This is a genomic window from Streptomyces sp. H27-H5 (assembly GCF_026627505.1).
Taxonomy (GTDB): domain Bacteria; phylum Actinomycetota; class Actinomycetes; order Streptomycetales; family Streptomycetaceae; genus Streptomyces.
Genome location: NZ_JAPNLK010000056.1, coordinates 1 through 55,136 on the forward strand (window position 1 = coordinate 1; position 55,136 = coordinate 55,136).

At 73.6% G+C, this 55,136-nt stretch carries 56 protein-coding genes and 1 pseudogene (1 of these 57 running past the window's edge); 40 read left to right on the forward strand and 17 right to left on the reverse strand.

Annotated features, from left to right (window positions below):
* The first annotated feature begins 139 nt into the window (after positions 1–139).
* The gene (locus OTB19_RS25945) at positions 140–472 is read left to right on the forward strand and encodes a YnfA family protein (RefSeq protein ID WP_267800889.1); all 333 of its coding nucleotides are present in this window, start codon (positions 140–142) and stop codon (positions 470–472) included.
* 136 nt (positions 473–608) lie between these two features.
* Complete coding sequence (locus OTB19_RS25950; protein WP_267800891.1) at positions 609–1,235, forward strand: alpha-ketoglutarate-dependent dioxygenase AlkB; 627 nt, start codon at positions 609–611, stop codon at positions 1,233–1,235.
* 54 nt (positions 1,236–1,289) lie between these two features.
* Here OTB19_RS25950 and OTB19_RS25955 read toward each other — a convergent pair whose 3' ends face one another.
* A complete protein-coding gene (locus OTB19_RS25955) occupies positions 1,290–1,964 on the reverse strand; it encodes a hypothetical protein (RefSeq protein WP_267800893.1) in 675 nt (224 codons plus the stop codon).
* A gap of 171 nt (positions 1,965–2,135) precedes the next feature.
* Between OTB19_RS25955 and OTB19_RS25960 the strand changes: the two genes are divergently transcribed.
* Complete coding sequence (locus OTB19_RS25960) at positions 2,136–3,095, forward strand: tellurite resistance/C4-dicarboxylate transporter family protein (RefSeq protein WP_267800894.1); 960 nt, start codon at positions 2,136–2,138, stop codon at positions 3,093–3,095.
* A 63-nt stretch (positions 3,096–3,158) separates the two neighbouring features.
* On the opposite strand, the gene OTB19_RS25965 is transcribed toward OTB19_RS25960, so the two are convergent.
* On the reverse strand, positions 3,159–3,929 hold the full coding sequence (locus tag OTB19_RS25965; RefSeq protein ID WP_267800896.1) for a YoaK family protein: 771 nt from the start codon (positions 3,927–3,929) through the stop codon (positions 3,159–3,161).
* A 154-nt stretch (positions 3,930–4,083) separates the two neighbouring features.
* On the opposite strand from OTB19_RS25965, the gene OTB19_RS25970 reads away from it, so the two are divergent.
* The 3 genes from OTB19_RS25970 to OTB19_RS25980 all read left to right on the forward strand — a co-directional run bounded on the left by OTB19_RS25970 (position 4,084) and on the right by OTB19_RS25980 (position 7,362).
* Entirely contained in the window at positions 4,084–4,515 is a 432-nt protein-coding gene (locus tag OTB19_RS25970) for a VOC family protein (protein WP_267800897.1), read from the forward strand.
* A 120-nt stretch (positions 4,516–4,635) separates the two neighbouring features.
* Entirely contained in the window at positions 4,636–6,987 is a 2,352-nt protein-coding gene (locus OTB19_RS25975) for an AAA family ATPase (RefSeq protein ID WP_267800899.1), read from the forward strand.
* A gap of 15 nt (positions 6,988–7,002) precedes the next feature.
* A complete protein-coding gene (locus OTB19_RS25980) occupies positions 7,003–7,362 on the forward strand; it encodes an NTP pyrophosphohydrolase (RefSeq protein WP_267800901.1) in 360 nt (119 codons plus the stop codon).
* 87 nt (positions 7,363–7,449) lie between these two features.
* On the opposite strand, the gene OTB19_RS25985 is transcribed toward OTB19_RS25980, so the two are convergent.
* Positions 7,450–7,932 (reverse strand): hypothetical protein, encoded by a 483-nt coding sequence (locus OTB19_RS25985; protein ID WP_267800902.1) that lies wholly within the window; start codon positions 7,930–7,932, stop codon positions 7,450–7,452.
* 238 nt (positions 7,933–8,170) lie between these two features.
* Between OTB19_RS25985 and OTB19_RS25990 the strand changes: the two genes are divergently transcribed.
* Both OTB19_RS25990 and OTB19_RS25995 read left to right on the forward strand, forming a co-directional pair.
* On the forward strand, positions 8,171–8,542 hold the full coding sequence (locus OTB19_RS25990) for a YbjQ family protein (RefSeq protein ID WP_267800903.1): 372 nt from the start codon (positions 8,171–8,173) through the stop codon (positions 8,540–8,542).
* A 149-nt stretch (positions 8,543–8,691) separates the two neighbouring features.
* On the forward strand, positions 8,692–12,129 hold the full coding sequence (locus OTB19_RS25995) for an endo-alpha-N-acetylgalactosaminidase family protein (RefSeq protein ID WP_267800904.1): 3,438 nt from the start codon (positions 8,692–8,694) through the stop codon (positions 12,127–12,129).
* On the opposite strand, the gene OTB19_RS26000 is transcribed toward OTB19_RS25995, so the two are convergent.
* Together OTB19_RS26000 and OTB19_RS26005 are read right to left on the reverse strand one after the other, a co-directional pair.
* On the reverse strand, positions 12,117–13,013 hold the full coding sequence (locus OTB19_RS26000; RefSeq protein ID WP_267800905.1) for a helix-turn-helix domain-containing protein: 897 nt from the start codon (positions 13,011–13,013) through the stop codon (positions 12,117–12,119). The genes OTB19_RS25995 and OTB19_RS26000 overlap by 13 nt on opposite strands.
* A gap of 31 nt (positions 13,014–13,044) precedes the next feature.
* A complete protein-coding gene (locus OTB19_RS26005) occupies positions 13,045–13,992 on the reverse strand; it encodes a DMT family transporter (protein WP_267800907.1) in 948 nt (315 codons plus the stop codon).
* A gap of 29 nt (positions 13,993–14,021) precedes the next feature.
* Between OTB19_RS26005 and OTB19_RS26010 the strand changes: the two genes are divergently transcribed.
* From OTB19_RS26010 to OTB19_RS26030, 5 genes are all read left to right on the forward strand, one after another.
* Positions 14,022–15,575 (forward strand): PLP-dependent aminotransferase family protein, encoded by a 1,554-nt coding sequence (locus OTB19_RS26010; RefSeq protein ID WP_267800909.1) that lies wholly within the window; start codon positions 14,022–14,024, stop codon positions 15,573–15,575.
* 339 nt (positions 15,576–15,914) lie between these two features.
* On the forward strand, positions 15,915–16,829 hold the full coding sequence (locus OTB19_RS26015) for a nitroreductase/quinone reductase family protein (RefSeq protein ID WP_267800911.1): 915 nt from the start codon (positions 15,915–15,917) through the stop codon (positions 16,827–16,829).
* A gap of 158 nt (positions 16,830–16,987) precedes the next feature.
* Entirely contained in the window at positions 16,988–17,485 is a 498-nt protein-coding gene (locus tag OTB19_RS26020) for an LPXTG cell wall anchor domain-containing protein (protein ID WP_267800913.1), read from the forward strand.
* An 8-nt stretch (positions 17,486–17,493) separates the two neighbouring features.
* On the forward strand, positions 17,494–18,150 hold the full coding sequence (locus OTB19_RS26025; protein ID WP_267800914.1) for an RNA polymerase sigma factor: 657 nt from the start codon (positions 17,494–17,496) through the stop codon (positions 18,148–18,150).
* A complete protein-coding gene (locus OTB19_RS26030; RefSeq protein ID WP_267800916.1) occupies positions 18,147–18,683 on the forward strand; it encodes a hypothetical protein in 537 nt (178 codons plus the stop codon). The genes OTB19_RS26025 and OTB19_RS26030 overlap by 4 nt, the downstream gene beginning before the upstream one ends.
* Before the next feature lie 92 nt (positions 18,684–18,775).
* Here OTB19_RS26030 and OTB19_RS26035 read toward each other — a convergent pair whose 3' ends face one another.
* The gene (locus tag OTB19_RS26035; RefSeq protein ID WP_267800917.1) at positions 18,776–19,237 is read right to left on the reverse strand and encodes a MarR family winged helix-turn-helix transcriptional regulator; all 462 of its coding nucleotides are present in this window, start codon (positions 19,235–19,237) and stop codon (positions 18,776–18,778) included.
* Positions 19,238–19,400: 163 nt separating this feature from the next.
* On the opposite strand from OTB19_RS26035, the gene OTB19_RS26040 reads away from it, so the two are divergent.
* The 4 genes from OTB19_RS26040 to OTB19_RS26055 all read left to right on the forward strand — a co-directional run bounded on the left by OTB19_RS26040 (position 19,401) and on the right by OTB19_RS26055 (position 23,331).
* The gene (locus tag OTB19_RS26040) at positions 19,401–20,615 is read left to right on the forward strand and encodes an MFS transporter (protein ID WP_267800919.1); all 1,215 of its coding nucleotides are present in this window, start codon (positions 19,401–19,403) and stop codon (positions 20,613–20,615) included.
* 62 nt (positions 20,616–20,677) lie between these two features.
* Positions 20,678–21,127, forward strand: a complete 450-nt coding sequence (locus tag OTB19_RS26045; RefSeq protein ID WP_267800921.1) for a GlcG/HbpS family heme-binding protein — start codon at positions 20,678–20,680, stop codon at positions 21,125–21,127.
* 60 nt (positions 21,128–21,187) lie between these two features.
* Positions 21,188–22,837: a beta-N-acetylhexosaminidase gene (locus OTB19_RS26050; RefSeq protein ID WP_420716909.1), complete on the forward strand. Its 1,650-nt coding sequence runs from the start codon at positions 21,188–21,190 to the stop codon at positions 22,835–22,837.
* Positions 22,838–22,878: 41 nt separating this feature from the next.
* A complete protein-coding gene (locus OTB19_RS26055) occupies positions 22,879–23,331 on the forward strand; it encodes a GNAT family N-acetyltransferase (protein WP_267800924.1) in 453 nt (150 codons plus the stop codon).
* Between the two features lie 44 nt (positions 23,332–23,375).
* On the opposite strand, the gene OTB19_RS26060 is transcribed toward OTB19_RS26055, so the two are convergent.
* Together OTB19_RS26060 and OTB19_RS26065 are read right to left on the reverse strand one after the other, a co-directional pair.
* Positions 23,376–23,720: a DUF3040 domain-containing protein gene (locus OTB19_RS26060; RefSeq protein WP_267800925.1), complete on the reverse strand. Its 345-nt coding sequence runs from the start codon at positions 23,718–23,720 to the stop codon at positions 23,376–23,378.
* A 114-nt stretch (positions 23,721–23,834) separates the two neighbouring features.
* Positions 23,835–24,659, reverse strand: coding sequence for an endonuclease I family protein (locus tag OTB19_RS26065; RefSeq protein ID WP_267800926.1), 825 nt, complete (start codon positions 24,657–24,659; stop codon positions 23,835–23,837).
* 204 nt (positions 24,660–24,863) lie between these two features.
* Between OTB19_RS26065 and OTB19_RS26070 the strand changes: the two genes are divergently transcribed.
* Positions 24,864–25,430: a DJ-1/PfpI family protein gene (locus tag OTB19_RS26070; protein WP_267800928.1), complete on the forward strand. Its 567-nt coding sequence runs from the start codon at positions 24,864–24,866 to the stop codon at positions 25,428–25,430.
* Positions 25,431–25,559: 129 nt separating this feature from the next.
* On the opposite strand, the gene OTB19_RS26075 is transcribed toward OTB19_RS26070, so the two are convergent.
* On the reverse strand, positions 25,560–26,372 hold the full coding sequence (locus OTB19_RS26075; protein WP_267800930.1) for a glutamate ABC transporter substrate-binding protein: 813 nt from the start codon (positions 26,370–26,372) through the stop codon (positions 25,560–25,562).
* Between the two features lie 273 nt (positions 26,373–26,645).
* Here OTB19_RS26075 and OTB19_RS26080 point away from each other — a divergent pair, with 273 nt between their 5' ends.
* Together OTB19_RS26080 and OTB19_RS26085 are read left to right on the forward strand one after the other, a co-directional pair.
* On the forward strand, positions 26,646–27,695 hold the full coding sequence (locus tag OTB19_RS26080) for a hypothetical protein (protein WP_267800932.1): 1,050 nt from the start codon (positions 26,646–26,648) through the stop codon (positions 27,693–27,695).
* Positions 27,696–27,849: 154 nt separating this feature from the next.
* Positions 27,850–28,392 (forward strand): TerD family protein, encoded by a 543-nt coding sequence (locus OTB19_RS26085; protein WP_267800934.1) that lies wholly within the window; start codon positions 27,850–27,852, stop codon positions 28,390–28,392.
* Positions 28,393–28,535: 143 nt separating this feature from the next.
* Here OTB19_RS26085 and OTB19_RS26090 read toward each other — a convergent pair whose 3' ends face one another.
* Positions 28,536–29,168: a TetR/AcrR family transcriptional regulator gene (locus OTB19_RS26090; protein ID WP_267800936.1), complete on the reverse strand. Its 633-nt coding sequence runs from the start codon at positions 29,166–29,168 to the stop codon at positions 28,536–28,538.
* A gap of 213 nt (positions 29,169–29,381) precedes the next feature.
* Between OTB19_RS26090 and OTB19_RS26095 the strand changes: the two genes are divergently transcribed.
* From OTB19_RS26095 to OTB19_RS26125, 7 genes and pseudogenes are all read left to right on the forward strand, one after another.
* Positions 29,382–30,293, forward strand: a complete 912-nt coding sequence (locus OTB19_RS26095) for a phosphatase PAP2 family protein (RefSeq protein WP_267800966.1) — start codon at positions 29,382–29,384, stop codon at positions 30,291–30,293.
* Positions 30,290–31,159: a DMT family transporter gene (locus tag OTB19_RS26100; RefSeq protein WP_267800937.1), complete on the forward strand. Its 870-nt coding sequence runs from the start codon at positions 30,290–30,292 to the stop codon at positions 31,157–31,159. Before OTB19_RS26095 ends, OTB19_RS26100 begins: the two co-directional genes overlap by 4 nt.
* Positions 31,156–31,485 carry a hypothetical protein gene (locus OTB19_RS26105; protein WP_385644869.1) on the forward strand — a complete coding sequence of 110 codons (330 nt, stop codon included), beginning with the start codon at positions 31,156–31,158 and terminating at the stop codon, positions 31,483–31,485. The genes OTB19_RS26100 and OTB19_RS26105 overlap by 4 nt, the downstream gene beginning before the upstream one ends.
* Positions 31,486–31,577: 92 nt before the next feature.
* A complete protein-coding gene (locus OTB19_RS26110; RefSeq protein ID WP_267800938.1) occupies positions 31,578–31,844 on the forward strand; it encodes a GlsB/YeaQ/YmgE family stress response membrane protein in 267 nt (88 codons plus the stop codon).
* A gap of 71 nt (positions 31,845–31,915) precedes the next feature.
* Entirely contained in the window at positions 31,916–32,410 is a 495-nt protein-coding gene (rraA, locus tag OTB19_RS26115; protein WP_267800940.1) for a ribonuclease E activity regulator RraA, read from the forward strand.
* A 287-nt stretch (positions 32,411–32,697) separates the two neighbouring features.
* Positions 32,698–34,236 (forward strand): annotated as a pseudogene (locus tag OTB19_RS26120) (peptide-N4-asparagine amidase); the annotation flags it as partial.
* A 27-nt stretch (positions 34,237–34,263) separates the two neighbouring features.
* On the forward strand, positions 34,264–35,961 hold the full coding sequence (locus OTB19_RS26125; protein WP_267800943.1) for a serine/threonine-protein kinase: 1,698 nt from the start codon (positions 34,264–34,266) through the stop codon (positions 35,959–35,961).
* A 78-nt stretch (positions 35,962–36,039) separates the two neighbouring features.
* Here OTB19_RS26125 and OTB19_RS26130 read toward each other — a convergent pair whose 3' ends face one another.
* Positions 36,040–36,699, reverse strand: coding sequence for a LysM peptidoglycan-binding domain-containing protein (locus OTB19_RS26130; protein WP_267800944.1), 660 nt, complete (start codon positions 36,697–36,699; stop codon positions 36,040–36,042).
* A gap of 476 nt (positions 36,700–37,175) precedes the next feature.
* The gene (locus OTB19_RS26135; protein ID WP_267800968.1) at positions 37,176–38,123 is read right to left on the reverse strand and encodes a dihydrodipicolinate synthase family protein; all 948 of its coding nucleotides are present in this window, start codon (positions 38,121–38,123) and stop codon (positions 37,176–37,178) included.
* A 107-nt stretch (positions 38,124–38,230) separates the two neighbouring features.
* Here OTB19_RS26135 and OTB19_RS26140 point away from each other — a divergent pair, with 107 nt between their 5' ends.
* The 5 genes from OTB19_RS26140 (at position 38,231) to OTB19_RS26160 (ending at position 43,542) form a co-directional block, all read left to right on the forward strand.
* Positions 38,231–39,172, forward strand: a complete 942-nt coding sequence (locus tag OTB19_RS26140; protein WP_267800945.1) for a LysR family transcriptional regulator — start codon at positions 38,231–38,233, stop codon at positions 39,170–39,172.
* Positions 39,173–39,245: 73 nt separating this feature from the next.
* Positions 39,246–40,331: an S-(hydroxymethyl)mycothiol dehydrogenase gene (locus OTB19_RS26145; RefSeq protein ID WP_267800946.1), complete on the forward strand. Its 1,086-nt coding sequence runs from the start codon at positions 39,246–39,248 to the stop codon at positions 40,329–40,331.
* 189 nt (positions 40,332–40,520) lie between these two features.
* Complete coding sequence (locus tag OTB19_RS26150; RefSeq protein ID WP_267800947.1) at positions 40,521–41,831, forward strand: alpha/beta fold hydrolase; 1,311 nt, start codon at positions 40,521–40,523, stop codon at positions 41,829–41,831.
* Between the two features lie 65 nt (positions 41,832–41,896).
* A complete protein-coding gene (locus OTB19_RS26155) occupies positions 41,897–42,661 on the forward strand; it encodes a PIG-L deacetylase family protein (protein ID WP_267800948.1) in 765 nt (254 codons plus the stop codon).
* Between the two features lie 47 nt (positions 42,662–42,708).
* Positions 42,709–43,542: an enoyl-CoA hydratase/isomerase family protein gene (locus OTB19_RS26160; RefSeq protein ID WP_267800949.1), complete on the forward strand. Its 834-nt coding sequence runs from the start codon at positions 42,709–42,711 to the stop codon at positions 43,540–43,542.
* A 75-nt stretch (positions 43,543–43,617) separates the two neighbouring features.
* Here the strand turns inward: OTB19_RS26160 and OTB19_RS26165 are convergent, their stop codons facing one another.
* From OTB19_RS26165 to OTB19_RS26175, 3 genes are read right to left on the reverse strand one after another with little or no spacing between them, the layout of a single operon-like run.
* Positions 43,618–44,514: an SDR family oxidoreductase gene (locus tag OTB19_RS26165; protein WP_267800950.1), complete on the reverse strand. Its 897-nt coding sequence runs from the start codon at positions 44,512–44,514 to the stop codon at positions 43,618–43,620.
* 50 nt (positions 44,515–44,564) lie between these two features.
* Positions 44,565–44,804, reverse strand: a complete 240-nt coding sequence (locus OTB19_RS26170) for a hypothetical protein (protein ID WP_267800951.1) — start codon at positions 44,802–44,804, stop codon at positions 44,565–44,567.
* Positions 44,801–45,193: a hypothetical protein gene (locus OTB19_RS26175; RefSeq protein ID WP_267800952.1), complete on the reverse strand. Its 393-nt coding sequence runs from the start codon at positions 45,191–45,193 to the stop codon at positions 44,801–44,803. Before OTB19_RS26175 ends, OTB19_RS26170 begins: the two co-directional genes overlap by 4 nt.
* Positions 45,194–45,746: 553 nt before the next feature.
* Between OTB19_RS26175 and OTB19_RS26180 the strand changes: the two genes are divergently transcribed.
* From OTB19_RS26180 to OTB19_RS26205, 6 genes are all read left to right on the forward strand, one after another.
* Complete coding sequence (locus tag OTB19_RS26180) at positions 45,747–46,724, forward strand: NADPH:quinone oxidoreductase family protein (protein ID WP_267800953.1); 978 nt, start codon at positions 45,747–45,749, stop codon at positions 46,722–46,724.
* Complete coding sequence (locus tag OTB19_RS26185) at positions 46,721–47,908, forward strand: acyl-CoA dehydrogenase family protein (RefSeq protein ID WP_267800954.1); 1,188 nt, start codon at positions 46,721–46,723, stop codon at positions 47,906–47,908. The genes OTB19_RS26180 and OTB19_RS26185 overlap by 4 nt, the downstream gene beginning before the upstream one ends.
* Positions 47,905–49,065 (forward strand): acyl-CoA dehydrogenase family protein, encoded by a 1,161-nt coding sequence (locus OTB19_RS26190; RefSeq protein WP_267800955.1) that lies wholly within the window; start codon positions 47,905–47,907, stop codon positions 49,063–49,065. The genes OTB19_RS26185 and OTB19_RS26190 overlap by 4 nt, the downstream gene beginning before the upstream one ends.
* A gap of 21 nt (positions 49,066–49,086) precedes the next feature.
* The gene (locus tag OTB19_RS26195) at positions 49,087–49,617 is read left to right on the forward strand and encodes a GNAT family N-acetyltransferase (RefSeq protein ID WP_267800956.1); all 531 of its coding nucleotides are present in this window, start codon (positions 49,087–49,089) and stop codon (positions 49,615–49,617) included.
* A 61-nt stretch (positions 49,618–49,678) separates the two neighbouring features.
* Positions 49,679–50,041 carry a tyrosinase family oxidase copper chaperone gene (locus tag OTB19_RS26200; protein WP_267800957.1) on the forward strand — a complete coding sequence of 121 codons (363 nt, stop codon included), beginning with the start codon at positions 49,679–49,681 and terminating at the stop codon, positions 50,039–50,041.
* Between the two features lie 16 nt (positions 50,042–50,057).
* On the forward strand, positions 50,058–50,921 hold the full coding sequence (locus OTB19_RS26205; protein ID WP_267800958.1) for a tyrosinase family protein: 864 nt from the start codon (positions 50,058–50,060) through the stop codon (positions 50,919–50,921).
* A 75-nt stretch (positions 50,922–50,996) separates the two neighbouring features.
* Here the strand turns inward: OTB19_RS26205 and OTB19_RS26210 are convergent, their stop codons facing one another.
* Positions 50,997–51,278: a chaplin gene (locus OTB19_RS26210; RefSeq protein WP_266952516.1), complete on the reverse strand. Its 282-nt coding sequence runs from the start codon at positions 51,276–51,278 to the stop codon at positions 50,997–50,999.
* Positions 51,279–51,614: 336 nt separating this feature from the next.
* On the opposite strand from OTB19_RS26210, the gene OTB19_RS26215 reads away from it, so the two are divergent.
* Complete coding sequence (locus OTB19_RS26215) at positions 51,615–53,060, forward strand: carboxylesterase/lipase family protein (RefSeq protein ID WP_267800959.1); 1,446 nt, start codon at positions 51,615–51,617, stop codon at positions 53,058–53,060.
* Between the two features lie 10 nt (positions 53,061–53,070).
* Here the strand turns inward: OTB19_RS26215 and OTB19_RS26220 are convergent, their stop codons facing one another.
* On the reverse strand, positions 53,071–54,462 hold the full coding sequence (locus tag OTB19_RS26220; RefSeq protein WP_324290542.1) for an alpha/beta hydrolase: 1,392 nt from the start codon (positions 54,460–54,462) through the stop codon (positions 53,071–53,073).
* 265 nt (positions 54,463–54,727) lie between these two features.
* Between OTB19_RS26220 and OTB19_RS26225 the strand changes: the two genes are divergently transcribed.
* A protein-coding gene (locus tag OTB19_RS26225) for an alkaline phosphatase family protein (RefSeq protein ID WP_267800960.1) crosses the window boundary here: on the forward strand, positions 54,728–55,136 show its beginning. The gene runs 473 nt beyond the window's last position; only the first 409 of its 882 coding nucleotides appear in the window; it begins with the start codon at positions 54,728–54,730; its stop codon lies beyond the right edge, outside the window.

A 55,136-nucleotide genomic window follows, 5' to 3' on the forward strand; every position in this document is an offset into this window, starting at 1 on the left:
CCTCCCCACCGGCCTCCCCATCGGCAGTCCCGAGGACTGCCTTACCTGCGCCGGCACCCTCTACCTCGGCAGCCCGGCCTGACCGGCCCAACCCCCCTCCACGAACTTTCGCGGTGCAGCACTAGAGACGGGCGTCGACGTGCTCGTCGCCCGTTCGGTCGGCCTGTTCCTCGCGGCGGCCCTCTTCGAGATCGGCGGAGCCTGGCTGGTGTGGCAGGGCGTCCGGGAACACCGGGGCTGGGCGTGGATCGGCGCGGGCGTGATCGCCCTCGGGATCTACGGCTTCGTCGCCACCCTCCAGGAGGACGCGAACTTCGGCAGGATCCTCGCCGCGTACGGCGGGGTCTTCGTCGCCGGCTCGCTGATCTGGGGCATGGTGCTCGACGGCTACCGCCCGGACCGGGCGGACCTGATCGGCGCCTGCCTCTGCCTCGCCGGCGTGGCCGTGATCATGTACGCCCCTCGGGGCTGACCCGTACCGGCTCCACGCAGGCGCCCGTCCCGTCCGTGGAGGCGCGCGTCCGCAGGGTCCACGCGTGCCGGCGCACGGTGTCGGGCGCACCCTCGTTATTCGAGCATGTGTTCGGTTGTGGGGGTAGGCTGAGACCATGCACGCGCTTCAGGGCTCCCTCTTCGACCAGGCCGAGGACATCCGCCTCGGCCCGCTCGCGGGACTGCGCCGCACGGAGCTGGGGGCCGGCGCCTGGGTCGATCACCTGCCCGGCTGGCTGTCCGGCTCCGACGCGCTGTTCGAACGACTCGCCGCCGACGTCCCCTGGCGGGCCGAGCGACGCCGGATGTACGAACGGGACGTGGACGTACCCCGACTGCTCGCCTTCTACGGGGCCGGCGAGGCACTCCCGCACTCCGCGCTCATCGACGCCCGCACGGCGCTGACCGGCCACTACGCCGCCGAACTGGGGGAACCGTTCGTGACGGCCGGACTGTGCCTCTACCGGGACGGCAAGGACAGTGTCGCCTGGCACGGCGACCGGACCGGCCGCTCCGCCACCGAGGACACCATGGTCGCCATCGTCTCCGTGGGAGATCCGCGCGACCTGGCGTTGCGCCCGCGCGAGGGCGGCCCGACCCTGCTGCGGCTGCCGCTGGGGCACGGCGACCTCGTGGTCATGGGCGGCTCCTGCCAGCGCACCATGGAGCACGCGGTGCCCAAGTCCACCCGCGCCGTCGGCCCCCGCGTCAGCATCCAGTTCCGTACCCGAGGCGTCATGTGACGCAGGGGCCCACGCCGACCGGCGGGGCCCGGCCCGCCCGGTCGCCCGGCCCGCTCAGCCGTGCGGCCACTCGTGCGTCGTGATCAGCCGCTCCAACCCCGGCGAGGGCCCCGTGCCGAGCAGCAGACAGGCCTCCAGTCCGGCGGCGAACGACGAACGGGGCAGGCTCGTGACCCGGTCCAGCCGCGCCTTCGTGCTGATGCCGAGCAGCCCACCGTCGAGGACGTGGTGCCAGACCTCGGCGTACGGATCGGCCGGCACCGCGATCGACACCGTCGACCTGACCGGCGCCGTGCGCGGCACCCGGAAGTCCAGCCGGAGTTTGACCACGGGCCTGACCCCGCCGAAACCGGACCACGCGCACCCCACGTCCAACCCCCGGCCCGTCTCCTGCGCCCCCCGCGCGTCGAGCAGCGCGAACGCCTCGCGCAGCGCCGGCGCCGGTCCGTAGGTCCGTTCGTCCTCGTGGACGGTGATGACGAACAACGAGGGCGACGTGTCCGCGTCCGGCGCGACGCCCACCGGGAGGATCACGCAGGCGCCCGCCGCCGGCACCGTCCCGGTGAGGAACTCCTGCCGCTGCCGCTCCTCGTCGTGCGGGGCGAACGTAGGGGTCCGGATCGCCCGACGCTGCGACGGCGGTCCGTACGACCCGTGCCCGCCCGCCGCCGCGGAGGGCCGTACCTCGTGCCCCCTGTGCTGTGCCCGCTGCCGTTCCTCACGTTCCATGGCCGGCCCCCAAGGTTGTGGTCCTCCCAGACTGGCACCCCGCCCGCACCCGGGTACGGCACTCCGGCGCATTCCCCCGTCGAGGACGTGCCGCCCGCGTGCCGGGGGCGCCGCCGGTACGCGGGCGGACGTGGGCTGGCGGGTCGCCGCCGACGGGTGTCCGCTGGAGGGGTGAGCCTCCTCCCCGGGCGCCTCGTGCGCGCAGACCGCTGGTGGGCCGGACTCCCGCCCGCCGCCGGCTCCGCCGTCATGGCCGCCGGGATCCTCTCCATCGGCCTGGAACTGATCGGCCACGACTTCCTGTCGCTGGCCGCGCTCGCCGTCGCCGGGGCGCTGTGGCTCGTACTGGCCGCCGACTTCGGCCTCCGCCTGATCGCCGACCGCCGCCGCTTCCGGTCCGAGGCTTACACCCCACCCGCCCTGACGGCCGTCGCCGCCACCACCGTGCTCGGCGCCCGCCTCGCCCAGTCCGGCCTGGAGGTCGTGGCCGCAGGCCTGCTCGCCCTCGCCGCGGCGCTCTGGCCGTTCCTGCTGCACCACGTCCTGCGGCACTGGAAGCGGCGGATGCCGGGAGCGGTCTTCCTGGTCTGCGTGGCCACCCAGGGACTGGCCGTCCTCGCGGCGACGCTGTGCGTCACCCTCCACCAGGACTGGCTCGGCCGGGCGGGACTCGCCTTCTCCTGTCTGGGCGTGCTGCTGTACGGCCTGGCCCTGGCCCGCTTCGACCTCCACGAGGTGACCGGCGGGGCGGGGGACCACTGGGTGGCGGGCGGGGCGCTGTCCATCACCGCCCTCGCGGGCGCCAAGCTCACCGCCGCGCCGATCTGGACGGGGGCGGTGCACACGGGGCTGCGCACGGCCACCCTCGTCGCCCTCGGCCTCTCACTGGCCTGGTACGCCGTCCTGCTCACCGCCGAACTGCGCCGCCCGCGCCCCCGCTACGACATCCGGCGCTGGTCCACCGTCTTCCCCCTCGGCATGACGGCCACCGCCTGCCTGTCGGCCGCCGACCCGACGGGCGTGGCCTGGCTGCGCCCGGTGGGGGAGGTGCTGCTGTGGATCGCCGTGGCCGCCTGCGTGATGACCTGTGCGGCGTTCGCCCTGGACCGGCGCACCGCCGGCGCGCGCTGAGGGCGACGTACGCACCGGTCGGCGACCGGCCGACGTCCGAGCCCCTCGGCGACCGGTGCGCGGCTACGGTCCGGCGGGCCCCGGACCGGGCTCCGGACCGGGGCCCGCGCCGCGCAGACCCAGCGCGGCCACCCAGGCCAGCAGGACGAGCGCCGCCAGCAGCGCCCACCGGGAGCCGTGGTTCAGGGTCAGCAGCCCGCCGCACAGCGCCCCGCAGAGCAACGCCACCACCGAGACCACCCGGCGTACCGACGCGGGACCCCAGGGGTCGACCGCCAGCCCGGTCAACGTACGGGTGACCACGGTCGTGGTGAGGTCCGGGACGGAGAGCCGGTGGACGACGGCGTTCTGCAGGCCCATGCCGAGCGCGAGCAGTCCGACCAGGAGCAGTTGCCCGCCGCCGGTCACCGACACGGCGAACGCCCCCGCCACCAACACCGCCTGTACCGCCACCAGCGGCCCGAACAGTCCCTTCCCGCCCCCGGCCCCGGACCGGCGCAACCGTCCGGCGGCCCACGCCCCCAGCAGGAACGCGGCGAGGGCCAGGACCGACGCGGCGCCGGACAGCTCCCGGTCACCGGCCAGGGCGAAGCCGAGCAGGGCCACGTTCCCCGTCATGTTGGCGACGAACACGTGGTCGAGACCGAGGTAACTCACGGCGTCCACCAGACCGCTCACGAAGGTCAACACGACCAGCAGCGGCGGCACCAGCCCGTGTGGCCGGGCGGCTGCGCCGCCACCGCCCCCCGCCGGAGGGAACACCGGAGGGAACAGTCGGTCCGCGAACGCCCGCAGGATCCCGCCCCGGTCGTTCCCCGCGTGGTCGGATCCCATCCGGTGCCCCCATGAGGCGCAGTGGCCGATGACGTCCGGCGGACGAAGCCCGAACACGTGCCGGAAACGGTACCGATCACCGGGGCGCCGAAGGCGAAACGACGCGGCTCGCGTTCCTGTGGCGCGCCCGCGCACCGCTCAGTAGGGTCCCTGCATGGCCTACACGTTTCAGGTGACCGTCGACTCGACCGACCCGCACCCGCTCGCCGACTGGTGGGCTGACGCCCTCGGATGGGAAGTGGAGCCCAGTGACGAGGCGTTCATCCGCAGCATGATCGAGGCCGGACACGCCACCGACGAGGACACCACCACCCACCGCGGCGTCCTCGTCTGGAAGGCGGGGGCCGGGATCCGCCACCCGGACGGGCTGGAGGTCGCGCCCCGGATCCTCTTCCAGCTCGTACCCGAGGCCAAGACGGTCAAGAACCGCGTCCACTTGGACGTGCGCACCGGTCCCGACCACGAGGCCGTGGTCGAGCGTCTCGTCGCCAAGGGCGCCAAGCGCCTCCACGAAGGCCGCCAGGGGCCGAGCGTCTGGACCACCCTCCTCGACCCGCAGGGCAACGAGCTCTGCATCTCGCGATAGCCTGCGGAACCCGCACGCCACCGAGGAACCCCTGATCAGCCCGGGTATCCGGCCATAATTGACTATCGGCGCACGTCTCCCGCACGAGAGAATGCGGCATCTCGAACCGGGAGGAACCCCATGAGCCAGGACCACCTGACTCTTCACGCACTGCTGCCCGCCCAGGATCTCGCCGCGGCCATCGACGCCGGGTACGTGACGCGCAAGTCGCACCCCGAACTGCCGCTGTCCATCTACACGTACACGCGCACCGCGCAGTACGAGCAGGTCTGGAACCAGGTCACCAGGCGTTGCCGCGGTCTCGTCGCCGACGACACCACCGGGCGGATCGTCGCCCTGCCGCTGCCGAAGTTCTTCAACGTCGGCGAGCACGAGTCCGGCCAACCGTACGCCCCCGCACTGCCCGACGAGCCGTTCGAGGTCTACGACAAGGTCGACGGCAGCCTCGCCGTGGTCTTCCACTACGCCGACCGGTGGCGGGTCGCGTCCAAGGGTTCCTTCATCAGCACCCAGGCCACCTGGGCGCAGCGCCGGCTCGACGGCCTGGACACCTCGGCGCTCGTGCCGGGCGTCACCTACCTCGCCGAGATCCTGTACCCGCAGAACCGGATCGTCGTCGACTACGGCGAACGCCGCGACCTGGTGCTCCTCGCCGCGTTCGGCGCGGACGGCACCGAGGTGCCGCTCGCCGAGGCCGCCGCGCACTGGGCGCCCGTCGGCGCCGTCGTCAAGGTGTGGCCCGCCATGCCCCTGGCCGAACTCGTCGCGCTGACCGAGGCCAACACCCTCCTCGGAGGCGGCACGTCCACCGGCACCGACGCCGAGGGGTACGTGCTGCGCTTCGCGTCGGGCGTCCGGGCCAAGGCCAAGATCGCCGAGTACGTGCGCCTGCACAGGGTGCTCACCGGCGTCAACGAGCGGGACATCTGGCGCAGCCACGGCGTGCAGCGCTTCGCCGGCCTGCCCGCGAAGGAGCTGGCCCAGGGCCTGCAGTGCACCGTCGCCGACCTCCAGGCCTGGGGCGGCAAGCCGCTCGACGCGCTGTTGGCGCAAGTCCCGGACGAGTTCGACGCCTGGGTCCGCAAGGTCATCGACCGGCTGGAGGCGGCCGCGGCGGAGCGCGAGCGCACCATCGACGAGGCTTTCGCCGGCCTGGCGCACCTGGCCGCCGACCGGGGCGCCTTCGCGCGCGCCGCCAAGCAGCTGCCCGCCGGCATCCTGCGCTCCACCATGTTCCTGCGGCTCGACGGGAAGTCGACCGAACTCGTCACCTGGCGTTCCCTGCGGCCGGATACCTCCGTCCCCTTCCTGACGGACGAGGAGAACGCGCCCAGGCCCGGGGACGGCGCGAAGACGGTGCCCGCGCAGGTCAGGTCGGCCGCGGCGGGCAGGCCGGTCACCCCGGTCGCCGCGCGTGCGGCCACCGCGCCGTCGGCGACCGCCTCGTCGGCCGCCCGCCCCTCCGCCACCGGTCCCTCGGCCACCCGGCCGTCGGCCGACGAGCCCGGTATGGCGACGGGCGAACCCCCGGCGGCTGACGCGCCGCCCGTGCGTCCCCTGCCCGTGGTCCACGTCATGACGGGCCTGCCCGCCTCCGGCAAGACCACCGCCGCACGCGCCCTGCAAGCCGAGTCCGGCGGCCGGATGCGACGCGTCAACCTGGACGACCTCCGGGGCATGCTCGACGGGCACGACCACGGGCGCGGCCACTCGTACAAGCACGAGCAGACCGTTCTGGAGATCCAGGACGCGGCGCTGCGCGCGGCGGTCGAGGGGGGCTTCGACGTCGTCGTGGACAACACCCACCTCACCCCGAACATCCCCAAGCGGCTCAAGGCGGCCGTCGGCGGGCGCGCCACCTTCGTCGTCCACGACTTCACCGACGTGCCGCTGGAGGAGTGCCTGCGTCGGGACGCCGCCCGCGAGCGACAGGTCGGCGAGGAGATCATCCGGATCCTGGCCGACAAGCACGCCAAGTCCCGCAAGGGCGGCTGGAAGCTCACCGCCGAGTGGCTGAACGACCAGCCCCCCGTCGAGCCGTACGTCGCCGACCCGTCGCTGCCCTCCGCCGTGATGTGCGACATAGACGGGACGCTCGCCCTGATCGGCGATCGGGGACCGTACGACTTCACGCGCTGCGAACTCGACCGGCTCAACGACTCCGTGCGGGGCGCGCTCGACGCCTTCCGGCGGGCCCACGGGGACGTCATCGTGCTGCTGTCCGGACGCGGCGAGGAACACCGCCCGCAGACGGAGTCCTGGCTGCGGCGCCACCAGGTGCCGTACGACGAGCTGTGGATGCGCGCGGCCGGCGACACCCGCCGCGACGACGTCGTCAAGGCCGAGCTGTTCGACGCGCACGTGCGCCACCGCTACGCGGTACGCGTCTCGCTCGACGACCGGGACCGGGTGGTCGCGGTCTGGCGCCGGATGGGCCTGCCCACCTGGCAGGTCAACTACGGCGATTTCTGACGGAGGGCAGCCACCGTGACCGCGACCGGCACCGTGTTGATCGTCGACGGGGCGAACGTCGTCGGGTCCGTCCCGGACGGCTGGTGGCGCGACCGTCGGGGCGCCGCCGAGCGGCTGCGGGACCGGCTCGCGGAACGGGACGCCGGCGAGGAGATCGTCCTGGTCGTCGAAGGAGCCACCCGGGGCGTCGAGTCCGTGCCGGGCGTACGCGTGGACTCCGCGCCCGGGAGCGGCGACGACCGGATCGTGGAACTCGTCGCGGCCCACGCGGGGCGCGACCGCGTCGTGGTCACGGCCGACCGGGAACTGCGCTCGCGCGTCGAGGCGTACGGCGCGCGCTGCGCGGGACCACGCACCGTACGCCCCGCGGACTGATCCGGACCGCCCGTACGACGGCCGAGGGTCCGGCCCCCCGTGAGCGGGGGACCGGACCCTCGGCCGTCAGGGCGTGGGAGCCACCGATCAGTTGCGGCACCACTTCACGGGGGAGAGGTTGTCGACGTAGCGGGCGGAGACCCAGCGGTCCTTGCGGTCCTTGTGGTTCATCCGCTCGGTGCGGTCCTCGTCCTCGTTCATGCCGTCGTTGCCGTTCTCACGGTCCCGGTCGGCCAGCAGGTACCAGATGTTGTTCCCGTCGACCCGCTCGCCGCGGGTCTTGCACTCCAGGGCGAGCTTCTGGTGCGGCTGGACCTTGCCCAGCACGTACGCGCGGGTGCTCGGCTTGCTGCGGACCTTCAGCGGGCCGCGCGAGACGACCTTGCCCCGGACGTGGCGCGGACGGTCGTAGTCACCGTCGTAGTCGTCGTCACCGTCGAGGATCACCTTCTCGTGCCCCGACATGTCGTCCATCGGGCCCTCGTCGGCGATGGCGGTGCCCGCGCCGACCAGGCCGAGCACCAGGCCTCCGGTGGCGAGAGCGAGGATGGTCCTGGTGGGCTTCAGCATGAGCCGGCTCCTCTGCAAAGACATCCGCCCGACCGCGACGAGCAGGCCGGGCGGCAACCTGGCGGTTGCCACGGACGACTATGACCACGCGGCGCCCCCGGACTCCGGCGACGCACCGCCGTTTAGCCCGAAATGCCCAATGTGCCGCCCAGGTCGCGCCGGACCGCCTGCCGGCCCGGTCCGCCGCCCGACGGCCGCCGGGATGCGCGGCACGGCCCGCGGATCCAGAGTGGGACGCATGGGAATCGAAGACTACGGCGGCGGCCCCGGCGCCGAGCAGACCGGTGTCATGGTGGTGACGACCAACGACGTGCCCGGCTACCGGGTGGAGCGGGTCATCGGTGAGGTCTTCGGCCTCACCGTGCGCTCCCGACACCTGGGCAGCCAGATCGGCGCGGGCCTGAAGTCCATGATCGGGGGAGAGCTCAAGGGGCTGACCAGGACCCTGGTGGAGACCCGCAACCAGGCGATGGAGCGGCTCATCGAACAGGCGAAGGCGCGCGGCGGCAACGCCGTGCTGATGATGCGGTTCGACGTGACCGAGGCCGCCGACGTCGGCACCGAGGTGTGCGCGTACGGCACGGCCGTCGTCCTGGTACCCGCCGGCTGAACCGGCGGCGCACGTAAGTCCAGGACGGGGCCCCGCTTTGTCCATGGGCCTTCCCCGCCCGGGTCCGCAAGCTGTCAGGACAGTGAGCGGACCGCAGGCTCCGGAGCCGTGCGGTCTTCCGCGAGGAAGCGCCGACTCCCGGAGGCCCGATGCGCACCCCCCTCTGGCCGGCCGCGGCAGCGGTCGCCGGTCTCATCGCCACCCTCGTCGTCACCCCACCCGTGTCGGCCGCCCCGCGGGCCGCGCCCGTGACCATCACCTCACCCGAGCTGGCCGTCAGGGTGGACCCCGCCTTCCCTCGCGTCGTCGACTACACCCGGCGCGCCACGGGGGACGCGCTGAACGGCAACGAGGACCCGATCACCACCCTCCTCGTCAACGGGACCGCGTACACCCCCACCGTCACCTCGACGCCCTCCGGCTCCGCCGTGGACTACGTCCTGACCTTCTCCGGAGTCACCGTCAGATCCCGTTTGTCGGTGGCCGGTTCGATCGTCGAGTTCCGGGTCACCGCGATCGAGGACACCGCAGACCTGCGCGTACGCACCCTCGCCATCCCCGACCACAACCTCGTCAGTGTCCGGAGCGACCAGCCGGGTGCCGCCCTGGCCACGGCCGTCATGCACACCGCGACCACCGGAACCGGGGACACCTTCACCCCGATCACCGCCTCCACCTCCGCGGACCCCGCCGCGACCACCGTGATGTACGGCCTGGTCAACACCGGCAGGCTGGCCGCCGCCATCGACTCGAACTCCCTCTACGACCAGCCCTCGGGCGGCACCGCCCGCGAGAACGGGCGCATCGCCCGACAGATCGTCGCCAAGGGCTCCCACCGGCGCGCCGGTCTGTGGAGCGGCGCCTGGCTCCACCGGGCCGCCGGCGCCGCCGAGTCCGAGACCGAGCCGCTCCCGTACGCCCGGGTCGCGGTCACCGCCGACCGCAACGCCGACTCCGTCGTCGACTGGCAGGACGCCGCCGTCGCCCACCGCGACATCTGGACCCCGCCGACCGGCTGGCAGGACACCGCGAACCGGGTCGTCCAGCGCATCCCCTTCAACTTCGCCTCCCAGGCCACCCACCCCTTCGCCCAGACCCTCGACGAGACCAAACGGGTCAACCTGGCCACGGACGGACTCGGCCAGTTCGTCCTGCTCAAGGGGTACGCCTCCGAAGGCCACGACTCGGCGCACATGGACTACGCGAACATCGGCTCCAAGCAGGGCGGCGCCGTCGACCTGAACACCCTCACCACCGCCGGCCACGCCTACAACGCCGACTTCGGGGTGCACGTCAACGCCACCGAGGAGTACCCGGTCTCCGCCACTTTCGACCCGGCCCGCCAGACCGGCGGCCTCGGCTGGGACTGGCTCGACCAGTCGTACTACGTGGACACCCGCCGGGACGGCCAGTCCGGGCAGCGCCTCAAGCGGCTCCGGGACCTCAAGGCGGCCGCTCCCGGTCTGGACTTCCTCTACGTCGACGTCTGGTACGGCGACGGCTACGTCTCCCGCGCGCTCCAGCGCGAGATCGGCTCCCTCGGCTTCCAACTGGCCACGGAGTTCCCCCAGACCCTCACCGAACAGTCCCTGTGGCACCACTGGGCGGCCGACGTCGACTACGGCGGCACCGACCTGAAGGGCGTCAACTCGACCATCGCCCGCTTCATCGCCAACCACGCCAAGGACGACTGGATCGCCCGCCACCCGCTGCTCGGCGGCGCCGAGGTCACCGCGTACGAGGGCTGGCAGGGCAAGACCGACTTCACGGCGTTCCTCAGGACCACCTTCGCCACCAACCTGCCGACGAAGTACCTCCAGCGGTCGCCGATCGTGAAGTGGACCGCCGACACCGTCACCCTCGCCGACGGCACCACCGTCACCGGGGCGGGCGGCACCCGCACCATCACCACCGACGGCCGGACCGTGCTGCGCGGGTCGAACTTCCTGCTCCCGCGCGACGGCAAGCTGTACCACTGGAACGACACGGGCGGCGCCACCACCTGGACCCTCCCCGCCGGCTGGACGGCGCCCAGACTGTACCGACTGACCGACACCGGACGGCAGTTCGTGGCAGACCTGCCCGTCACCGCGGGCCGGATCACCCTCGACGCCGCCGCGAGGACCGCGTACGTCGTCACCGACGGCCCCGCCCCGGCCCAGGCCGACCCGCAGTGGGGCGAGGGCACTCCCGTCAAGGACCCCTCCTTCCACTCCGGCGACCTGACCGCCTGGAGCGTCACCGGGACCGGCGCCACCGTCACCCGCAACGCCCGGGGGCAGCACGAGTTGACCATGGCCGCCGGGACCTCGCCCGCCGTCTCCCAACGACTCACCGGTCTCACCCCCGGCACGTACGCGGCCTCCGTGTGGGTCACCACCCCGACCGGCCGGGCCGCCACCCTCGCCGTCACCCCGACCGGCGGCGCCGCGGCCTCCGTGTACGCCGACTCCTCACCGCTGACCGACAACCTCGGCGGCAGCGACAAGAACGGCACCACCTCACAGCGGATGAAGGTGCTCTTCGACGTCCCCGCCGGCCGGGACTCGGCCACCCTCACCCTCTCGGCGGCCACCGGACCCGGCACGGTCGTGCTCGACGACGTGCGCGTGGTCCGCTCCGCCCGCACGCCGCTCGGCGGCCACTGGTTCGCGGAGGACTTCGAGCACGTCGACGCGGGCTGGGGCCCCTTCGCCTTCGGCGGCGCGGGCGGCTCGGCCGCGGATCCCCGCACCCACATCGCGCAGCGCAATGCCCCTTACACGCAAGCCGGTTGGAACGGGAAGCTGGTCGACGACGTGATCGGCGGACAGAACTCCCTCAAGTCGCACGAGGAGCGGCCCGGCCTGGTGTACCGCACCCTCCCGCAGACGCTGCGGCTGACCGCGGGCCGTTCCTACCGGGTCGACTTCCGCTACGAGAACGGGTTCACCGGCGACTACCGGTTCGTCGTCGGCTCCGGCGCGACGGAGAGCGCCACCGCCCTCGGTCAGGCCCGCACCGCCACCACCTTCACCAGGACCTTCACCGCCGGGGCCGACGCCTGGTTCGGCGTACGGAAGGTCACCGCCGAGGACTCCCACGACCAGGCCGACCTCATCCTCGACGACCTCACCGTCGACGACCTCGGTCCGGGCTCCGGCGGCGAACTGCTCGTGCCTCAGGGCCGGATGAGGGTCGAGGCGGTCGACAGCCAGGAGACCGCCGCCGAGAACGGCGCGGCCGCCAACGTCCTCGACGGCGACGCCTCCACCCTCTGGCACACCCGCTGGTACGCCGGCGCCGCGCCGATGCCGCACGAGATCACCCTTGACCTGGGCGCCGCCTACAACGTGTCGGCCCTGCACGCCCTGCCCCGGCAGACGCAGAGCAACGGCCGGATCGCCGACTTCCAGGTGTTCACCTCGATCGACGGGGTGAACTGGGGCGCGGCGGCCGCCTCCGGGACCTTCCCGGACGGCGCCGCGCGGCAGGACGTCACCTTCGCCCCCCGAACGGCCCGCCACGTCAGGCTCCGGGCGACGCGGGAGGTGAACGGCAACCCGTGGACCTCGATGGCGGAACTCGACGTCGGCTACCGGCCCTGAGGGTCGGGCGGCGGCTGCCGCCGCTGAAGTGACTGCCGGCCGCGGAACCGGACCGGAGCCATGCCCACCCGGCGGCTGAAGAGCCGGCTGAAGTACGCGGGGTCCTCGTAGCCGACCCGCCGGGCGATCCCGGCCACCGGCAGGTCGGTACGGGCCAGCAGTTCCTTCGCCCGGCTCAGCCGGATCCCCAGGAGGTACTCCTTGACCCCCTCGCCGGTGGCACGCCGCACCGCCCCGCGCAGCTCCGCCAGCGTGATCCCGAGCCGCGCCGCGTGCTCCGCCACCGAGATCGGCAACAGCGCGTCCCGGGCCAGCGCGTCCATCACCGCGTCCCCGTGCCGGGACACCTCGGCGCGGGCGTAGCGCAGGGCCACCAGCAGGGCGTGCACCCCGGCGGCGGCCTCCACCTCCAGCAGCGGGCCGCCCTGCCGGGCCGCCCGAACGATCCCGTCGACCACGTGCCGTACCCCGGCCGTGTCGCTCAGCGGCACGACCGGCCGGTCCGGGGTGACGTAGCCCAGGTCCGTGTACGCCTCCACGCCACGACCTGCGAAGTCCACGAAGCACTCGTCCCAGCCGCCGTCGCCCGGATCGGGCCCGTAGTGGTGCTCGACCCCCGGTACCAGCCACAGCAGCGCCGGCGCGGTCACGGGCTGCGGCGGCCGGCCGGCATGACCGAACCAGCCCCGGCCGCGACTGACCACCACCGCCACGTGGTGGTCCAACACCCGCGGGCCCACGACCGGCAGCGCCCCCTCCTGCACTCCCACGCCGAGGCAGACGAGGCCCAGCCGGCGGTGGTTGGCGGTCGGAGACAGGTAACGCATCCAACTGCTGTACGGGGGGCCGCTGTACGAGGAACCGCTGTACGGGAGCGTCGACATCTGCGGATTGTGATCCACCCGGCCGGGAGCCTCAAGCCCGCACGCCCCTCACGGAGCGGCCGGCCGGGGCCTCGGCCGGCCCCGGAGCCGCCGCCCTCACGGCTCCCGGCGGGCGCAGCCCCAGCGCCAGCCCGGCGACCACCACCGCCAGGCCCACCCATACCGCGGGCCCGGGAACCGCCCCGCCCGTCGCCACCCCGACCCCCGCGGCCGCGATCGGCGCGACCCCCGTCAGCAGCCCGGCGCGGCCGGAACCCACCGCGGCCACCGTGCGGTACCAGAGCAGGAACGCCACGGCGGTCACCATGACGGCCAGGTGCCCGACGGCCGCCCACTGGGACGGACCCAGTTCCACCAGCTCGGCGGGGTGCTCCACGAGCACGGCGAGACCCGCCGACATCAGCGCCCCCATCCACACGGCGTGCACGGAGACACCCCACGCGCCGAGGCGCCCCAGGACCGGCACCGCCAGCAGCGTGAACCCCGCCTCGCAGCCCAGCGCGAGCGCCGCCCAGCCCACCCCGGCGGCGTCGCTCCGCCCCGTTCCCTCCACCAACACGGCCCCGGCGACGACGACCGGCGCGGCCGTCACCACCCGACGGCTGGGCCGGCCGCCCTCCAACAGCGGCCCGACCAGGCCCATGACGATCGGTACGGCGGCCACGGCGACGGCGATCACGGCCGGTTCGGCATGCGCGACCCCGCGGACGACTGCCACGTTGAACAGCACCAGCCCGGTGGCCGCGACCCCGCCGAGCCACAGCCACTCCCGCCCCCGGGGACGCGCGATCGGGATCCGGGAGACCCGGGCGAGGGTGAACAGGATCAGGGCGGCAGCCGTGTACCGGACCGCCTGGGTGGCGAACAGCGGGGCGTCGACGAGGGCGCGGGAGACGGACACGCTGCTGCCGACCAGCACCATGCCGGCGATGCCGGGGGCGAGGTCGCGCAGCGGTGCCGCGGGAGCGGAAGGGTTCATGCCGCTCAGCCTCTGGCAGGCTTGGACCCGTGAGCAGTGCCAATGAAGGCCACATTCAGGGGTCCAAAGCCGAGGGCTCGGACTTCCTGCTGCTCGACATCGATCAAGCACCTCCCGGCGGCCGCACCGAATGGCTCACGGCCCGCATCCGCGCCGCCATCGACGACGGCACCCTGCCGGTGGGCAGCAGACTCCCGGCGGGCCGGGTCCTCGCGGCGGAACTGCGGGTGTCCCGGGGGCTGGTCACCGAGGTCTACCAGCGGCTCGCGGACGCCGGACAGGTCGTCGGCCGGGGCCGGGCGGGCACGATCGTGGTGGCGGCCCCCCTCACGGCGCCACCACGCAGACCCACCCCCGCCCCCACCCCCATGCCCACGCACCACACGCCCACGCCCGCGAGCGCCTCGACGGTCGCCGATGCATCAGGGGCGGCGTCGACCTCCCCGTTCCCCGCCCCGACGACCGGGACCGCGCTCGTGGACGCGCTGCGCGCCGTGCCCTGCCGGATCGACCTGTCACCGGGGGTGCCGGACCTGGCCGCGTTCCCGCGCACGGCCTGGCTCCAGGCCGAACGCCGCGTCCTCGCGGAACTCACCCCAAGCGACTTCGGCTACGGGAGCCCGCAGGGCGCGCCCGCGCTGCGCGAGGCGGTGGCGGGTTGGCTCGCGCGCAACCGCGGGATCCGCGCCGACCCCGCCGAGCTGATCGTCGTCGCCGGCGTGGCCCAGGCCCTGGGACTGCTGGCCGGAGTGCTCCGCGCGGAGGGAGTGCACCGGGTGGCGGTCGAGGACCCCGGCTCGCTCGGGGCCCGGCAACAACTGGAGTACGGGCGGATGGAGACGGTGCCCGTACCGGTGGACGGGGCCGGACTGGACGTGGCCCGACTCCGCGCGAGTGGAGCCCGGGCGGTGCTGCTGACCCCCGCGCACCAGTTCCCGACCGGGGTTGTGCTCGACGGTGAACGCCGCCGCGAACTGCTGGCCTGGGCGGCCGCCGGGGGAGTGGTCATCGAGGACGACTACGACGCCGAACACCGCTACGACCGCGCCCCGGTACCCGCCCTGCGGGCCCTCCTGCCGGAGGCCGTCTGCTACGCGGGAAGCGTCTCGAAACTGCTCGCGCCTGCGCTCCGCCTGGGCTGGCTGCTCGTTCCCCCGCGGCTGCGCGACGCACTGGTCGAAGCGAAGCGCTACGCGGACCTCGGCAATCCCGTCCTGCCCCAACTCGTGCTGGCCCGCCTGATGGCCTCCGGCGAACTGGAACGTCACCTGCGCCACGTCCGGCGCCGACACCGCCGCCGTCGGGACGCGATGCTGCGCGCGGTCGCCACCGAGTTGCCCGGCGCCCGCGTCCACGGCGCGGCCGCCGGCCTGCACCTCATGGTCACCTTCGACGGCGCCGCGTTCGACGACACCGCCCTCGCGACGGCCGCCCTGGGCCTGGGCGTCAAAGCGCACCCGCTGTCCTGGCACCGACTCGCCCCGGGTCCGCCGGGCCTGATCCTCGGTTACGCGGCCGGTCCGATCGGCGACGTCGAGGAAGGCGTCGCGCTCCTGGGCGAGGCGCTGCGCCGCCTCCGGTGAGCCGGGCCCGGCCATCTCCGGCAATGATCCTCGGCGTTGACAGACGCGCGCCGCGTGCGTGTAATGGGGAACGGTGTCGCGTGGCGCCGGCCACAGAGCAGTGGGCCGGCCGGCAGTCGGGCGAACACCCTTCACTCAGGGGACACTCCATGAGTTCGCACTCCGCGCTCCGCATCTGACGCCGAGCAGCCCGAGGCGGCGTCGCTCCCGCGCGTCCCGCCTCGCGGTCCGTTCCACGTGGCCTCCCGCCACCCCTTCACGCCGCATGCCGCACGCCGGACACACCCCTCCGGCGCCGCGACGCGTGCCTCCACCCACGTTCCGGAGACAGACATCCGCATGCCCACACCGTTCAACCGATCCGTCATCGAGGAGTTCCGCGCCCACCACGGCAAGGTCGGCGGCCCCTTCGAAGGGGCGGACCTGCTGCTGCTGACCACCACCGGAGCCCGTACCGGGACCGAGCGGACCACCCCGCTCGGATACGTCCGCCACGACGACGCCCTGCTGCTCGTCGCCTCCGACCTGGGCGGCCCCCGCCACCCCGACTGGTACCACAACCTGCTCGCCCACCCCGTGGTCCGCGTGGAACTCGGGACCGAGAGCTTCGAGGCCCTCGCCGTCCCCGCCGAGGAACCCCGGCGCGCGGAACTGTTCGCGTACGTGGAGAGCAGGTCCCCCGGGTACGCCGACCACCAGGCCCGCACCACCCGGATCCTGCCCGTCGTCGAGCTGCGGCGCGCCGACCCCGACGGCTGGGAGCCGCCGCGCGAGATCGCGACCCTGGCCGACAAACTGCTGGAGACGCACACCTGGCTGCGGGCGCAGCTCCGACACGTCGGCGCCGAGGTCGACGCCCACTTCCTCGCACGGGCCGCGCACTCGGGTCCCGGGGATCCGCCGCCCCCGTCGCTCGGGCTCCAGATCCGACAGCGCTGCCTGGCCTTCTGCCGGTCCCTGGAGTTCCACCACACCACCGAGGACGCGCACCTGTTCCCCGGGATGGCCGTCCACCACCCCGCCCTGTCCGACGTGTTCGACCGGCTCCGCGCGGAGCACCGTACGGTCGCACGTCTCCAGGGCGCGCTGGTCGCCCTGTTGGGCGATCTCGCCGTCGCCGAACCGGAGCGGTTCCGCGGCGAGCTGCGGCGGATGTCGGACGCGCTGAACGCGCACCTCGACCACGAAGAGGAGGTGCTGCTGCCGCTGTTGGCCGACGTCCCCTGGCCCCCGGGACCGCCCGGCGGAGCCTGACGGCGGGCCCCGGAACCGGCGGACGGAGAACACCTCACGGCACACGCGGAAAAGTTTTTCGGGAACGGCGGCAACCTCCGGGACGGTCGCGCGTCGTGCGGGGGTGAAGGGCGTGGTTCCACGTCCTCGTCCCGACCGCACGACCGTGGAGTACCACCGTGAAGAACCTGAAGCGCGTCACCCTGTCCGCCCGCCGGGCGGCGACCGTCACCGCGGTCGCCGCCGGGGTGGCCGTCGCGTTGGGCGGGCCGGCCTTCGCCGCGCAGGGCGGGTCGAGTGCCGCCCCGGCGCCCGCCGTCAGCGCGATACCGTCCGCGTCGCCGACCGCCCCGACGAGCGCCAGGCCCACCGCCCGGCCCAGCACCCCTCCGACCGCGACGCCGTCCGTCCCGGGCGCCACGCCGCCCTCTGCCTCGCCCTCCCCCTCGACGAGCGCCAAGCCGAGCCCCCGCCCGACCAGCCCGGGCGGGACCCCGCCCTCCGCCTCGCCGAGCGCCGCCCCGGCCGCCCCCGGTTCCTCGCCCTCGCCCGACGGGGCCGAGCTCGCGCATACTGGCTCCTCTTCGACCAACGTGGCGCTGGGCGCCGGAGCCGTCGGCCTCATGGCCGCCGGAGCCGGCGCCCTGTACGCCGTACGGCGCCGCGCCGCCAACTGAGGACTCCCGTGCTCCACCTCGCACCAACCGTCGGCCCCCTCACGCCCGGCTTCGGCCGGGCGTGGCGGGGCCTGTGGGCGTTGTTGCTCCGCCGCGACCGGCCCGCCCCCGAGGCGCCCGAGCGCGGGTACGCGTACACCGACGCCCGGGACACCACCGGGTACGGCGACGCCCCGACCCCGCCCACCGTCAGTGAGCTGTACCACGCGCACCGGCTGCGCATGGTCCGCCTCGCGGTGCTCCTCGTCGACGACCTGGCCACCGCCGAGGACGTGGTGCAGGACGCCTTCACCGCCCTCTACCGTCGGCACGGAGAGGAGATCAAGGAGGTGGACAACGCGCTCGGCTACCTGCGCACCGCCGTCGTGAACACCTCCCGCTCCGTGCTGCGCCGCCGACGCACCGCCCGCGCCTGGAACCCGCCCGTGACGGCCGACATGCCGTCCGCCGAGGCCGCCGTCGTCCTCGACGAATCGCACCGCGAGGTACTCGCCGCGCTCGGGCGACTGACCCCGCGCCGACGGCAGGTCCTGGTGCTGCGCTACTGGGCGGACCTCAGCGAGGCGGAGATCGCCACCACCCTCGGGATCAGCCGGGGCGCGGTGAAATCGAACGCGAGCCGCGCCCTGGACGCGCTGGAACGGATTCTGGAGGGACGGGTATGACGCACGACGCCGACGAACGCCAGGTCGAACGGCGGCTGCGGCAGGCCCTGGCCGCGCGAGCCGACGAGGTGACCGTCGTGGCGCTGCGCCCCGCCGCCCCTCCCGGCCCCCACCTGCGACGGCTCGCGCCGACCACGGCGTGGCTGCGACGACTGTCGTGGTCCGTCGCCGGCCTGGCGGCCGCCGCCGCGGCGGTGACCGCGTACGTCCTGCTCACCCCGGACACCGCCCCGCCGCGTCCGGTCCCGCCGGCCGCGCCGCCCGAGTTCACCCCGTCGCCGTCGCAGCAGTCGCCCAGCCCCACCCCGCCCCGGACGCCCGGTCCGACCGGAGGCAGCGCGGAGCCTCCCGTGTCGCGCCCCCCCTCCCCCGCCGCGAGCCGGTCGGGAGCCTCCAGGGCGACCCCGAGCGGCCCGACGGGCTCCCCGCGGCCCCCGTCCCGGTCGCCCTCGGCGCCCCCGCCGACGCCGTCCCCCTCCGCCCCGCCCTCGTCCGCCCCTTTCCCCTCCGCCGGCCCGAGCCGGGGCAACTAGGACATTGCCCTGCACCGGGGCCCTGAACGACAAGACCCGGGGGAGACGGCCTGTGCCGTCTCCCCCGGGTCTTGTCGTTCAGGTACCGGGCGTTACGCGGAGACCGTGCGGATGTTCTCCACCGCCGCGACCAGCGAGGCGAGTTCCGGGTTGCGTGCCGCTTCGTCGAGGGCCTCGCGCAGGGCGGTGTCGTTCGTCGGTCGGGCCGCCGTCAGCAGGCTCAGGCCGGCTTCGCTCACGTCGGTGTAGATGCCCCGGCGGTCGGTGTCGCAGATGTAGCGGTTCAGCAGCCCGCGGTCCTCCAGCCGGCTGACCAGTCGGGTCGTCGCGCTCTGGCTGAGCACCACCGAGTCGGCCACCTGGTGCATCCGCAGGTGTCCGCCCGGGCCGCTGTGCTGGCGGCTGAGCACGTCCAGCAGCGAGTACTCCCGGACGCTCAGTTCGTGGCCCGCCTGGAGGGCCCGTTCGATGTGGGCCTCGATCCGGCCGTGGAGGAGGGAGAGGGCGCACCAGCCCTGGGAGAGGGCGGTGAGTGCACTGTCCGTGGCGGTCATGGGCGGGCTCCTCCTTCGAAGCGTGTCCCCCCAGGATAGGTCACGTCCGCAATAGCCCGCGCTTGCAATTATCCCGCGTCTGCAATTAATGTGGACGCACGTAAGCCGCGACAGCAAGTGAAGCGGTAGTACAGGCAACCTCCCCCCTGAAGGGCACCCCCTCATGCCTCTCGCACTCCTGGCACTCGCCATCGGCGCCTTCGGGATCGGCACCACCGAATTCGTGATCATGGGCCTGCTCCCCGAGGTCGCCGGCGACTACGGCGTCTCGATCCCCACCGCGGGCTTCCTGGTCACCGGCTACGCGCTCGGTGTCGTCCTCGGCGCCCCGCTGATGACCATCCTCGGCACCCGCATCCCCCGCAAGCGCATGCTGATGCTGCTCATGGGCCTGTTCGTCGTCGGCAACGTCATCTCCGCCCTCGCCCCGGCCTTCGGCGTCATGCTCGCCGGGCGCGTCGTCGCCTCCCTCGCCCACGGCGCCTTCTTCGGGATCGGCTCGGTGGTCGCCGCCGGTCTCGTCGCCCCGGAGAAGAAGGCCGGCGCGATCGCCATGATGTTCACCGGCCTCACCGTCGCCAACGTGGTCGGCGTACCGCTCGGCACCCTCGTCGGCCAGACCCTCGGCTGGCGCGTCACCTTCCTGATCGTCGCCGGCCTCGGCGTGCTCGGTCTGCTCGGCATCGCCAAGCTGGTCCCCGAGCTGCCGCGCCCCGAGGGCGTCCGGATCCGCCACGAGCTGGCCGCCTTCCGCAACGTCCAGGTGCTCCTGGCGATGGCCATGACCGTGCTCGGCTTCGGCGGGGTCTTCGCCGCCATCACCTACATCACCCCGATGATGACCAACGTCGCCGGATTCGCCGGCGCCTCCGTGACCTGGCTGCTCGTCCTCTTCGGCCTCGGCATGGTCGCGGGCAACCTCATCGGCGGAAAGTTCGCCGACCGGGCCCTCATGCCGATGCTGTACGTGTCCCTGGGCGCGCTCGCCGTGGTCCTGGCCGTGTTCACCGTCACCGCCCACGACAGGTTCGGCGCCGCCGTCACCATCGTCCTGATCGGCGCCCTCGGCTTCGCCACCGTGCCCCCGCTGCAAAAGCGCGTCCTCGACCAGGCCGCCGGCGCCCCCACCCTGGCCTCCGCCGTCAACATCGGCGCCTTCAACCTCGGCAACGCCCTCGCCGCCTGGCTCGGCGGGCTCGTCCTCGCCGCAGGCCTCGGCTGGACCGCACCGAACTGGATCGGCGCCGCCCTCGCCGCCTCCGCGCTCGTCCTCGCCGTCGCCTCCGGCGCGCTGGAGCGCCGTACGGCCGCCCGCGCCGGCGGCGGCCGGATCGTCGCCGCCGCGACCCCCGAGACCGCCGTCCCCGCACACCACTGACCCGCCCTTCCCCGACACCCCGAGTCCCCACACTCCATCACCGACACCTCAGGAGCACCCCCATGTCCGGCACCACCACCACCGCCACCCGCACCGCCGTCGCCCCGCTGACCACCGAGGACGCCGAACTGCTGCTCGGCGCCGCCCGCGCCGCGGCCGAGGAGGTCGGGGTCACCGTCAGCGTCACCGTCCTCGACGCGGGTGGCCACCCGCTCGCCTTCCGCCGCGACGACCGGGCCGTCCTGATCTCCGGCGAGACCAGCACCCGCAAGGCGTACACCGCCCTCCAGCTGAACGCCCCGACCGCCGACCTCGTCGAGGCCGTCCAGCCCGGCGCCCCCTTCCACACCCTGCCGACCGCACTGGACCGGCCGCTCCTGTTCATCGCGGGAGGCCTGCCGGTCCACCGCGACGGCCGGCTCGTCGGCGCCATCGGCGTCGGCGGCGGCGCCCCCGAGCAGGACCACGGCTTCGCCGTCGCCGCGCTGGAGACCCTCGCCGCGCTGGTCTGACCCTCCCGGGTCGCGAGCCCGTGTCCCCCGTGCCAGGTTGGGTACGGGGGACCCGAGCGCATGATGCGGCAATCGACGAAGCACAGGAGAGGTCGGGCCATCGCGACGGCAACGGTCGCCGCCGTGGTCTCACTGGTCCTGCCCGGATGCTCGGCCGGCTCCGACAGCGCCCGCGGGGCGGAGACCCCGCAGGCCACCGGCACCGGGCCCGGCACCACGCCCGGCGCCCCGCCGCCGTCGGCGCCGCCCACCCCCGAGCCGAACCCCACGCCCTCGTACCCGCTGTCCACGGCCCCCCGCACGGTCCCCGCCGTACGCGAACACGCTCCGGCCCGCGGCCCCGGCTGGAAGCCCGCGCCGGCCGCCCGGGTCGTCGTACCGCCCGCCGACGCGGCGGCCCTGTCCGACGAGGGCCGGCTGCTCGCCGGCGAACTCAAGATGGGCTTCGCGCAGTCGGCCGACCCGCGCCCCGGCGACGTGGAACTCGCGCTGGGCGCGAAGAACTCCGGAGCGCCGGAGTCCTACACCCTCACCGTCGGGGACGGCCGGGTGCGCATCACCGGACCCGACGAGGCCGGCGTCTTCTACGGCACCCGCACGCTCAAGCAGGAGATCCGCACGGCCGGCAAGGCACCCGAGGGCACGGTGCGCGACGCCCCCGCCAAACCGCAGCGCGGACTCAACCTCGACATCGCGCGCAAGAACTTCACCCCCGACTGGATCGAGGACCGGCTGCGCGAGATGGGCGACCTCAAGCTCAACCAGCTCGGTCTGCACTTCTCCGACGACCAGGCCTTCCGGATCGAGTCCACCTCCCATCCGGAGATCGTCTCCACCCCGCACCTCACGAAGGCGGACGTGCGCCGGATCACCGCGCTCGCCGCCCGCCTGCACATCACCGTCGTCCCGGAGATCGACTCGCCCGGACACCTGGGCGCGGTCCTGCGCGCCCACCCGGACCTCCAGCTGCGCGACGTGCGGGGGCGCCCGGTCAAGGGCGCCGTCGACATGGCGAACCCGGCGTCGGCGAAGCTCGTGGACGAGCTCCTGCGCGAGTACATCCCGCTCTTCCCCGGCGGCGCCTGGCACCTGGGCGCCGACGAGTACCAAGCCCTGGTGGTCAAGGACCCGCAGGCCTCCTTCCCGCAGCTCGCCGCCGCCGCCCGACAGCGGTACGGGCCGTCCGCGCGGGTGCAGGACCTGGCCGCGGGCTGGCTCAACGACCGGGCCGCCGTCGTACGCCCCTCGGGCAGGACGCTCAAGGCCTGGAACGATGGCTTCTTCGCCGGGGGAGTGGTCCCCGCCGCCAAGGACCTCCAGGTCGAGTACTGGACGGGCAAGGAGCTGGGTGCCCGACCTCCCCTCGCCTACCTCCGCGAGGGCCGCAAGGTCGTCAACCTCAACGACGAGTACCTGTACTACGTCCTGGGCCAGCCGAACGACTTCGCCTACCCCACCGGCCGGCGGATCTACGAGCAGTGGACCCCGCTGGTCCTGCGCGGCACGACGCCCGTGCCCGCCTCGTACGACGACCAGATCCTCGGCGGCCGGCTCGCCGTCTGGGCCGACCTGGCCGGGTCCCAGACCCAGGCGCAGGTGGCCGAGGGCATCCGGCTCCCGCTGGCCGCCCTGTCGCAGAAGCTCTGGGACTCCAGGACCCCGAGCCTCGACTGGGCCGCGTTCCGCTCGCTCGCCGACGGACTGCGCTGAATCCGTTGGCCAACACCGGTCCGCGTTGATTGGATCGGTCCATGAACGACGAACTCCGGACCACGGCCGACGCGCTTGCCGCCGGCTTCGAGATATCCACCGACCCGGCCCGGCTCGACGCCGCGCTGATCCACCGCTGGCTGTCCGAGGACTCCTACTGGGCGCTCGGCCGCAGCCGCGAGAAGCAGGACGCGGCCATCGCCGGCTCACTCAACTTCGGGGTGTACGACAGCGCCTCGGACGCCCAGCTCGGCTACGCCCGCGTCGTCACCGACCGGGCCACCTTCGGCTGGCTGTGCGACGTCTACATCGCCCCGGACGCCCGGGGCAAGGGCCTGGGCACGGCCCTGGCCGCCGCGGTCCGGGACCACCTGGAGCCGTACGGCCTGCGGCGGATCCTGCTGGCCACGGCCGACGCGCACGAGGTCTACGCGAAGGTCGGCTTCGCGCCCCTGGACCACCCGGAGAAGTGGATGGCGCTCGGCAGCCAGTGAACCGCGGCACAGAGTGCACCGCGGCGGCCGGTGAACCCCGGCGGTCAGCGCACCGGGCCCGAGCGGCTCTGCGGGTCCTGCGGCTCGCGCCGGGGCGAGTGGTCGCGCAGCTGCCACCGCCGCCGGACCCATTGGCCGATCAGCGGCAGCGACATGACCACGGTGAGGATCCAGGCGGCCGCGAAGGACCAGATCAGCGGCTGCGCCACGGTGATGGCGGCCGCGACGAGGAGGGCCACGGTCAGCGCGCCCAGCCCGAAGGCCGCCACGATCCGCTGTCTCAGACTCGCGGAGCGCAGTCGGCGGTTCAGTGACCGGTCACCCTTGAGTTGTGCCTCGATCTCGGAGAGGGCGCGCTGCTCGTGATCGGAAAGTCCGGCTCCACCCATGACGACGTACCTCCGTCGGCTGCCGCCGTCGGGCGCGGAACGCAGCCTGTGCGCTGCGAATACCCGGCCTGACGCGCGTCAACCGCCGGAGGACGTCATGGTTGCCGGGATCGGTCACCAGATGGAGCCGACCCACTCCGGGTGGTCGATGAACGGGTTCCGGTTGTGCTGGTACGTGTCGAAGATGACCTGGTTGCGGCGCTGCTCGAAGGCGTCCGGCGGGTCCTGGAGGCTCCACTGCTTCAGCACGCTGATCCGGCCCATCGCCGGGGCGGAGCCGTTGTTGACCTTGTCGTTGAGTTCGAGGTTCGCGAAGCCGTCCTCGCCGTCGTAGCGCACGGCCATGTAGAGCAGCATCCGGGCCACGTCGCCCTTGACCGCGTCACGCGGCTCGAAGGAGTCGGAGTCCGTGAAGCTGCCGGAGGCCTCGGACACCGGGCTGCCGCCCTTGTCGAAGTCCTTGTTGCCGCGGGTGCTGTTGACCGTCACGTCCTCGGGACGCAGGTGGTGCAGGTCCGTGCCGGGGCCGGTCGCGGTGCCGAAGTCGCCGTGGCTCTTGGCCCAGACGTGCTCGCGGTTCCAGTCGTTGGCGCCGCCCCCGTTGGAGGTCTTGGACTGCGAGCGGCCCGAGTACACGAGGATGACGTTGTTCGGGTTGGCGGGGTCCTGGTCGGTGACCTTCAGGGCGTTCCACACGCCGTCGTACGACACCTTGGTCTGGGTCTTGATGATGCCGTGGAGCGCGGTCTTCAGCGCGGCGCCGGTCTTGCCCTGCGCCGGGGCGTAGTAGTCGTCGTAGGCCGCGGCGGCGCCGGCCGCGGCGGGCGCGACGTGGGGAGCCGCCGTCCGCTGCGAGCCGGCCGAAGCGGTGGCCGGTATGAGGACCAGCGAGGCGGCCGCGAGGCCGGCCGCACAGGGAGCGATTCGGGAGATTCTCATGACGTGGGGGATGCCTCTCCATCACGCACCGTCCCCGCCAAGGCGGTTGGCGGGGTGTCAGGTGGCAGAGCGAGGCTGACATTGTCATGCGCCCAACAGGTAAAAAGGATGTGTCCTGCGTGCGGATCTTGTGTTTGTCCGCGTCGGGGCAAGGGCACGGTAGCGAGGGCCCGAACCGTGCGAAATCCCCACCGGGAGCAGCCCATGCCAACGAAGATCCTCATCGTCACCGGCGACGCGGCGGAGTCGCTGGAGGTCCTCTACCCCTACCAGCGGCTGCGCGAGGAAGGCTACGAGGTCCACATCGCGGCCCCGGCGGTCAAGAAACTCCGTTTCGTGGTGCACGACTTCGAGGACGGGTTCGACACCTACACCGAGAAGCCCGGCTACACCTGGCCCGCCGACATCGCCTTCGCCGACGTGGTGACGGAGGACTACGAGGCCGTCGTCGTCCCGGGCGGGCGGGCGCCCGAGTACCTGCGCAACGACCCCGAGGTGCGACGCATCCTGGCCGCCTTCGCCGAGGCGGACAAGCCGATCGCGCAGATCTGCCACGGCCCCTTGATCACCGCCGCCGCAGGGACCCTGGAGGGCCGCCGGGTCACCGCGTACCCGGCCCTGGAACTCGACATGAAGGCCGCGGGCGCGCGCTTCGAGGACTCCGAGGCGGTGGTGGACGGGACCCTGGTGTCGGCCCGCGCCTGGCCGGACCACTCGGCCTGGATGAGGGAGTTCCTGACCGTGCTGCGCGGCAAGGCCCCGGTGGTCTGACGCACGGGAACGCCGGCCCCCGGGTGCCGGCCCGCCGGGGGTGGGCCGGGCCCGGTCGGCGGCGCGTGATCGGCCGCGTGCGGTCCACACCGGTCGGCGCCGGGGGCTCGCCCCCGGCGCCGCCGATCGTCAGTTGCCCGAGGTGACCCGCGGGGCGGGCTCGTTCTTGTAGTTCGCGGGGCCGAAGTTCTTCTTCACGGCCGCGTCCCAGGAGCCGTCCGAGACCATCTTCGTCAGCGCGCTGTTGATCTTGCGCTGGAGGTCCGCGTTGCCCTTCTTGATGCCGATGCCGTAGTTCTCGTTGCTGAGGTTCAACCCGATCAGCTTGAACTTGCCCGCGTACTCCTTCCGGGCCGCGTAGCCGGCCAGGATGGAGTTGTCGGTGGTCATGGCGTCGGCCTCGCGCGCCTGGAGGGCGACGACGCACTCCGAGTAGCTGCCGAGCTCCAGCAGGCTCGCCTTCGGCGCGAGGTTCTTCTTGACGTTCTCGGCGGAGGTCGAGCCGGTGACCGAACAGAGCTTCTTGGAGTTGAGGTCCTCGGCCTTGGTGATGCTGTTGTCGTCGGCCCGGACCATCAGGTCCTGGTGCGCGATGAAGTAGGGGCCGGCGAAGTCGACCTTCTCCTTGCGCTTGTCGCTGATCGAGTAGCTCGCGGCGACGAACTGGACCTCGTTGTACTGGATCAGCAGTTCCCGGTCGGAGCTGAAGACCTGCTTGAACTCGATCTCGCTCGGCTTGTAGCCGAGCTCCTTCGCGATGTACGTGGCGACGTCGACGTCGAAACCGGTGAAGGTTCCGTCGGGCTCGCGCATCCCGATTCCGGGCTGGTCGAACTTGATCCCGATGCCGATGGGCTCCTTGGGGTCGTCACCGCCACACCCGGAGGCGGTGACGGCGAGGGCGATCACTGCGGCGACCGCACCGGCCTTGGGAACCTTCATGCTGCACTCTTTCCTCGGGAACGCGGATCACGCGGGAACGGGGGCGAACGGTGTCGTGCGGAGTACCGGGTCGGTACGGGGTGGCGCGGGGAGCGGAGCCGGTGAGGTTCCGGGCACGCGCGGAACCGCGGGGTCGTCGCGCACGTGTAGGAGGAAGCTAGGAAGGTGACGGGCACACCGTCACTACATCTGAGGAAAACTTGAGGGTAACAATCCGGTTCGGCCAAAGATTTACCGGTCGATCCGGGGCGTAGCCGGACAAGGGGGAACGGCGTGGCGAACGGTTCGGTACGGATCAACGGGAACGCGCTGCAGCTCGGCGACGGCGCGCAGATCAGGTTCATCCGAACCCTGCGCCTCCCGGAGTCGGGTACGCACGGGCTCCCTCCGGGGCTCGGGGAGTTCCCGCTGCGACGGGTCGAGGACCACCCGGACACGGTTCCGGCCGAGTGGCTCGCCAAGGGCGGGGTGATGCTGCCGGTCCACCTGCGCGAGGCGATGTGGCTGAGCTTCGCGGGGACCCGGGAGCCCGCGGCGCTCCAGGTCGGCGTCGGCAAGGTCTGCGCCGTCTCGGGCGAGCGGTGGACGGGACGGCTCGCGCGCCGCCCGCAGAACTACGTGGTGCTCCCGCGCCAGCCGTGGCTGGACGGCATCAACTCGGGCAAGGGGACGGTGCGTCAGTTCGTCGCCGTGCCGCTCGGCCTCGGCGCCACGGTCGAGGGACAGGTCACCGGCGAGGAGACCACGGGCGGCGTGCAGCTCCAGGCGTTCCCGCTCGGCCCCGAGCCGTTGCGGCGCTGGCGCGAGCAGGAGCGGGCCCGGCTGACCCCGCCGCCGATGCCGGCCGCGTTCGCAGGGTACGGCGGCGCGCCGGCGCCGGCGGCGCCGGGGAGCGCGCCCATGGCCCCTCGGGCCGCGGCCCCCGCGCGATCGGCTCCCGCGATGGGCCTGGGGGTGGGCGGTTCCATGCGCCAGGAGGTGTACGAGGACACGCGGCCCCCGTCGGACTGGTCCGAGGAACCGGCCGCGCGCGTCTTCGTCCACCTGGTGACCCCGCCCGAGTGGCGGCGCATCACCGGCGAGCCCGCCCCGCCCTCGCCGGTCGACCGGGCCGCCTACACCCGGGCCGGGCTGCCGTGGTTCGACTACTACGACGAGAGCGGCACCGACCTGCCCGCCACCGACACCCTCAGTGCGGTCAAGCCGGTCGGCGACTGGATCGGCGACGACCACACCCCGTGGGTCGCCCCGACCGCGTCCCAGACCCATCCGCTGGGCAACGCCCCCCGCCCGGGCAAGCCCGTCCAGGACGGCGACTGGTAGCGGGTCGGCGCGGGCGGCGGGGGCCGACCGGCCACCCCCGGCCGCCCGTCGGCGGCGGAGCCCGACTGGCTGGGAACGTGCGGTTGTCGACGCGGTGATCGCGGGCGCGTGACAGCATGGCCGGGCAATGCCCGGTGTGCGGAGGGGGAGTTCGATGAGCGGAATACGCAAGAGCCTGGCCAAGGTGGAGATCGCGTTGCGGTGGGACCCCAGCCCGACCGGTGCGCCCGCGCACGACCTCGACATACTGGCCGCGGTCTACGGGGCGGCGGATCCGTACGGCGACCCCGTCTACCTCGTCCACTTCGGCAGCCGCGCACCCGACGGCACCATCACCCTCGACCGGGACAGCGACACCGGTCAGGGCTTCGGCTTCGACGAGGTGATGACCGTCGAACTGAACCGCATGTCGACCGAGTTGGTCCGGGTGGTGGTGGGGGTGGTGATCCAGGACCCCGGCCCGCAGGGCGCCCGCACGAAGACCTTCGCCTCCGTGGCCGGTACCGGACTGCGGATCCGCGAGGGCTACACCGAACTCGCCGCGTCCGACTTCGAGGGCGTCGCGGGATCCACCGCGGCCACGGTCGCGGAGTTCGCCCGGGACGCTTCGGGCGGCTGGTCACTGGATGCGAGCGAGCGCGGGTTCGACACCGAGCCGGAGGAGTTCACCCGCATCATGGGGGCCGCCCGGTCCTGACCTGATGCGGCCGATCAGATCGGGCGGCGGTCACTCGTCGTGCGAGTGCCCGCCGCCCGGTCCGGCCGGCGCGCTGCCGCCGTCCCCACGTGGCAGCGCGGGCGGGTCGCCGCCCGGTCATCGGGGACGGCGGCCCGCCTGTCTCAGGGGGTGGTGCCGGGTGCGGTCGCCGCGTCGGCGGGGGTGATGCCGAGCGCGGGCAGCAGGGCCGCGTCGACGAACCGCACCAGATAGTCCGCGTCGGCGTACCGCCCCTCCAGCACCGGCCGGATCCGCAGGACGCCCATCAGCTGCGCCGGCAGGAACTCCACGGCCGGATGGTTCGCGGCGACCTCGCCCCGCGCCACCGCCCGCGCCACCATTGCGTCGAACGCCGCGAGTTCGGGTTCCACCAGCGCCTCGCGCAGGGCGGCCTGGAGTTCCTCGTCGCCGAGCACGGCGTGGCCGAGCGCCTGGGAGAGCCGGGTGTCCCGGCCGGAGGTGCCGGCCGCGATGCGGGCCGCCTCGCGCAGGTCGCCCGCGAGGGTCCCGGTGTCCACGGCCGCCAGGGTGCCCTGCCGGTTCGCGCGCAGGGCGGCGGCGACGAGCCGCGGCTTGGTCTTCCACTGCCGGTAGAGCGTGGACTTGCCGCAGCAGGCGCGCGCGGCGACACCCTCCATGGTGAGGGCCTCGTACCCGTGCTCGCGCAGCTGCTCCAGCACGGCGTCGTAGAACTCCTGCACCCGCTCCGGGCTGATCTTGGAACGACGCGCGCTGGTCGACGGGGTCGACGTCATGGGATGCGGCCCTCCTCGGCGGCGTGGTGCGGGCCCGGGCGGCTCGCTCTGCCGTCCGGCGTGGTTCGAGTGTACGGCTACGCCAGCGTATCGGTACACCTGCGTATCGATACGCCAATGTATCGATACACTGGCGTGTCGATGTACGGCGAGGCCCTGACCGGACGAGCCCCGAACCAGCCGTGCGCCGAGGACAGGAAGCGAGACCGGGGGATGACCTCCCACACCACACCCGCGGACCCACCACCGGCAGGTTCGAGAGCGGCACGACGCAGACTCGTCCGCGAGCTGCTGCTCGTCGCGGGCCTCTTCGCCGTCTACAAGGCGGGCCGGACGCTCGCGACGGGCCGCACCGACGAGGCCTTCCGCAACGCCACGCGGATCTGGGACGTCGAACGCGCCCTGCACCTGCCCGGCGAGGGCGCGATACAGCGGCTGCTCCTGCACGGCGACGCCCTGATACACGTCGCGAACACCTACTACGCCGCCGTGCACTTCCCGGCGACCGTGCTCTTCCTCGTCTGGCTCTACCTCCGCCGCCCCGGCCACTACCTGTGGACCCGACGGGTGCTCGCCGTCCTCACCGCGGCCGCCCTCGCGATCCACCTGAGCTTCCCGTTGGCGCCGCCGCGGATGCTCGACGCCGCGCACCTCGTGGACACCGGGCAGGTGTACGGGCCCACCGTCTACCGGGCCGCACCCGCCGCCGACACCATGGCCAACCAGTTCGCGGCCATGCCGTCGCTGCACTTCGGCTGGGCGCTGATGCTGGCCCTCGGGATGATCGCCGCCACCCGCTCGCGATGGCGGGTCCTGTGGCTGCTGCACCCCCTGGTGACCCTGCTCGTGGTCGTCGGGACCGCCAACCACTACTGGCTCGACGCGATCGTCGCCACCGTGCTGCTGGGGGCCGCGCTGCTGGTCGTCCCGCGACCGGCAGCCGAACCGGCCCGGGAGCCGGTGTCGCGGCCGGCGCCGGCGGGCCGGTCGGTCCCGTCACCCGCCCGGCGTCCCGCCGAGGCGGCCCGGGTCGCCTTCGGCCCGGACCTTCCCGCCCGCGCGGGCGGGAACGTGGCCGGGGACCCGGCCGTGCCTGTCCCCGCGACCGCGGGAGCCGGACGATGAACGCCACCGCCCTCGCCGTCGTCCTCTGCCTGGCCTCCGCCGTGACCTACGCGGCCGCCGCGGTCGCCCAGGAACGCCTCGCCCGCGCCGCCGTCGCCCGCAGCGCCGGCGCGCTCCTCGGCAACGGCGCCTGGTGGTGGTCGGCCGGACTCAACGCCGCCGCGGCGCTGCTGCACGCCGCCGCACTGCGGTACGGGCCCCTGACCCTCGTCCAGCCGCTCGGCGCCCTCACCCTCGTCGCCGCCGTACCGCTCGGGGCGCGCGGCGCCGGCCGGCGGGTGGCGGCCACCGAATGGAGGGGCACCCTCGCCACCGTCGCGGGCCTCGGCCTGCTCCTCCTCCCGGCCTCCGGCCCGGCCCCCGACGACACCCTCACCCTGACCGAGGCGCTCGCCGTCTCGGGCGCCACCGCCGCCGTGATCATGCTGCTGACGGTCCGCGGCGACGTGCGCTCGGGACTGCGGCACGCCACGGCGTCCGGACTCGCCTCCGCCGCCGCCTCGGCCCTGACCCAGACCGTCACCGTCGCGGGAGGCCGCGGGGGAGCCCTGCTCAGCGTCCGGGTGATCGCGGTCGCCCTGCTCGTCGTGGTGTTCGCGGTCGGCGGGATGCTCCTGTCACAACGCGCCTACCGGGGCGGACTCGGGGCGCCCCTGGCCGTGGTCAACCTCGCCAACCCGCTCGCCGCCGCCGCGATCGGCATGGTCCTGCTCGGCGAGCGCCTCCAGGGCGGGGCCACGGGCATCGTCCTCGCCGTGGCCGGTGCCTTCGCGGCCGGCCGGGGGGTGCTCCTGCTCACCAGGACGACGCCGGGTGAACAGGCTTCCGTGCCCACCTCCCTGCCGACCCACCATGTGGCAGCATGACCGGCATGATCGAGCGGTCGTCCCTCTCCCTGTGGTCCAAGAACTCGGTGCTGTCCATCGGTTCGGTGGACTCGGTGCTCTCCATCGGCTCCGTCGGCAGCGTGCTGTCGGTCGCCTCGATCGGCTCGGCGCTCTCGGCCGCGTCGATCGGCTCGGCCCTGTCACTGGGTTCGTCGGGATCCTGGCTCAGCGTCGGCTCCGCGCTCTCCGCGTGCTCGACCTTCTCCGTGCTCTCCTACCGCTCCCGCGGCGGCCTCCTGACGCTGGGCGCCGCCGCGGCCGCCGTCGTCACCGTCGGGTACGCGGCCCGGGTGCGGCGCGGCTGACCCGCGGAGAACCGTTTCGGCCGGCGACGCGTCCTCCCTCGTGAGAACGCGTACGCACGCGTCACGGCGCGACCTGAGCGGAGTGAACGACCATGGGCATCGTCGGCTGGATCATCCTGGGGCTGCTCGCAGGAGGCATGGCGAAGCTGCTGCTGCCCGGACGCGACCCCGGCGGCCTGATCATCACCACCCTCATCGGCATCGCGGGCGCCTTCACCGGCGGCTGGCTCTCCGCGAAGTTCCTGGACCGGCCGATCCAGACCGAGTTCTTCGACGCGGCCACCTGGGGCTCCGCGATCGCCGGCTCGTTCGTGCTCCTCGTCGCCTACCGGATCCTCTTCGGCCACTCCCGCCGCTGACGCCCGCCCGGCCGCCACCTACGCTGGGCCCCGCACGGCGCGACGTACGACCGCGAGGAGTCCAGAGCGACATGAGCGTCACCCCCGTACCCACCTCCGACCTGTACGACGAGCACGGCGAGTTCCTCGCCGTCTGCGCCACGCGGTTCCGCCGGTTCGGCGGCCGTGGGCTCTTCGCCGGCCCGGTGCGCACGGTCACCTGCCACGAGGACAACGCCCTCGTGCGCGAACTGGTCAACACGCCCGGCGACGGCGCGGTCCTCGTCGTGGACGGCGGCGGCTCGCTGCGGACCGCCCTCACCGGGGACCTCATCGCCGGGGCGGCACCCGCCAACGGCTGGGCCGGGATGATCGTCAACGGCGCCGTGCGCGACAGCGTCGCACTCGGCGGGCTGGACCTCGGGATCCTCGCGCTCGGCACGGTCCCGCGCAAGAGCGGCAAGACGGGCGCGGGCGCCGTCGACGAACCGGTCACCATCGGCGGTGTCACCTTCCGCCCCGGCGACCTCGTCCACGCCGACGACGACGGCGTGGTCCTGCTGCCCGCCGGCCCGCACGAGGCCTGACCGCACCCGGCGCGGCGCGCCGTGCGGGGCACGGGCGAGAACCGGCCACCGTCGGGCCGGCCGCCCTGGCGGCGCCCGGTCGGGCCGGGCTTCACTTCGGGCCCATGAGACGACACAGGATCACGGGCCTGCTCGGCGCGTTCGCGCTCGCCGCGGCCACCCTGGCCGGCGCCGGGACACCGGCGGCCGCGGCCCCGCCCGCCGCACCCGCTTCCCCCGCCGCACCCGTTTCCCGGCCCGCACCCGCGCCTCCCGCCGCGCCCGCACCTCCCGCCGCGCCCGCTTCCACGCCCGTGGCCGCCGGCGCCGAGCCTCCCGCCGAGTTCGGGAGCGACTGGCACGACCCGCTCACACCCGGCCCGCCCGTGACCCGGCCCCCGACCCGGTCTTGCCGGGTGACCCTGGCACAGGCCCGGTTCGTCGACTTCACCCCCTACCGGGGCGAGTACGCGCCCCCGAGCGGCTGTGGCCGCGGCGACTGGGCCAAGGTGGTGCTCCGCCTCGACGGCAAGGTCAAGGGCCGCCAGTACGACCGCCTGGGCAACCTCACCCTCGGCGGGGTGGAGATCCTGCGCACCTCCACCCCCGAGCCCTCGCCCGACGGCATCACCTGGTCCGTGGAGAAGGACGTCACCCCCTACCGGGACACCCTCAGCCGTCCCCAGCCCGTCGAGATGCTGATAGGCAACGTCGTCAACGACACCTACACCGGCGTCATCGACGTCGAGGTCACCCTCACCTTCCACGCCTCCGACGGCCGCACCCGACCCGCCGCGGACACCCCGGACCGCGTCCTCCCGCTCACCACCCCCGCGGTCACCACCCCGCGCAACACCGAACGCCTGCTGGCGGAGGTGTACGCGACCGGCTCGGGCGGCGGCTGCGAGGAGTACTGGTACCTGACCGTCCCGGACGCCGCCCCCTACTCCTGCAAGGCGAGCGACGGGCCCCACCGCGAGGTCCGCGTCCTCGTCGACGGACAGCTCGCCGGCCTCGCCGCCCCCTTCCCGACCGTCTGGACCGGCGGCTGGTCCAACCCCTTCCTCTGGTACGTGACCCCGGGCCCCCGCGCCTTCGACGTGCAGCCGATCCGCTACGACCTCACGCCCTACGCGGCGCTCCTCAACGACGGCCGCCCGCACCGGATCGAGGTGTCCGTGGCCGGCGTCCCGGCCGGGCAGGCCGGCTGGAGCACCCCCACCAACCTGCTGATCTGGCAGGACGCCGGCCGGGCCGTCGTCACCGGCGCCCTCACCCGGCACGAAGAGGTCGCACCCACGGGCTCCTCCCGCTGGGCCCCCGGCGCCGAACACCGACTGGACACCACCGGCGGCCACGAGCTGACCGTCGCGGGGCACCTCGACACCTCCCACGGCAGGGTCGCCACCACCGTCACCCGCACCGTCCGGCACACCTCCACGCACCGCTGGACCGAGGGGGAGAGCCGTGACGCCCTCACCGCCGAGTGGACCGACCGAGAGAGCGTGACCCGCGGCCCGACGACCACCCGCACGGCGCGCACGTACACGATGGACGGCGAGACCACCCTGGGCGCCGGGGACCGGCTGCGCACCGTCCTGTCCCTCGGCGACCGCGCCGACACCGTCGTCCTGCGCGGCGGCCGCGAGATCGACCGTTCACGGCTCGACGACCGGTACACGGGCGACGCGAGCTACACCGCGAACGTCCCGCGCGAGGAGCGCCACGCGGTGGCCACCACCACGGCGCGGTACCGGCTGTACGGATCGCAGATACCCGGGGGCTGTTACGACCGCACGCTCACGACGGTGCAGGGCATGCTGACGGTGGACCGGCGGAGCTGCTGACGCCCGCGCCGCCTACGATGACCGCCCATGGACACGAGTGAGGCCGGCAGACAGCTGGTCGACGGCCGCTTCGAACTGATCGGCCCCCTGGGCGCCGGAGGCATGGGCACGGTGTGGCGCGCCCGCGACATCGCGTTGCACCGCGACGTCGCCCTGAAAGAGGTGCGCCCGCCGGACCCGGCGACCGCGGCCGCGCAGCCCGGATTCGTCGTCCAACTGCGCGAACGGGCCGTGCGCGAAGCCCGGGCACTCGCCCGGCTCACCCACCCGAACGTGGTGACGATCCACCACATCGTGGAGCCCGCGCCGGGCGGCGAGGGACATCCGTGGATCGTGATGGAGCTGGTCAAGGGCGGCTCGCTGCACGACCGGCTGGAGTCCGGGCCGATGCCCGTCGCGGACGTCCTGCGGATCGGGCTCGACGTGTTGTCGGCGCTGCGGGCCGCGCACGCCGAAGGGGTGCTCCACCGCGACGTGAAACCGGCCAACGTCCTGCTGCGGCCGGAGGGCTCGGCCGTGCTCACCGACTTCGGCATCGCCGCGTTGCACGGCTCGACCGCGCTCACCTCGACGGGCGCGCTGATCGGCTCGCCCGAGTACATCGCGCCCGAGCGGGTGCGCGGCGCCGAGGGACTGGCCGCCTCCGACCTGTGGTCGCTCGGCATGATGCTGTACGTCGCCGCCGAGGGGGTCCACCCGCTGCGCCGCGCCACCACCATGGCCACCATGGTCGCCACGCTGGAGGACCCCATTCCGGCGCCGACGCGGTCCGGACCGCTGGGGCCCGTACTGGAACGGCTGTTGGTGCGGGACCCTGCCACGCGGCCCGACGCCGAGCAGTTGGGACAACTGCTCCGCGACGCGAGCAGCGCTCTCCAGGGCGCGCCGCCCCCACCGGCCCCCACACCGCTGCCGTCGCCCGGATTCGGGCCGTACGGGCCGCCCCCGACGGCCGTGAACGCACCCGGCGCGCCTTTCGGCCCACTGGGCGGCAACCCGTACGCCGTGACCACCCCCGTGCCCGCCGCCCGGACCCCGCGCCGCCGCCCCGCACTGCTCGCCGCTCTGGTCGCCCTGCTCCTCGCGGGTGGCGCGACCCTGGCCGTGAACCTGCTGGGCGACGGCGACGACGGGACCCGCGACGACGCGAAGGGAGGCCCGACGGCCTCCCGTTCCGCCGACCCCTCGACCGGCGCGAGCCCGGCCGGAGCGAAGCCCGCCACCGGCACACCGTCCGCCTCCACCCCCGTCGGACGGACCGACTCCCGCCCGCCCGCCGCCTCCCGGGTCGACCTGCTCACCCCCGACGGCGCCCGCGCCGGCCTGGCGGCCCTCAAGCAGGGCACCGGCACCACCACGTTCGTGCGGCTGGTGATCTACCCGGAGTACATGCTGGCCGGCGTCCCCACCGCGCCCGGGGCGAAGACGTACGACAACTGGCAGTACCGCGACGGCGCCGCCCGGCGCCTCGCCCCGGGCGGGACGATTCCCGCCGGCGGCCGGCTGATGGACATGTCCACGGTCAAGTGGGACGTCCTGCCGACCCTCCTGCACGAGTCCAAGGAGCGCCTGGCCGTCGCCGTGCCCAGCCAGCGCTACCTCATCCTCGACGTGTGGTCGGACGGCACCCCGGCCGTCCGCCCCTACATCAGCGACCCCTACGGCCAAGGCGGTTACGTCCTGGCGGGCGTCGACGGCACGATCAAGAAGGTGGTCGGCGGCTGACGCCCCGCCGGCCGCGCTCGCGTGGAGCCCGCGAGGGGCGCGGCCGCGGTCCGGCGGGCCGGACCCGCGGAGACGTGCTCAGTACGCCCCGTTGACGTTGTCGATCGAACCGTAGCGGGCGGCCGCGTAGTTGCAGGCGGCGGTGATGTTCGCGACCGGGTCGTAGGAGTCCTCGGACGTGCCCGGCACGTGGTACGCGCGGAAGGTCGGGTCGATGACCTGGAGTAGGCCCTTGGAGGGAATGCCGGCGGCGGCGTTGGAGTCCCAGTTGTTGATCGCCAGTGGATTGCCCGAGGACTCCCGCATCACGTTGCGGTGAATTCCCTCGTAGGTTCCGGGAATTCCGTGCTGGGCCATCACGTCCAGCGACTCGCGTATCCAGCCGTCCAGGTTGTTCGTGTACGCGGTCGCCGGTCTCGCCGCCGCCGCGGTCTTCGCCGCCGCGCCGAGGGACAGCTTGAGCCCGGGCCGGATGACCGCCGGGTTGGCGCCGACGACCCCGCGGTTCGCCTCGTAGAGCTGTGCCCAGCCGCCGCTCAGCGCGTGCTTGGCCGCGATCGTGGACAGCGTGTCGCCCGCGACCACGGAGTACGTGGTGGGGGCGATGCTCTCGGCCGCGCCGGCGGTGCCCGCGCCGATCAGCGGGAGGGCCAGGGCGGCGCCGCCCGTACCGACGATGGCCAGCTTGCGGACGATCGAGTGCTGCTTCGGTCGACGGTGCTTTCCCTTTGCGGGCATGGCGGAATTCCTCACGTGGGGGTGCGGGGAGCGTCCCTGGCGGTGAGGGGAATGAACGCCGGCCCACCGGGAACGAGGTGACCGTAAGACAGCGTGTGGCGACCGAACAAGCCTGGAATTTCGTCGGGTGATCGACATCCCGCATTCGGCCCGGTTAATGACCTTGGGAATGGGTGGCGGGGAATGTCGATTCCCTTTCCAGGGAAAGGGAATCCGGCTGTTTCGAGGAATTGATGTTGAAGGGCCCCGCGTGACCCACATCACGGGTGGACGGCCTCGTGCGGAAAACAGGGCAAGTCGCCCCCCTGTCTACCGGATTCGGGCGACCCGCCCGTTGGTGGCGAATCGCCCATGACGGTCTCTTTCCGGCGTGAATTCCGCCCGACCGGCGCCGCGTCCCGGCGCCGACGTCCCGGTTCGCGTCCCGTCCGTCTTCCGGGGGCGCGTCCGGCCGTCTCCGGTGCGCGTGCCCGCGCTCACGCCCCGACGTCTCCCGCCGGGTCGGTGGTGAGTTCCGCCAGTGCCTTCAGGGCGGCGGTCACCGACTCCTCGGACGCGGGCAGCAGGGGGAGCCGTACGTCGGGGGTCGGGATCCGACCGAGGGCGTGCAGCACCCCCTTGACCACCGCCGGGTTCGGCTCCGCGAAGAGCGCCGCCGACAGCCGGGCCAGTGCGTGGCCCAGCGCCCGCGCGCGCGACCCCTCGCCCGCCTCCCAGGCCGCGGCGAGCTCCACGAAGCGCTCCGTCACCAGGTGGGCCGAGGCGAGGATCGCGCCCTCCGCGCCGATCGCCAACAGGGGTGACGCGCAGGCGTCGTCGCCCGCCAGCACCGCGAAACCGTCCGGCCGGTCACCGAGCAGCGCCACGACGTCCTGGTCGATGCCGCCGGTCGCGTACTTCACCCCGACCACCCCGGGCAGCTCCCCGAGCGCGCGGAGCGCGGCGGCGTCCAGCGGCTGCCCGGTCCGGTAGGGAACGTGATAGACGATCAGCGGTACGGGGCTCACCCCGGCCAGGCGCTCGAAGTGCGCCAGCACCCCCGCCGCCGAGGGCCTCACGAACGACGGGACCGTCACCAGGGCCGCCCGTACCGGCTGCCGGCGCGCGAGCCGGGCCAGCGCGGCCTCGCTCGCCCGGGTCCCGCTCGTGCCCGCGCCGACGGTGAGCGGCGCCCCCCGCTCCCGACAGACGCGGGCGCAGACGTCGGTGACCAGGTCCCGCTCCGCCGCGTCGAGGCCGGCGCTCTCGCCGGTGGTGCCGAGGGCGACGATCCCTCGGGCGCCCGCGTCGAGCACCTCGTGGGCGAGGGCCTCCAGAGCGTCGACGGCGACCTGCCCGGCGGCGTTGAAGGGGGTGACGAGCGGGACGTGGATCCCGCCCGGGAAGGGACGCGCGTCGCGGTCCGGGTCCAGAGTCGCGTGCATCGGCGTCGCCGTGTCCTGCGGGGCGTCCTGTGTCATGCCGACCAGCCTGCCCCGCACGACTCATCGAATCCAGTTCGCATTTCTTACTCGAAGCGTAAGCTGAGCCGATGCTCGATGTACGACGCCTGCGCCTGCTGCGCGAACTGGCCCGCCGCGGCACCATCGCCGCCGTGGCCGAAGCCCTCGCCTTCAGCCCTTCGGCGGTCTCCCAGCAGCTCGGCGTCCTGGAACGCGAGGCCGGCCTGCCCCTGCTGGAACGCACCGGCCGCCGGGTCCGCCTCACCCCCGCCGGCGAGGATCTCGTCCGCCACGCCGAGGCCGTCCTGGAACGGCTGGAGCGGGCCGAGGCCGACCTCGCCGAGGCGCGCGGCGGCCTCGCCGGCGTCCTGCGCGTCGGGTCCTTCCCCACCGCGACCCGCGCCATCGTCCCGGCCGCCCTGGTCGCCCTCGCCCGCCTCCACCCGCGCCTGGAGCCGATGGTCTCCGAGACCGACCCGGCGGCGGTCGCGCACGCGCTGCGCGCCGGCGACCTGGACGTGGCGCTGGTCCACGCGTACGACTTCGTCCCCACGCCCGAGGAGCCCGGACTCACCACCGAGCCCCTGTACGGAGAGGCGATGTACCTGGCCGTCCCCGAGGGCACCCGGGCGGACGCCGGACCCGACCAGGGCGCGGTGCTGCGGACGAGGGCCGACGCGCCCTGGATCACCGCCACGCCGGGCACCCTCTGCCACGCCATGACGGTGCGGGCCTGCCAGGCGGCCGGGTTCACCCCCCGGGTGCGGCACCAGGTGGACGAGTTCGCCACCGTCCTCGCCCTGGTCGCGGCGGGCCAGGGGGTGGCCGTCGTGCCCCAGCTCGGGATCCGCGGCACCGAACCTGGGGTCTCCCTCACCCGGCTCCTCATGCAGCGCCGGACCCTGATCGCCTTCCGCGACGGTGCGGCCGGGCACCCCGCGGTGGCCGCGTTCGGCGCGGCGCTGCGGGCCGCCGTGCCACCGGAACTGGCCGGTCCACCGGAACTGGCCAGTCCGCGCACCGAAGGGTGACACGGCTCCCGCACCGCGTGCCGCCCGTGTACGTTCGATGATCCAGACGGATCCGATCAGAGCGGGGTACGACGTGACACATCGCGTACGAGGGGTCATCGCCCGGAGCAAGGGCGCACCGGTGGAGACGACGACGATCCTCGTGCCCGACCCGGGGCCCGGCGAGGCCCTGGTCAAGGTCCAGGCCTGCGGGGTCTGCCACACCGACCTGCACTACCGCGAGGGCGGCATCAACGACGAGTTCCCCTTCCTCCTCGGCCACGAGGCGGCGGGCGTCGTGGAATCGGTCGGACCGGACGTGACGTCCGTCGCGCCCGGTGACTTCGTCGTCCTCAACTGGCGCGCGGTGTGCGGGACCTGTCGGGCCTGCAAGCGCGGCCGCCCCTGGTACTGCTTCGCCACGCACAACGCCACCCAGCCCATGACCCTGGAGGACGGCACGCCGCTCTCCCCGGCGCTGGGCATCGGCGCGTTCGCCGAGAAGACGCTGGTCGCCGCGGGCCAGTGCACGAAGGTGGACCCGGCCGCCTCGCCCGCCGCCGCCGGCCTGCTGGGCTGCGGCGTGATGGCCGGCCTCGGCGCGGCCCTGAACACGGGCAACGTCGGACGGGGGGACTCCGTCGCGGTCATCGGCTGCGGGGGAGTGGGCAACGCGGCCGTCGCGGGCGCCCGGTTGGCCGGCGCCTCGAAGATCATCGCCGTGGACCTGGACGACCGGAAGCTGGAGTGGGCGCGGGGCCTGGGCGCCACCCACACCGTCAACGGGCGCAAGGACGACGTGGTCGAGGCCATCCGGTCGCTGACCGACGGCAACGGCGCGGACGTGGTCATCGAGGCCGTCGGCCGGCCCGAGACGTACCGGCAGGCCTTCTACGCCCGCGACCTGGCCGGGACGGTCGTCCTGGTCGGCGTGCCGACCCCGGACATGAAGCTGGAACTCCCGCTCATCGACGTGTTCGGACGCGGCGGCGCCCTCAAGTCCTCCTGGTACGGGGACTGTCTGCCCGAACGCGACTTCCCGCTGCTCGTCGACCTCTACCTCCAGGGCCGGTTGGACCTGGACGCCTTCGTCTCGGAGACCATCGCGCTCGACGGGGTCGAGGAGGCCTTCGGTCGCATGGAGCGCGGCGAGGTGCTGCGGTCGGTGGTCGAGTTCTGATCCCGCTCCGCCTCCCGCGCCCCGATCCCTCCGGCCACACCCGGTGATCGGGGCGCGGGTCCGCGGCGGGTGAGGGGCGGCGGCAGGTCCGGGACGGGGCCCGGTGGGCGCTGCGTAGACTCGCGGAACCGATCCTCCCGTCCCCGGCCGCGACCCGGCCAGGGCGACCGCACACCCCAGGGACCGCTCGTGACCCACGACCGCATCTGCCGTCAGCCCGGTGTCGTCCTCACCGACCACCACTTCACCGTGCCGCTCGACCACGCGCGCCCGGACGGCGAACAGGTGGAGCTGTACGCGCGCGAGGTCGTGGCCACCGGCAAGGACCCCGAGACCCTGCCCTGGCTGCTGTACCTGGAAGGCGGCCCCGGCTTCGGCGCCCGCCGGTTCATCGGGCGCCAGGCCTGGCTGGAGCGGGCCCTCACCGAGTACCGGGTGCTGCTCCTCGACCAGCGCGGGACCGGCCGCTCCGGCCCGCTCAACCGCCAGACCCTGCCGCTGCGCGGCACCCCGGCCGAACAGGCCGCCCACCTGGCGCACTTCCGCGCCGACTCCATCGTGCGCGACTGCGAGGCCATCCGCCCCGGCCTGACCGCGGGCGCGCCCTGGACCGTCCTCGGGCAGAGCTTCGGCGGGTTCTGCGTCACCCGCTACCTCTCCACCGCCCCGGAGGGCCTGGCCGCCGCCCTGATCACCGGCGGGCTGCCGTCCCTCGACGCCACCGCCGACGAGGTGTACGAGGCCGCGTACGCCCGCATCGAACGCAAGAACCGCGCCCACTACGCGCGCTACCCGATGGACGTCGAGCGGGCCCGGCGCATCGTCGCCGCGCTCGTCGAGCGACCGGTCGAACTCCCCGGCGGATACCGGCTCACCCCCGAGGCGTTCCAGTCCCTGGGCCTGCTCCTCGGCACCGGCGACGGCAGCCACCAACTGCACCACCTGCTGGAGGACGCCTTCGTCCCCACCCTCGACGGGCCGGCCCTCTCCGACGCCTTCCTGGAAGCCGTCCACGGCCACCTGTCCTTCGCCGGGCACCCCCTCTACGCGCTGATCCACGAGGCGATCTACGCGCAGGACCCGGCGGCGCCGACCGGCTGGGCCGCCGAGCGGGTGCGTGCGGCGCACCCGCTCTTCGACGCCGCCAGGACCCTCGCGGGCGACGAGCCCCTCCTGTTCTCCGGCGAGACCATCCACCCCTGGCACTTCACTGTCGACCCGGCCCTCGCCCCGCTGCGCGAGACCGCCGAACTGCTGGCGGCCCGGACCGGCTGGGAGCCCCTGTACGACCCGGTGCGGCTCGCCGCCAACGAGGTGCCGGTCGCCGCCCTCGTCTACCACGACGACATGTACGTCGACACCGCGCACTCACTGCGCACCGCGCGGGCGGTCCGGGGCCTGCGGACCTGGGTGACGGACGAGTTCGAGCACGACGGCCTCCGCGCCGGCGGGCCCCGGGTCCTGGACCGGCTGCTGGCCCTGGTCCGCGACGAGCTCTGAGCACCCGCCCGGGCAGGGCGCGGCGGCCGGGCGAGACGTCGATGACAGGGCCTAGGGTGCGGGACATGACCGAACAACAGCCCCAGCCCGCCCCGTTGCAGCCGATGCCCACCGATTGGCGGCGCGCCCTCGCGGTGGTCGCCCACCCCGACGACCTGGAGTACGGCTGCGCCGCCGCGATCGCGGAATGGACCGACGGCGGCCGGGAGGTCGTCTACGTGCTGGCCACCCGCGGCGAGGCGGGCATCGACACCCTCGCGCCCGCCGAGTGCGCGCCGCTGCGCGAGGCGGAGCAGCGCGCGAGCGCGGCCGTGGTCGGGGTGTCGACGGTGGAGTTCCTCGACCACCGCGACGGGGTCGTCGAGTACGGCCTCGACCTGCGCCGGGACATCGCCGCGGCCATCCGCCGGCACCGCCCCGAGCTGATCGTCACCCTCAACCACCGCGACACCTGGGGCGGCGCGGACGGGGGCGGCTTCTGGAACACCCCCGACCACAAGGCCGTCGGACGCGCCGTACTGGACGCCGCCGGCGACGCGGGCAACCGTTGGATCTTCCCCGAGTTGATCTCCGTGCAGGGCCTGGAGCCCTGGGACGGGGTGCGCTGGGTCGCGGTGGCCGGTTCCGCCACACCGACGCACGCCGTGGACGCGACCGCCGGTCTGGAGCGGTCCATCGCGTCCCTGCTGGAGCACAAGGCCTACATCGAGGTGCTCACCGACCAGGACCCCGAGGAGTACGTGCGGACCTTCCTCACCGGCAACGTCCAGCAGGCCTCGGCCCGCTTCGGGGGCCGGCCGGCGGTTCCGTTCGAGCTCTTCCCGCGCTGATCGGACCCCCCTAAGCTGACGATCCGTCAATAACGAGGGGGCCTCGGGTGATCGACACCATCACCACGGAGATCGCGGAGGGGGATGAGCGCGTCCGCCTCGAAGTCGAGGACGGGATCGCGTTCCTCACCCTCTGTCGTCCGGACAAGCTCAACGGCTGGAGTTGGGAGTCCACCCGTCAACTGGGCCTGCTGGCCGACCGGATCCGGTTCGACCCGACGGTCCGGGTGGTCCTGCTGAGGGCCGACGGGCGCGCCTTCTGTGCCGGGATCGACGTCACGGCCCCCGGCGGCGCGATCACCGGACGCACTCCCGCCGAGCGGACCCGGAACTGCCACGAGGGCATCCGTTGGGTGCACGAGCGCTTCGCGGTCCTCGCCCGGCTTCCGCAACCCGTCGTGGCCGCCGTCCAGGGCTACTGCCTCGGCTTCGGCTTCGAGCTCGCGTTGATGGCGGACGTGCGATTGGCGGCCGAGGACGCCGTCTTCGCCCTGCCGGAGGCCCGGCTGGGCGTGGCGGTGGACGCCGGCGGGGACCTGCGCGTCGCCCGCGAGGCCGGCGCCGGCTGGGCGAAGTTCCTGGCCCTGACCGGGCGGCGCATCGACGCCCGTACGGCGGAACGCCTCAACCTGGTCCAGGAAGTCCTCCCCGCGGTCGCGTTGGACGCGGCCGCCCGCGCGCTGGCGGCCGAGATCGCCGCCAACGCGCCGCTCGCCGTCCAGGGCATCAAGCGCGGGATCGACGCCTACGCGGACGCCGCCCTCGCGGCCGCCCTCGACGGTGTCGCGATGACGGCCGCACTCACCCTCACCTCGGAGGACGCCCGGGAAGGGTACGCCGCCAAGGCCTCCCGACGCCCGCCGCACTTCACGGGAGGATGACGGGGCCGCACACGACCGGCGGATGCCGCGGGCGCCGGCGCCCCGAGGGGTCGGGACCGTCGGGTGCCGATCGGATCACGGCCTGAACGGTCCCCGCCCCAACTGGGTCCGGACCGGCACCACTTCGGGGTTCACCAGCGAGCGCCGCTGCCAGTTCGCGCCGTCGACCACCAGGGTGTGCCCGGTGACGAAGCGGGCGTAGGGCGAGGCCAGGAAGGTGGCCGCCCAGCCGAGCTCGCGCGGCGCGCCGACCCGCAGCGCGGGCTGCCGGCCGTCCTTGCCGTCCGGAGCGGCGCCGTCCAGGCCGCCCCGGATGTCCTCGGTCATGTCCGCGTGCGGGACCAGCCCGGGGACCAGCCCGTTGATCTGGATGCCGTACGGGCCCCACTCGACGGCCAGCGTCTCCACGAGGTTCTTCACGCCGGCCTTGGCGGCGGCGCTGTGGGCGAAGCCGGGGCCGCCGGTCCACGCGTACGAGGCGCCGATGTTCACGATCGAGCCGGGGGTTCCCGCCGCCAGATGGCGGCGCCCGAACTCGCGGGTCATGAACCAGGTGCCCGTCAGGGTGATGTCGACCACCGCCCGCCATGCGTTCGGCGACAGGTCCTCCGCCGGGCAGGGGAAGTTGGCGGCGGCGTTGTTGACCAGGACGTCCGGCGGGCCGAACGCGGCCTCGGCGGCGTCGAAGACATCCGAGACCCGCTCCGGGTCCCGGATGTCACAGACGGCGGCCGCCACCCGGCCCGCGCCCGGGACGGACGCCAACTCACTGCACGCCGAGTCGAGTTGCGCGGCACGTCGGCCGGCGATCACCACGTCGGCGCCGAGCCGGGCGAACTCGGCGGCGATGGCCTTGCCCAGCCCGGTGCCGCCGCCGGTCACCAGGACCACCTGCCCCGTGTAGGTCCCGGGGGGCAGGGCGGCGGCGCCGAGCGGCGGCGGCGCGGGCAGACCGCGCAGAGGGTTCTCCATGCGCCCATCGATAGCGTGTGGACGCCCAGATCACCATGCCCGGGGCAGGCCTACCGGCCGGGCGCGTACGCCTGCTTGCTCGCGCAGGTCCAGATGACCGGCTTGAGCTTGCCCTTCGCGTTCACGGCCGCCCCGCCGAGCCGGTCGTCGTCGGTGACCGCGTCGGCCGTGCTCGGCGCGTCCTTGGCGAGCCGGGGCAGCGCGAGGGCCGGGCCGGAGCCGGGCCACCACTGCGCCTGGTCCTGGAGGGTCATCGACTCCGGGTGGAACTTGGCCGTGCCGACGCTCACGTTCGTCGTCGGGCTGATCGCCTCGAGGGTGCCGTACGGGTGCGTGCTCGGACGCCGGGGGAGGAGCCGGGGCCGGTGTGCGGGGGCGTCCGGACGAACGGCCTGTACTCGTGCCAGGGCCCCCGCCAGTCGTAGCCGACGATCCGACCGCTCTCGTCGATGTCCTGGACGTGGCTCGGCTCCAACGTGCCGCTGCCGCTGGGCGCCAGGGTGCGCGCCGGGCTCTCGTCCCCCGGCCACAGCACGGGGTAGCTGCCCTGGAGGTGCTGTTCGGTCTCGGGTACCTCGTAGTCCTGCTCGGCCAGCACGTCCCCGCGGCCGTTGATGCCGGTGACCATCTCGATGCGCGTGCCCGGGCCCGCGTCCTCCGGCACCGGAAGGTCCCGCACCTTCACGCCGTCCTTCCACACGGCGCCGCCCGGCGTGCCCCGCGAGACGATGTACCCGGGGCTTGCCGCCGGACACGCCGACGCTGAGGTTCCCCGCGCCGAAGTCCAGCACCCCCTGTGTCTGAACGGAGTCCGGGTAGTAGGTGTCGGGCGTCAGCGCGCCCAGGACCTGGATCTTCGGCGTGCACGGGGCGGCCGCGGCGGCCGGTCCGGCGGCCGTCACGAGGCCGGCCACGACCACGGCCGCCGCCGCTGCCGCCGTGCCCCGTCTGATGCGCACGTTGTTCATCGGTGAAATCCCCCTGGTGATGACGGTGTGGCGCCGCCGCGCACACGGCGGCGACAGGTGTCATGTCCCCTGTGACACCTGCTTGTTGATGCCATCTCCGAGGGCCGGTCCGCCGGCTGTCCTCGCGGGTGCGGATCTCCGGGCGCGGACCGTGCGGGAACCGGGTCCCCGGGGAGAGACCGGCGGAAGTGGTTCACAGATCGACAAGCGACCGCTTAGTATGCCCGCGGAGCGTGGTTCCTCGACGGCGGCTGGAGGCCCCGGATGCAGGCATGGCGAGTACATACCCCCGGTGAGCCCCGCGAGGCCATGCGCCTCGAAGAGGTTCCCGAACCGATTCCCGGCGAGGGCGAGGTGCGCCTCAGGGTGCTCGCCGCCAACGTCAACTTCCCCGACGCCCTGCTCGTCCGCGGGCAGTACCAGATCACACCGCCGCTGCCCTTCACCCCGGGCGTGGAGATCTGCGGCGAGACCGAGGACGGGCGCCGCGTCATCGCCAACCCGAGCCTGCCCCACGGCGGCTTCGCCGAGTACGTCACCGCGCCCGCCCGCGCCCTGCTGCCCGCCCCGGACACCCTCGACGACGCCGAGGCCGCCGCCCTGCACATCGGCTACCAGACCGGCTGGTTCGGCCTGCACCGCCGGGCCCGCCTCCAGGCGGGGGAGACCCTGCTCGTCCACGCCGCCGCAGGTGGCGTCGGCAGCGCCGCCGTGCAGCTCGGCAAGGCCGCCGGGGCCACCGTCATCGGCGTGGTCGGCGGCAAGGCGAAGGTCCGCACCGCCGAGGAACTGGGCTGCGACCTCGTGATCGACCGCACGGCCGAGGACCTCGTCTCCCGCGTCAAGGAGTTCACCGGCGGACGAGGCGCCGACGTCGTCTACGACCCGGTCGGCGGCGCCGCCTACACCGCCTCCACCAAGTGCGTGGCCTTCGAGGGACGGATCGTCGTCGTCGGCTTCGCGAGCGGCACGATTCCCACCCCGGCCCTGAACCACGCCCTGGTGAAGAACTACGCGGTCCTCGGCCTGCACTGGGGGCTCTACGCCATCAAGGAACCCGCCTCCATCCTCGCCTGCCACACCGAACTCACCCGACTGGCCGCCGAGGGTGCCATCGCGCCGCTGGTCAGCGAACGCGTCCCCCTCGCCGCGGCCGCCGACGCCGTGCAACGCCTCGCCGACGGCGCCACCACCGGCCGCATCGTCGTGCTGCCCGCCCTGGACGGAGCCACCTCCCGATGACCACCGCCGACGAACTGCGCGTTCAGGTGGCCGAGTTGCTCGCCGCGCACCCGCCCGCCGACACCCCCCGGGACGACTTCCTGCGCGCCCGCTTCGACGCCGGACTGGCCTGGGTCCACTACCCCGAAGGCCTCGGCGGCCTCGGTGTGCCCCGTTCGCTCCAGGCCCTCGTCGACAGCGCACTCGAAGCCGCCGGAGCCCCCGACAACGACCCGCGCCGCATCGGCATCGGCCTCGGCATGGCCGCGCCCACGATCCTCGCGTACGGCACCGAGGAGCAGAAGCGCCGCTTCCTGCGCCCCCTGTGGGTGGGCGAGGAGGTCTGGTGCCAGCTCTTCAGCGAACCCGGCGCCGGCTCCGACCTCGCCGCGCTCGGCACCCGGGCGGTCCTCGACGAGGCCGCCGGCGAATGGGTGATCGACGGCCAGAAGGTGTGGACCTCCAGCGCCCACACCGCCCGTTGGGCCATCCTGATCGCCCGCACCGACCCCGACCTGCCCAAGCACCAGGGCATCACCTACTTCCTCTGCGACATGCACGCCGCCGGCGTCGAGGTCCGGCCCCTGCGCCAGATCACCGGCGAGGCCGAGTTCAACGAGGTGTTCCTGACCGGCGTCCGCATCCCCGACGGCCACCGCCTCGGAGCCGTCGGCCAGGGGTGGGCCGTCGCCCGCACCACCCTCATGAACGAACGCGTCTCCATCGGTGGCATGCGGATCCCGCGCGAGGGCGGCATGATCGCCCCGGTCGCCGCCACCTGGCGCGAACGCCCCGACCTGCGCACCCACGACCTCCACCAGCGGCTCCTGGAGTTGTGGGTCGAGGCCGAGGTGGCCCGCCTCACCGGCGAGCGGTTGCGCCAACAACTCGTCGCCGGCCAACCCGGCCCCGAGGGCAGCGGCATAAAACTCACCTTCGCCCGCCTCAACCAGGAGATCAGCGCCCTGGAAGTGGAACTCCTCGGCGAGGAAGGCCTGTTGTACGAGGACTGGACCATGCGCCGGCCCGAGATCGTCGACTTCACCGGCCGCGACGCCGGATACCGCTACCTGCGCGCCAAGGGCAACAGCATCGAGGGCGGCACCAGCGAAATCCTCCTCAACATCGTCGCCGAACGCGTCCTCGGCCTGCCCGCCGAACCGCGCGACGACAAGGACCTCGCCTGGAAGGACCTGGCCCGATGACCAGCCCGCGCGCCCCCTTCGACCTGCTCTACTCCGAGACCGAGGAGGAGCTGAGGTCCGCCGTACGCTCCCTGCTCGCCGACCGCTGCGCCCCCGCGAGCATCCTCGCGCGCGTCGAGACGGACCACCCCCACGACCCGCGGACCTGGCAGACCCTCGCCGCCGGGATCGGCGCGGCCGGACTGCTGGTGCCGGAGAAGCTCGGCGGCCAGGGCGCGAGCCACCGCGAGGCGGCCGTGGTCCTGGAGGAACTCGGCCGGGCCGTCGCCCCCGTCCCCTACCTGACCGCCGGGGTCCTCGCCGCGGAGATCCTGCTCGGCTGCGACCCCTCCTCGGACGCGGTGTCCGCCCTGCTGCGCCAGGTGGCCTCCGGCGAGCGGCTCTGCGTGCCCGCCGTGCCGCTGACCCTGGCGCCCGGGGCGCCCCTGCCCACCGGCGTGCGTGCCACCGGGGCGGGCACCCTGACCGGCTCCGTCACCTCCGTCGCCGACGCGGCCGCCGCCGACGTGCTGCTCGTCCTCGCCGACACCGGGCTGTACGCCGTCCCCGCCTCCGAGGTCACCCTGACCCCGCTGGTCCCGCTCGACCTGACCCGCCCGCTCGCCGGCGTCACCCTCGACGGGGCCGCGGGCACCCACCTGGCCGATGCCGCCACCGCGCGGGCCGCCGTCGCGGGCGCCCTGCTCAGCGGCGCCGGACTGCTGGCCTCCGAGCAACTCGGCCTCGCGCAGTGGTGCCTGACCGAGACCGTCGCGCACGTACGCGGCCGGCACCAGTTCAACCGTCCCATCGGGTCCTTCCAGGCCCTCAAACACCGCCTCGCCCGTCTCTGGCTCGACGTGGCCTCCGCCCGAGCGGCGGCCCGCGCCGCCGCCGACGCCCTCGCCACGGGCTCCCCGGACGCGCCGCTCACCGTGGCCGTCGCCCAGGCGTACTGCTCGGGCGTCGCCGTCCGGGCGGCCGAGGAGTGCGTGCAACTGCACGGCGGCATCGGCATGACCTGGGAGCACCCCGCGCACCTCTACCTCAAGCGCGCCAAGGCGGACTCCCTGGCCCTCGGCACGGCGGGCCACCACCGCGGCCTGGTCGCGGAGTTCGCGGAACTCCCCGCCCCCGGCCCCCACCCGAGGACGCCGGCCGCCGGCCCGACCCCGTGAGGTGATCCCTATCCTCGTGGCATGACCGCCGCCATCACCCCGCTCACCCCCGCCGACCTGGCCGCGTACCGCGACGAGCTCGCCGATCTGCTCGTCGCGGTCGTCGCCGGGGGATCCTCCCTCGGCTTCCTGACCGGACTCGACCGCGCCGGGGCCGCCGCCTGGTGGGACGGGCTGCTGCCCGCCGTCGAGGACGGCTCCCTCGCACTGTGGGTCTCCCGCGACGGCGCCGACGGCCCCGTCGACGGCACGGTGGGCTGGTACCGGGAGGCGAAGCCCAACGGCCGCCACCGCGCCGAGGTCCGCAAGCTCATGGTCCACCCCGCCGCCCGCGGCCGGGGCACCGGCCGCGCGTTGCTCGCCGAGGCGGAACGGGCCGCGGCGCGGGCCGGCGTGGTCCTGCTGTTCCTGGACACCGAGACCGGCAGCGGGGCCGAGCACGTCTACCGCTCCGCCGGATGGACCGAGGTCGGCACGATCCCCGACTACGCCACCGACCCGCACGGCCGGCTCCGCCCCACCACCCTCTTCTACAAGCACCCGCAGGGGTGACCTCGCCCCTCGCGCCGCGTTAGTCCCCGTAGTCGCGGGACCACCGAGCGAGGGAGACCGTATGTACGCCGCACCGCCCGCACCACTCACCCGGCGCGCGCTCCTGCGCTCGGCCTTCACCGCGGCCGTGCTCGCCGGCACCGCCGCGGCCCTGGCACCCGTACTGCGCGCCCGGCGGCCGCGTCAGACGGTGACCCCGGCCCCGCTCGCCGAGGAGACCTACCGGGGCCGGCACATCGCCGTGGACCTCGCCGGCGTCCGCATCGACGGGCGCCCGCTGCACGTCATGCGCCGTGCGGACGGCAGCTACCTCAGCGGTGTCAACCACTTCGAGTCGTACGGGACCCCCATGGAACTGGCCCGCGCGGCCGTCGACGAACTGGGCACCAACCAGCTGGCGATGGCCGCCCCCCACCACGGCTGACGGCAGGAGCCCCGCGTTGTACACCCGGCAGAACCAGAAGAACCTGACCAGCGCCCAGAAGAAGCGGTTCACGGCGGCCGTGCTGGAGCTCAAGCGCAATGGCACCTACGACCAGTTCGTGCGCACCCACGAGAAGTACTTCGTGCCCGACCGGGATCGAAAGCTCCGCGTCGGCCACATGTCCCCGTCGTTCTTCCCCTGGCACCGCCGCTACCTCCTCGCATTCGAGCGGCAGTTGAGGGCGGTCGACCCGGGCGTGTCCGTCCCGTACTGGGACTGGACCACCGACACCAGCCCCGTGTCCTCCCTCTGGGCCGACGACTTCCTCGGCGGTACCGGACGCGAGGGCGACCGGCAGGTGATGACCGGCCCCTTCGCCCACGCCAAGGGGAACTGGACGGTCACCGTCGGCATCACCGAGGCCGCCTACCTCACCCGCAACCTCGGTCGCCCGCAGAACCCGATCGCCCTGCCCACCCCCGCCGAACTCCGCTGGGCGATCGACGACCCCACCTACGACACCTCGCCCTGGGACTCCACGGCGAGCGCGGGCGGCTTCCGCAACAAGCTGGAGGGCTGGGCCGCCCCGAAGAGCGAACGGTGGCGCAACCACAACAAGGTGCACCAGTGGATCGGCGGCCACATGACCGGTGGCACGGCCCCCAACGACCCCGCGTTCTGGCTCCACCACGCCTTCGTGGACCTCATCTGGGACCGCTGGCAGCAGCGGCACCCGAACTCCGGTTACCTGCCCGCCGCCCCGCTCGCCCTGGGCGACCTCCAGCGCGGCCGGGTCATCTCCCTGGACGAGCCGATGCCCCCGTGGGACGTCACCCCGCGCGAGATGCTCGGCCACCAGGGCCTGTACCGCTACGAATGACCCGCCCGGCCCCACGCGGAAGGGCCCCCGCCGCGCGGCGGGGGCCCTTCGTCACACGGCCTTCAGGGCAGGCGATCAGCCGCCGTAGCCCGCGGTGTGGTGCTGGGCGCCGCCACCCGACTGGTTGATGCAGGTGTTGCCGAACGCCGGGTTCAGCAGACCGATCACGTTGATCGTGTTGCCGCAGACGTTGACGGGGACGTGCACCGGGACCTGGACCAGGTTGCCCGACAGGACACCGGGGGAGCCGACAGCCGCACCGTGCGCTCCGGCATCGGCGACTGCCAGACCCGCACCGGCAGCGATGCTGCTACCGGCGACAGCGGTGATGGCGAATGCCTTCGCGATACGCGACATCAAGATCTCCTCGTGGGAAATAGGGGGCGCCACGGAATCCGTGGCCTTTGACATGGCATACAACGCGGAGAGGGCGGCGGGGTCACGGGCGCGACACCCACCCGGTGGCGGAACATCGCACGGACGCACCCGTACGGGTCGATCCCGGCCGCCGCGACCCGCCCCGCACGCCCGCGCGGCCGCCCGCGCACTCCCCGCGCGCGCACCGGTTCGGCCGGCCGGTGGAGCCGGGCCCGCGCCGGCCGGGTCACGCCTTGTCACCCGTCGCGAGGCTGTGCGACCGTGCCCCGAAGGACGGATTCCGGCGGCGGGCGCACGTCACCTCAGGAGGACACGATGAGCTCAGCGGGCGGCGCCCGACCCCGGGTCGCGATCGGGAGCGGTGTGCTCGAAGGCCGCGTGGAGAGCGACGGGAGCGCCGTCTTCCGCGGCATCCCGTACGCTGCGCCGCCGGTCGGAGCCCTGCGCTTCGCGGCGCCCGCGCCCCCGGCCCGCTGGGACGGGGTCCGCGACGCGGGCGCGTTCGGACCCACCGCGCCGAAGGTCGCCTACCCGGATCGGTTCGCCGCCCTGCTCCCCGACCCGGACGTCCCCGGCGACGACTGCCTGAACCTCAACGTGTGGACCCCCGAGCCGACGGCCGGGGCCCGACTGCCGGTCATGGTGTGGATCCACGGCGGCGCCCTCACCCGGGGATCCGCCGCGGTACCCGTCTACGACGGCGCGGCCTTCGCCCGGGACGGCGTCGTGCTCGTCTCGGTCAACTACCGGCTCGGTGTCCTCGGGTACGGGCTCTTCCCCGACGCCCCCGCCAATCGCGGCCTGCTCGACCAGATCGCTGCCCTCACCTGGGTCCGGGACAACATCGCGGCCTTCGGCGGGGACCCCGAGCAGGTCACGGTGTTCGGCGAGTCCGCCGGGGCGATCAGCATCGGAGCCCTGCTCGCCGCGCCCCGGGCGGCGGGGCTGTTCGCCCGGGCCGTCCTGCAGAGCGGCGCACCCGAGGTGATGCCCCGGGACCGGGTCCGCCCGATGGTCCGCAGGATGGCCTCGCTGCTCAAGGTGCCGGCCACCGCGCGGGCCTTCGCCGATGTCGCCCTGCCCGACCTGCTCGCCGCGCAGGAGGCGGTGTCGCGCCGGTCGAGCCCGGTCACCGGCGGCCCCGCCTTCGGGCTGGTCGCCGACCCGGACACGCTCCCCGAGGACCCCCTCGCCGCCGTCGCCCCGGACGTGCCGCTGCTGTTGGGCTGGACCGCCGAGGAGCACCGGCTCTGGCTGGCGCCCACCGGGGCGATGCGGGTCCTGGAGCGGATGGGCCCGCTCGCCGTGGAACTGGCACGCGTCCGCGCCGGCAAGGGCCGGGACGCGGTACGGGCCCTGCGCGCGGAACGCCCCGCCGCCGGCCCCGCCGACCTCGCCGGGCACCTGCTCACGGACCGGCTCCTGCGGGATCCGCTGCGGCGCCTCGCCGGATCCCGCCGGGAGGCCCCGAGCCACCTCTACGAGTTCCGGTGGCCCAGCGGGATCCCCGGGCTCGGCGCCTGCCACGCCCTGGAGCTGGGCTTCGTGTTCGACACCCTCCACAAGCCGGAATCCTCCTGGCTGGTCGGGCCCGACGCGCCCCAGGCCCTCGCGGACGAGATGCACGCGGCCTGGGTCCGCTTCGCCGTCACGGGCGACCCGGGCTGGGCGCCGTGGGACGGCGACGGCCCGCCGAAGGTGTTCGGCGGGCCGGAGCGCGAGGAGCGGGCGTCGGAGCGGGCCGTGGGCGTCGCTCCGTAGGACGGTCGGGTTACTCGACCGGTCCCTCCATCACCTTGCTGATGAACTGGATCGGTCCCTCGCCCATGTTCGGGACGTACGTCTTGGCGTTGTGCTGACCGTTGGGGATGACCCTCAGGCTGGTGTGGACGGGCCCCTTGCCGTAGGTGGCGATGAACTTCTTCACGTCCGGCAGGGTCTTCTTGTTGTTCTCGTTGTCGCCGACCTGGAACGCGAGGTAGACGTCCGGGCCCTTCTTCTCGATGAGCTGCTTGGCGAGCAGCTCCGGGTTGTTCTCGGCCTTCTCCTTCTCGTGGCCCCTCCACAGCGAGGAGTCGGGCAGGATGTCCGGGCCGGAGCAGATCGCGGCCTTGAACTTCTCCGGGTACTTCAGCACGGCCTTGAGGCTGGCGAAGCCGCCGGTGGAGGAGCCCATGTAGGCCCAGCCGTCCCTCGACTTGACGGTGCGGAAGTTCTGCCGCATCAGGTCCGGGACGTCATCGGTGAGCCAGGTGCCCATCTTGGGCTGGGCGGGGATGTCCGAGCCGTCCCAGTAGATGCCCTTGTCGTCGGGACCCGGGTTCAGCACGGGCATGGCGAGGATGAACGGCTTGCTCTTCCCCTCGCTGTACCACTTGCTGATGCTGTTCTGGAGGCCGAGGTCGGTGCCCATCCAGTAGTTGGTCGGGTAGCCGGCGCCACCGGGCAGGGCGATCATGACGGGGAAGCCGCTCTTGGCGAACTTGGGGTCGTTGTACTCCTTCGGAGCCCAGACCCACACCTTGCCCTTGAAGCCGGACTTCTTGCCGTCCAGCGTGGTGACGGCCACGTGCGTGCCGTCGGCCAGCGTCATGGAGTTCTTGAACTGCGCCTTCGGGCCCGTGGGCATCGACATCTTCGAGGTCGCCGGCGGCTTGGCGGCTTCCTCGTTCTTGCCGTCGGGAGCGCCGCCGAAGGAGACGTCCTTGCCCTTGTCGCTGAAGGGCGGTATCTCGAAGTGGCTCATCACGAGTGCCGCGACGCCACCGAGCGCGAGGACGGTGGTCCCCGCGATCAGCCAGCGCTTGACCTTGGACTTGCGCCGGGGCGGCTCGTCGTACGGGGGCTCGTCGTACGACTGCTGTCCGTACTGCGCGTCGGGCCCGCCGTAGGGAGGCTGTTGGGCGCCGTACTGACCGTTGTACGGGGCGCCGCCCCCGTCGCCGTACGGACCGCCCTGCCGGCCGTACGGGTCGCCGCCCTGCCCGCCCTGGGGCCGGCCCTGGGCGTCGTACTGCGGCTGCCCGTACGGCTGCCCGTACTGCGGCTGCCGGCCGGGACCGCCGCCCTGCTGCTGGCCGTGGGGCGGCCGGGGCTGCTGCGGCGGCTGCCCTTCAGGCCGATACGGCGGCTGGTACTGCGGCCCGTCGGGTGCGTACGACATGTGCGGTGGCTCTCCGGCTGCTGCTGCCCCGTCGGGGCGAGGTTTGACTGCTTCCGTTCGAATGATGAACGAAAGTGCTCCGAGGTTCCGCATTTTAACTTCTCTTGACATTCCGCGGGGACGGCCATTGCCCGCCCCCAGGAAGGTGTGGGGAGTTCCCGTTCTGTTCGCCGGCCATCCCTGGCCCATGCACATGCCGCTGGGTATGGTGCGTCCGCGCCGCCGCCACCCCCCCGCACGCCCGGAGGTATGTCCCGTGTTTGGCATGTCCCTTTCACGTCCCCGCCGCTCGACCGCCCTGGCCTCCGCCTTCGGCGTGACCGTCGCGGGCGTCGCCGCATGGGCGGGCATCGCAGCCGCCCAGCCCGCCCACGCGGCCGCCCTTCCCGCCCCCGACCACGTCGTCGTCGTGGTCTTCGAGAACCACGCCTACAACCAGGTCATCGGCAGCTCCAGCGCGCCCTACATCAACTCGCTGAAGACCGGCGGAGCCAACCTCACCCAGTCCTACGGCATCACCCACCCCAGTCAGCCGAACTACCTCCAGCTCTTCTCGGGCTCGAACCAGGGGGTCACCGGCGACAGTTGCTACACCCCCGGCTTCAGCTCCGCACCCAACCTCGCCTCCGAACTGATCGCCGCCGGCAAGAGCTGGGCCAGCTACAACGAGACCC

Excerpts from the sequence above, each read along its gene's own strand:
- OTB19_RS26040 (WP_267800919.1), top strand. The coding sequence starts at position 19,401 with ATGCCTCTCGCACTCCTGGCACTCGCCATCGGCGCCTTCGGGATCGGC.
- OTB19_RS26100 (WP_267800937.1), top strand. The coding sequence starts at position 30,290 with ATGAACGCCACCGCCCTCGCCGTCGTCCTCTGCCTGGCCTCCGCCGTG.
- OTB19_RS26130 (WP_267800944.1), bottom strand. The coding sequence starts at position 36,699 with ATGCCCGCAAAGGGAAAGCACCGTCGACCGAAGCAGCACTCGATCGTC.
- OTB19_RS25990 (WP_267800903.1), top strand. The coding sequence starts at position 8,171 with ATGGGAATCGAAGACTACGGCGGCGGCCCCGGCGCCGAGCAGACCGGT.
- OTB19_RS26035 (WP_267800917.1), bottom strand. The coding sequence starts at position 19,237 with ATGACCGCCACGGACAGTGCACTCACCGCCCTCTCCCAGGGCTGGTGC.
- OTB19_RS26140 (WP_267800945.1), top strand. The coding sequence starts at position 38,231 with ATGCTCGATGTACGACGCCTGCGCCTGCTGCGCGAACTGGCCCGCCGC.
- OTB19_RS26200 (WP_267800957.1), top strand. The coding sequence starts at position 49,679 with ATGTACGCCGCACCGCCCGCACCACTCACCCGGCGCGCGCTCCTGCGC.
- OTB19_RS26185 (WP_267800954.1), top strand. The coding sequence starts at position 46,721 with ATGACCACCGCCGACGAACTGCGCGTTCAGGTGGCCGAGTTGCTCGCC.
- OTB19_RS26180 (WP_267800953.1), top strand. The coding sequence starts at position 45,747 with ATGCAGGCATGGCGAGTACATACCCCCGGTGAGCCCCGCGAGGCCATG.
- OTB19_RS26060 (WP_267800925.1), bottom strand. The coding sequence starts at position 23,720 with ATGGGTGGAGCCGGACTTTCCGATCACGAGCAGCGCGCCCTCTCCGAG.
- OTB19_RS26110 (WP_267800938.1), top strand. The coding sequence starts at position 31,578 with ATGGGCATCGTCGGCTGGATCATCCTGGGGCTGCTCGCAGGAGGCATG.
- OTB19_RS26005 (WP_267800907.1), bottom strand. The coding sequence starts at position 13,992 with ATGAACCCTTCCGCTCCCGCGGCACCGCTGCGCGACCTCGCCCCCGGC.
- OTB19_RS25995 (WP_267800904.1), top strand. The coding sequence starts at position 8,692 with ATGCGCACCCCCCTCTGGCCGGCCGCGGCAGCGGTCGCCGGTCTCATC.
- OTB19_RS26085 (WP_267800934.1), top strand. The coding sequence starts at position 27,850 with ATGAGCGGAATACGCAAGAGCCTGGCCAAGGTGGAGATCGCGTTGCGG.
- OTB19_RS25950 (WP_267800891.1), top strand. The coding sequence starts at position 609 with ATGCACGCGCTTCAGGGCTCCCTCTTCGACCAGGCCGAGGACATCCGC.
- OTB19_RS26095 (WP_267800966.1), top strand. The coding sequence starts at position 29,382 with ATGACCTCCCACACCACACCCGCGGACCCACCACCGGCAGGTTCGAGA.
- OTB19_RS26070 (WP_267800928.1), top strand. The coding sequence starts at position 24,864 with ATGCCAACGAAGATCCTCATCGTCACCGGCGACGCGGCGGAGTCGCTG.
- OTB19_RS25955 (WP_267800893.1), bottom strand. The coding sequence starts at position 1,964 with ATGGAACGTGAGGAACGGCAGCGGGCACAGCACAGGGGGCACGAGGTA.
- OTB19_RS26030 (WP_267800916.1), top strand. The coding sequence starts at position 18,147 with ATGACGCACGACGCCGACGAACGCCAGGTCGAACGGCGGCTGCGGCAG.
- OTB19_RS26050 (WP_420716909.1), top strand. The coding sequence starts at position 21,188 with ATGATGCGGCAATCGACGAAGCACAGGAGAGGTCGGGCCATCGCGACG.
- OTB19_RS26215 (WP_267800959.1), top strand. The coding sequence starts at position 51,615 with ATGAGCTCAGCGGGCGGCGCCCGACCCCGGGTCGCGATCGGGAGCGGT.
- OTB19_RS26075 (WP_267800930.1), bottom strand. The coding sequence starts at position 26,372 with ATGAAGGTTCCCAAGGCCGGTGCGGTCGCCGCAGTGATCGCCCTCGCC.
- OTB19_RS26055 (WP_267800924.1), top strand. The coding sequence starts at position 22,879 with ATGAACGACGAACTCCGGACCACGGCCGACGCGCTTGCCGCCGGCTTC.
- OTB19_RS26125 (WP_267800943.1), top strand. The coding sequence starts at position 34,264 with ATGGACACGAGTGAGGCCGGCAGACAGCTGGTCGACGGCCGCTTCGAA.
- rraA (WP_267800940.1), top strand. The coding sequence starts at position 31,916 with ATGAGCGTCACCCCCGTACCCACCTCCGACCTGTACGACGAGCACGGC.
- OTB19_RS26155 (WP_267800948.1), top strand. The coding sequence starts at position 41,897 with ATGACCGAACAACAGCCCCAGCCCGCCCCGTTGCAGCCGATGCCCACC.
- OTB19_RS26195 (WP_267800956.1), top strand. The coding sequence starts at position 49,087 with ATGACCGCCGCCATCACCCCGCTCACCCCCGCCGACCTGGCCGCGTAC.
- OTB19_RS26165 (WP_267800950.1), bottom strand. The coding sequence starts at position 44,514 with ATGGAGAACCCTCTGCGCGGTCTGCCCGCGCCGCCGCCGCTCGGCGCC.
- OTB19_RS26090 (WP_267800936.1), bottom strand. The coding sequence starts at position 29,168 with ATGACGTCGACCCCGTCGACCAGCGCGCGTCGTTCCAAGATCAGCCCG.
- OTB19_RS26000 (WP_267800905.1), bottom strand. The coding sequence starts at position 13,013 with ATGTCGACGCTCCCGTACAGCGGTTCCTCGTACAGCGGCCCCCCGTAC.
- OTB19_RS26045 (WP_267800921.1), top strand. The coding sequence starts at position 20,678 with ATGTCCGGCACCACCACCACCGCCACCCGCACCGCCGTCGCCCCGCTG.
- OTB19_RS25975 (WP_267800899.1), top strand. The coding sequence starts at position 4,636 with ATGAGCCAGGACCACCTGACTCTTCACGCACTGCTGCCCGCCCAGGAT.
- OTB19_RS25985 (WP_267800902.1), bottom strand. The coding sequence starts at position 7,932 with ATGCTGAAGCCCACCAGGACCATCCTCGCTCTCGCCACCGGAGGCCTG.
- OTB19_RS26105 (WP_385644869.1), top strand. The coding sequence starts at position 31,156 with ATGACCGGCATGATCGAGCGGTCGTCCCTCTCCCTGTGGTCCAAGAAC.
- OTB19_RS26210 (WP_266952516.1), bottom strand. The coding sequence starts at position 51,278 with ATGTCGCGTATCGCGAAGGCATTCGCCATCACCGCTGTCGCCGGTAGC.
- OTB19_RS26015 (WP_267800911.1), top strand. The coding sequence starts at position 15,915 with ATGCCCACACCGTTCAACCGATCCGTCATCGAGGAGTTCCGCGCCCAC.
- OTB19_RS25965 (WP_267800896.1), bottom strand. The coding sequence starts at position 3,929 with ATGGGATCCGACCACGCGGGGAACGACCGGGGCGGGATCCTGCGGGCG.
- OTB19_RS26135 (WP_267800968.1), bottom strand. The coding sequence starts at position 38,123 with ATGCACGCGACTCTGGACCCGGACCGCGACGCGCGTCCCTTCCCGGGC.
- OTB19_RS26065 (WP_267800926.1), bottom strand. The coding sequence starts at position 24,659 with ATGAGAATCTCCCGAATCGCTCCCTGTGCGGCCGGCCTCGCGGCCGCC.
- OTB19_RS26220 (WP_324290542.1), bottom strand. The coding sequence starts at position 54,462 with ATGTCGTACGCACCCGACGGGCCGCAGTACCAGCCGCCGTATCGGCCT.
- OTB19_RS26190 (WP_267800955.1), top strand. The coding sequence starts at position 47,905 with ATGACCAGCCCGCGCGCCCCCTTCGACCTGCTCTACTCCGAGACCGAG.
- OTB19_RS25970 (WP_267800897.1), top strand. The coding sequence starts at position 4,084 with ATGGCCTACACGTTTCAGGTGACCGTCGACTCGACCGACCCGCACCCG.